Source organism: Rhizobium gallicum bv. gallicum R602sp, from assembly GCF_000816845.1.
Lineage (GTDB): Bacteria > Pseudomonadota > Alphaproteobacteria > Rhizobiales > Rhizobiaceae > Rhizobium > Rhizobium gallicum.
Genome location: NZ_CP006877.1, coordinates 1364373 through 1419777 on the forward strand (window position 1 = coordinate 1364373; position 55405 = coordinate 1419777).

General features: G+C 60.4%; 56 protein-coding genes (1 of these 56 running past the window's edge). 28 read left to right on the top strand and 28 right to left on the bottom strand.

What is annotated here, in order from left to right; genetic code table 11:
• Window positions 1-63: 63 nt before the first annotated feature.
• Window positions 64-843, bottom strand: coding sequence for a phosphatase PAP2 family protein (locus RGR602_RS06675; protein ID WP_052451497.1), 780 nt, complete (start codon window positions 841-843; stop codon window positions 64-66).
• A gap of 165 nt (window positions 844-1008) precedes the next feature.
• Here RGR602_RS06675 and RGR602_RS06680 point away from each other — a divergent pair, with 165 nt between their 5' ends.
• The gene (locus RGR602_RS06680) at window positions 1009-2499 is read left to right on the top strand and encodes a leucyl aminopeptidase (protein ID WP_039846703.1); all 1491 of its coding nucleotides are present in this window, start codon (window positions 1009-1011) and stop codon (window positions 2497-2499) included.
• Between the two features lie 6 nt (window positions 2500-2505).
• The gene (locus tag RGR602_RS06685) at window positions 2506-2955 is read left to right on the top strand and encodes a DNA polymerase III subunit chi (protein ID WP_039844465.1); all 450 of its coding nucleotides are present in this window, start codon (window positions 2506-2508) and stop codon (window positions 2953-2955) included.
• Between the two features lie 9 nt (window positions 2956-2964).
• Here RGR602_RS06685 and RGR602_RS06690 read toward each other — a convergent pair whose 3' ends face one another.
• The 3 genes from RGR602_RS06690 to abc-f all read right to left on the bottom strand — a co-directional run bounded on the left by RGR602_RS06690 (window position 2965) and on the right by abc-f (window position 6529).
• Window positions 2965-3516: a GrpB family protein gene (locus RGR602_RS06690; protein WP_039844466.1), complete on the bottom strand. Its 552-nt coding sequence runs from the start codon at window positions 3514-3516 to the stop codon at window positions 2965-2967.
• A gap of 84 nt (window positions 3517-3600) precedes the next feature.
• Window positions 3601-4527, bottom strand: a complete 927-nt coding sequence (locus RGR602_RS06695) for a Gfo/Idh/MocA family protein (RefSeq protein WP_039844467.1) — start codon at window positions 4525-4527, stop codon at window positions 3601-3603.
• Window positions 4528-4645: 118 nt separating this feature from the next.
• Entirely contained in the window at window positions 4646-6529 is a 1884-nt protein-coding gene (abc-f, locus tag RGR602_RS06700) for a ribosomal protection-like ABC-F family protein (protein WP_039844468.1), read from the bottom strand.
• 459 nt (window positions 6530-6988) lie between these two features.
• Here abc-f and ndk point away from each other — a divergent pair, with 459 nt between their 5' ends.
• The 3 genes from ndk to RGR602_RS38135 all read left to right on the top strand — a co-directional run bounded on the left by ndk (window position 6989) and on the right by RGR602_RS38135 (window position 8052).
• Entirely contained in the window at window positions 6989-7411 is a 423-nt protein-coding gene (gene ndk, locus RGR602_RS06705) for a nucleoside-diphosphate kinase (protein ID WP_022714709.1), read from the top strand.
• Window positions 7412-7576: 165 nt separating this feature from the next.
• Window positions 7577-7729, top strand: a complete 153-nt coding sequence (locus tag RGR602_RS38130) for a hypothetical protein (RefSeq protein WP_223843979.1) — start codon at window positions 7577-7579, stop codon at window positions 7727-7729.
• Window positions 7726-8052 (top strand): group II intron maturase-specific domain-containing protein, encoded by a 327-nt coding sequence (locus RGR602_RS38135; RefSeq protein ID WP_052451498.1) that lies wholly within the window; start codon window positions 7726-7728, stop codon window positions 8050-8052. Before RGR602_RS38130 ends, RGR602_RS38135 begins: the two co-directional genes overlap by 4 nt.
• An 87-nt stretch (window positions 8053-8139) precedes the next feature.
• On the opposite strand, the gene RGR602_RS06715 is transcribed toward RGR602_RS38135, so the two are convergent.
• On the bottom strand, window positions 8140-8646 hold the full coding sequence (locus RGR602_RS06715; protein WP_039844469.1) for a hypothetical protein: 507 nt from the start codon (window positions 8644-8646) through the stop codon (window positions 8140-8142).
• Window positions 8643-9188 (bottom strand): CGNR zinc finger domain-containing protein, encoded by a 546-nt coding sequence (locus tag RGR602_RS06720; RefSeq protein WP_039844470.1) that lies wholly within the window; start codon window positions 9186-9188, stop codon window positions 8643-8645. The genes RGR602_RS06715 and RGR602_RS06720 overlap by 4 nt, the downstream gene beginning before the upstream one ends.
• Window positions 9189-9254: 66 nt before the next feature.
• Here RGR602_RS06720 and RGR602_RS06725 point away from each other — a divergent pair, with 66 nt between their 5' ends.
• Complete coding sequence (locus tag RGR602_RS06725; protein ID WP_039844471.1) at window positions 9255-10151, top strand: branched-chain amino acid ABC transporter permease; 897 nt, start codon at window positions 9255-9257, stop codon at window positions 10149-10151.
• Here the strand turns inward: RGR602_RS06725 and RGR602_RS06730 are convergent, their stop codons facing one another.
• The 5 genes from RGR602_RS06730 to RGR602_RS06750 form a co-directional block, all read right to left on the bottom strand.
• Window positions 10152-10613, bottom strand: a complete 462-nt coding sequence (locus RGR602_RS06730) for a molybdenum cofactor biosynthesis protein MoaE (RefSeq protein ID WP_170250799.1) — start codon at window positions 10611-10613, stop codon at window positions 10152-10154. It abuts the gene before it with no gap.
• Window positions 10614-10838: 225 nt separating this feature from the next.
• On the bottom strand, window positions 10839-11093 hold the full coding sequence (gene moaD / locus RGR602_RS06735) for a molybdopterin converting factor subunit 1 (RefSeq protein WP_039844473.1): 255 nt from the start codon (window positions 11091-11093) through the stop codon (window positions 10839-10841).
• Window positions 11090-11680, bottom strand: coding sequence for a CDP-diacylglycerol--glycerol-3-phosphate 3-phosphatidyltransferase (pgsA, locus tag RGR602_RS06740; protein WP_039844474.1), 591 nt, complete (start codon window positions 11678-11680; stop codon window positions 11090-11092). Before pgsA ends, moaD begins: the two co-directional genes overlap by 4 nt.
• A 110-nt stretch (window positions 11681-11790) precedes the next feature.
• Entirely contained in the window at window positions 11791-13830 is a 2040-nt protein-coding gene (uvrC, locus tag RGR602_RS06745) for an excinuclease ABC subunit UvrC (RefSeq protein WP_039844475.1), read from the bottom strand.
• Window positions 13827-14594: an SDR family oxidoreductase gene (locus RGR602_RS06750; protein ID WP_039844476.1), complete on the bottom strand. Its 768-nt coding sequence runs from the start codon at window positions 14592-14594 to the stop codon at window positions 13827-13829. The genes uvrC and RGR602_RS06750 overlap by 4 nt, the downstream gene beginning before the upstream one ends.
• A 366-nt stretch (window positions 14595-14960) precedes the next feature.
• Between RGR602_RS06750 and RGR602_RS06755 the strand changes: the two genes are divergently transcribed.
• On the top strand, window positions 14961-15596 hold the full coding sequence (locus RGR602_RS06755; RefSeq protein WP_039844477.1) for an outer membrane protein: 636 nt from the start codon (window positions 14961-14963) through the stop codon (window positions 15594-15596).
• Between the two features lie 54 nt (window positions 15597-15650).
• On the opposite strand, the gene RGR602_RS06760 is transcribed toward RGR602_RS06755, so the two are convergent.
• Window positions 15651-16247, bottom strand: coding sequence for a glutathione S-transferase (locus tag RGR602_RS06760; protein WP_039844478.1), 597 nt, complete (start codon window positions 16245-16247; stop codon window positions 15651-15653).
• A gap of 55 nt (window positions 16248-16302) precedes the next feature.
• Entirely contained in the window at window positions 16303-17172 is an 870-nt protein-coding gene (locus tag RGR602_RS06765) for a 23S rRNA (adenine(2030)-N(6))-methyltransferase RlmJ (RefSeq protein ID WP_039844479.1), read from the bottom strand.
• Window positions 17173-17255: 83 nt separating this feature from the next.
• Between RGR602_RS06765 and RGR602_RS06770 the strand changes: the two genes are divergently transcribed.
• From RGR602_RS06770 to RGR602_RS06780, 3 genes are all read left to right on the top strand, one after another.
• The gene (locus RGR602_RS06770) at window positions 17256-19394 is read left to right on the top strand and encodes a molybdopterin-containing oxidoreductase family protein (protein ID WP_039844480.1); all 2139 of its coding nucleotides are present in this window, start codon (window positions 17256-17258) and stop codon (window positions 19392-19394) included.
• Window positions 19391-19984, top strand: coding sequence for an NUDIX domain-containing protein (locus RGR602_RS06775; protein WP_039844481.1), 594 nt, complete (start codon window positions 19391-19393; stop codon window positions 19982-19984). The genes RGR602_RS06770 and RGR602_RS06775 overlap by 4 nt, the downstream gene beginning before the upstream one ends.
• Window positions 19985-20103: 119 nt before the next feature.
• Window positions 20104-21267 carry an alpha-D-ribose 1-methylphosphonate 5-triphosphate diphosphatase gene (locus tag RGR602_RS06780; RefSeq protein ID WP_039844482.1) on the top strand — a complete coding sequence of 388 codons (1164 nt, stop codon included), beginning with the start codon at window positions 20104-20106 and terminating at the stop codon, window positions 21265-21267.
• 4 nt (window positions 21268-21271) lie between these two features.
• Here the strand turns inward: RGR602_RS06780 and purN are convergent, their stop codons facing one another.
• The gene (gene purN / locus RGR602_RS06785) at window positions 21272-21934 is read right to left on the bottom strand and encodes a phosphoribosylglycinamide formyltransferase (RefSeq protein WP_039844483.1); all 663 of its coding nucleotides are present in this window, start codon (window positions 21932-21934) and stop codon (window positions 21272-21274) included.
• Window positions 21931-23004 (bottom strand): phosphoribosylformylglycinamidine cyclo-ligase, encoded by a 1074-nt coding sequence (purM, locus tag RGR602_RS06790; RefSeq protein WP_039844484.1) that lies wholly within the window; start codon window positions 23002-23004, stop codon window positions 21931-21933. The genes purN and purM overlap by 4 nt, the downstream gene beginning before the upstream one ends.
• Before the next feature lie 238 nt (window positions 23005-23242).
• Here purM and RGR602_RS06795 point away from each other — a divergent pair, with 238 nt between their 5' ends.
• From RGR602_RS06795 to ppx, 4 genes are all read left to right on the top strand, one after another.
• Window positions 23243-24364 (top strand): AI-2E family transporter, encoded by a 1122-nt coding sequence (locus RGR602_RS06795; RefSeq protein ID WP_039844485.1) that lies wholly within the window; start codon window positions 23243-23245, stop codon window positions 24362-24364.
• Window positions 24361-25059: a DnaA regulatory inactivator HdaA gene (gene hdaA, locus RGR602_RS06800; RefSeq protein ID WP_039844486.1), complete on the top strand. Its 699-nt coding sequence runs from the start codon at window positions 24361-24363 to the stop codon at window positions 25057-25059. Before RGR602_RS06795 ends, hdaA begins: the two co-directional genes overlap by 4 nt.
• A gap of 65 nt (window positions 25060-25124) precedes the next feature.
• Complete coding sequence (locus RGR602_RS06805) at window positions 25125-27329, top strand: RNA degradosome polyphosphate kinase (protein WP_039844487.1); 2205 nt, start codon at window positions 25125-25127, stop codon at window positions 27327-27329.
• Between the two features lie 12 nt (window positions 27330-27341).
• Complete coding sequence (gene ppx, locus RGR602_RS06810; protein WP_039844488.1) at window positions 27342-28865, top strand: exopolyphosphatase; 1524 nt, start codon at window positions 27342-27344, stop codon at window positions 28863-28865.
• Window positions 28866-29138: 273 nt separating this feature from the next.
• Here the strand turns inward: ppx and RGR602_RS06815 are convergent, their stop codons facing one another.
• The 3 genes from RGR602_RS06815 to rnd form a co-directional block, all read right to left on the bottom strand.
• Window positions 29139-30497 (bottom strand): esterase-like activity of phytase family protein, encoded by a 1359-nt coding sequence (locus tag RGR602_RS06815; RefSeq protein ID WP_039844489.1) that lies wholly within the window; start codon window positions 30495-30497, stop codon window positions 29139-29141.
• A 55-nt stretch (window positions 30498-30552) separates the two neighbouring features.
• Entirely contained in the window at window positions 30553-31617 is a 1065-nt protein-coding gene (locus RGR602_RS06820; protein WP_039844490.1) for an adenylate/guanylate cyclase domain-containing protein, read from the bottom strand.
• A 93-nt stretch (window positions 31618-31710) separates the two neighbouring features.
• A complete protein-coding gene (rnd, locus tag RGR602_RS06825) occupies window positions 31711-32814 on the bottom strand; it encodes a ribonuclease D (protein ID WP_223844003.1) in 1104 nt (367 codons plus the stop codon).
• Between rnd and RGR602_RS36930 the strand changes: the two genes are divergently transcribed.
• Window positions 32705-33169, top strand: coding sequence for a hypothetical protein (locus RGR602_RS36930; RefSeq protein ID WP_223844035.1), 465 nt, complete (start codon window positions 32705-32707; stop codon window positions 33167-33169). The two genes, rnd and RGR602_RS36930, sit on opposite strands and share 110 nt — an antisense overlap.
• A 140-nt stretch (window positions 33170-33309) precedes the next feature.
• On the opposite strand, the gene RGR602_RS06830 is transcribed toward RGR602_RS36930, so the two are convergent.
• Window positions 33310-34701, bottom strand: coding sequence for a multicopper oxidase family protein (locus tag RGR602_RS06830; protein ID WP_039846704.1), 1392 nt, complete (start codon window positions 34699-34701; stop codon window positions 33310-33312).
• 258 nt (window positions 34702-34959) lie between these two features.
• Between RGR602_RS06830 and aspS the strand changes: the two genes are divergently transcribed.
• Window positions 34960-36750, top strand: coding sequence for an aspartate--tRNA ligase (gene aspS / locus RGR602_RS06835; protein ID WP_039844492.1), 1791 nt, complete (start codon window positions 34960-34962; stop codon window positions 36748-36750).
• 79 nt (window positions 36751-36829) lie between these two features.
• On the opposite strand, the gene RGR602_RS06840 is transcribed toward aspS, so the two are convergent.
• Window positions 36830-38017 (bottom strand): YdgA family protein, encoded by a 1188-nt coding sequence (locus RGR602_RS06840; protein ID WP_039844493.1) that lies wholly within the window; start codon window positions 38015-38017, stop codon window positions 36830-36832.
• Between the two features lie 220 nt (window positions 38018-38237).
• Between RGR602_RS06840 and parC the strand changes: the two genes are divergently transcribed.
• On the top strand, window positions 38238-40490 hold the full coding sequence (parC, locus tag RGR602_RS06845) for a DNA topoisomerase IV subunit A (RefSeq protein ID WP_039844494.1): 2253 nt from the start codon (window positions 38238-38240) through the stop codon (window positions 40488-40490).
• A gap of 154 nt (window positions 40491-40644) precedes the next feature.
• Window positions 40645-41100: an SRPBCC family protein gene (locus RGR602_RS06850; protein WP_039844495.1), complete on the top strand. Its 456-nt coding sequence runs from the start codon at window positions 40645-40647 to the stop codon at window positions 41098-41100.
• Window positions 41101-41133: 33 nt separating this feature from the next.
• On the opposite strand, the gene RGR602_RS06855 is transcribed toward RGR602_RS06850, so the two are convergent.
• The 5 genes from RGR602_RS06855 to hemB all read right to left on the bottom strand — a co-directional run bounded on the left by RGR602_RS06855 (window position 41134) and on the right by hemB (window position 44702).
• Complete coding sequence (locus tag RGR602_RS06855; RefSeq protein WP_063855987.1) at window positions 41134-41331, bottom strand: Fic family protein; 198 nt, start codon at window positions 41329-41331, stop codon at window positions 41134-41136.
• Window positions 41331-42212 (bottom strand): DMT family transporter, encoded by an 882-nt coding sequence (locus RGR602_RS06860; protein WP_039844496.1) that lies wholly within the window; start codon window positions 42210-42212, stop codon window positions 41331-41333. Before RGR602_RS06860 ends, RGR602_RS06855 begins: the two co-directional genes overlap by 1 nt.
• Window positions 42213-42989, bottom strand: coding sequence for an arginyltransferase (locus tag RGR602_RS06865; RefSeq protein WP_039844497.1), 777 nt, complete (start codon window positions 42987-42989; stop codon window positions 42213-42215). It abuts the gene before it with no gap.
• Window positions 42990-43158: 169 nt separating this feature from the next.
• Window positions 43159-43617, bottom strand: coding sequence for an RDD family protein (locus tag RGR602_RS06870; RefSeq protein ID WP_039844498.1), 459 nt, complete (start codon window positions 43615-43617; stop codon window positions 43159-43161).
• A 71-nt stretch (window positions 43618-43688) separates the two neighbouring features.
• Window positions 43689-44702, bottom strand: coding sequence for a porphobilinogen synthase (gene hemB / locus RGR602_RS06875; RefSeq protein ID WP_039844499.1), 1014 nt, complete (start codon window positions 44700-44702; stop codon window positions 43689-43691).
• Between the two features lie 132 nt (window positions 44703-44834).
• On the opposite strand from hemB, the gene RGR602_RS06880 reads away from it, so the two are divergent.
• From RGR602_RS06880 to RGR602_RS06910, 7 genes are all read left to right on the top strand, one after another.
• Entirely contained in the window at window positions 44835-45272 is a 438-nt protein-coding gene (locus RGR602_RS06880; RefSeq protein WP_039846705.1) for a DUF6163 family protein, read from the top strand.
• Window positions 45273-45402: 130 nt separating this feature from the next.
• Window positions 45403-45918, top strand: coding sequence for a transcriptional regulator LdtR (gene ldtR, locus RGR602_RS06885; protein ID WP_039844500.1), 516 nt, complete (start codon window positions 45403-45405; stop codon window positions 45916-45918).
• A gap of 463 nt (window positions 45919-46381) precedes the next feature.
• Complete coding sequence (locus RGR602_RS06890) at window positions 46382-47683, top strand: L,D-transpeptidase family protein (protein WP_039844501.1); 1302 nt, start codon at window positions 46382-46384, stop codon at window positions 47681-47683.
• Window positions 47684-48027: 344 nt separating this feature from the next.
• Window positions 48028-49326: a serine hydroxymethyltransferase gene (gene glyA / locus RGR602_RS06895; RefSeq protein ID WP_039844502.1), complete on the top strand. Its 1299-nt coding sequence runs from the start codon at window positions 48028-48030 to the stop codon at window positions 49324-49326.
• A 9-nt stretch (window positions 49327-49335) separates the two neighbouring features.
• Entirely contained in the window at window positions 49336-49812 is a 477-nt protein-coding gene (gene nrdR, locus RGR602_RS06900) for a transcriptional regulator NrdR (RefSeq protein WP_039844503.1), read from the top strand.
• Window positions 49813-49815: 3 nt separating this feature from the next.
• Window positions 49816-51072, top strand: a complete 1257-nt coding sequence (gene ribD, locus RGR602_RS06905; protein ID WP_039844504.1) for a bifunctional diaminohydroxyphosphoribosylaminopyrimidine deaminase/5-amino-6-(5-phosphoribosylamino)uracil reductase RibD — start codon at window positions 49816-49818, stop codon at window positions 51070-51072.
• Window positions 51072-51692: a riboflavin synthase gene (locus RGR602_RS06910; protein WP_039844505.1), complete on the top strand. Its 621-nt coding sequence runs from the start codon at window positions 51072-51074 to the stop codon at window positions 51690-51692. Before ribD ends, RGR602_RS06910 begins: the two co-directional genes overlap by 1 nt.
• Here the strand turns inward: RGR602_RS06910 and RGR602_RS06915 are convergent.
• The 3 genes from RGR602_RS06915 to RGR602_RS06925 all read right to left on the bottom strand — a co-directional run bounded on the left by RGR602_RS06915 (window position 51655) and on the right by RGR602_RS06925 (window position 53181).
• Window positions 51655-52188: a GNAT family N-acetyltransferase gene (locus RGR602_RS06915; RefSeq protein ID WP_039844506.1), complete on the bottom strand. Its 534-nt coding sequence runs from the start codon at window positions 52186-52188 to the stop codon at window positions 51655-51657. The genes RGR602_RS06910 and RGR602_RS06915 overlap by 38 nt on opposite strands.
• 25 nt (window positions 52189-52213) lie before the next feature.
• Complete coding sequence (locus RGR602_RS06920; protein ID WP_039844507.1) at window positions 52214-52708, bottom strand: cupin domain-containing protein; 495 nt, start codon at window positions 52706-52708, stop codon at window positions 52214-52216.
• A gap of 113 nt (window positions 52709-52821) precedes the next feature.
• Complete coding sequence (locus tag RGR602_RS06925) at window positions 52822-53181, bottom strand: hypothetical protein (protein ID WP_039844508.1); 360 nt, start codon at window positions 53179-53181, stop codon at window positions 52822-52824.
• Between the two features lie 321 nt (window positions 53182-53502).
• On the opposite strand from RGR602_RS06925, the gene ribH reads away from it, so the two are divergent.
• The 3 genes from ribH to RGR602_RS06940 all read left to right on the top strand — a co-directional run.
• On the top strand, window positions 53503-53964 hold the full coding sequence (gene ribH / locus RGR602_RS06930) for a 6,7-dimethyl-8-ribityllumazine synthase (protein ID WP_039844509.1): 462 nt from the start codon (window positions 53503-53505) through the stop codon (window positions 53962-53964).
• On the top strand, window positions 53961-54443 hold the full coding sequence (nusB, locus tag RGR602_RS06935; protein WP_039844510.1) for a transcription antitermination factor NusB: 483 nt from the start codon (window positions 53961-53963) through the stop codon (window positions 54441-54443). Before ribH ends, nusB begins: the two co-directional genes overlap by 4 nt.
• A gap of 198 nt (window positions 54444-54641) precedes the next feature.
• On the top strand, window positions 54642-55405 hold the beginning of the coding sequence (locus tag RGR602_RS06940; protein ID WP_039844511.1) for a sodium-translocating pyrophosphatase. It continues 1372 nt past the right edge of the window; only the first 764 of its 2136 coding nucleotides appear in the window; its start codon is at window positions 54642-54644; the stop codon falls past the right edge of the window.

Sequence of the window (55405 nt, forward strand, 5' to 3'; positions counted from 1 at the left end):
GCATCGCAGCAGGAACCATCTAAGCTCTTTGCTGCGCTTTTGCGACAAGCAGGTGTCAAAATTTCATTCAAAATTCAGAATTTTTTGGGCCTGTGTGATGAATTCGGTAAACGCATAGACGCCGGCAAAAACGACAATCGCCAATAGCCAGCCGAGTACGATATCGGAAAGGTAGTGCGCGCCGAAGGAAAGCCGCATCAGCGGCGTGAGGAAAGAGATCGCCAGAATCGGCAGGAATAGTCCGGTTCGTGCCGGCTGTGGTATCAGCATGACGAGACAGAGCAGCCAGCCGGCGCTTGCGGCCTCTCCGGAGACAAACGAGCAGTTCGAAATGCACTTTCCTGCAAGCGATCCCGCCTGCACGAAATCGAGGGTACCGCCGAAATTGAGGGTCTCGATCGGCCGCGGCCGGCCCCAATGCTCCTTGAGGATGACGTTCGCGATAAGGCCGGGTCCGAGCAGCAGCGATGCCAGAGCGATCTTGAGATTTCGGGCCCGAAGCGCGTTGAACGTTGCTCCGTGACGCCAGTAGCACGCGATCAGCATGGCGAGTTGAACGGCCGCCACAACATATGGCAGCCGGAAGAAGATCGTTCTGAGCGTGTCCAAAAAGGCTGTCTGACGGGAGGGGAAATGTCCGCAAACCTGTGTCGCTGCGTCCGAGGCTTTGCAGGTATCGACGAGAAAGAAATGCCACGAGGCCACGATGTCGACCTGCGGGAAGGTATGGAATATTAGAAGCAGCGCCCACCACAGACAGAAGAGGCCGATGAAACTAGCTGCCGCGCTGGGCGGAAAGCGAACTTGGGAGCCGGATAATTTGTCTGCAAGACTAGCGGTCACGTCAGGGCATTCTTCTCGTGGTTTTCGGCACCATTTCAAGCACAGTTGCTTTTTGACTCGGTATCGCCGATTTGTCCATGGCTTCCCGATCAAGCCTTGTTTTCGGCGCTGAAACCCGAAATTATCGCCGCCGGTTGGATTCCGCAGAATCCGAATGGAGAAAACATGGCAGCCAAATTCGATATCTCTTTTTCAAAGTCGGCCAAGATCAGCGGCGGACTGACCATTCTGTTGAAGGCAAGCGACGCCGATTCGGCTGCGGGAGCTGAGATCGCCGACCCGGCCGGTGTCATCGCCAGAGCCGCAAAAATTGCCAAATTCTCGGCAAAACCGGTGAGTACGCTTGATCTTGTCGCCCCTGAAGGCTCGCCGGCTGAACGCGTCATCGTGGTTGGTCTCGGCAAGGCCGAAGAACTGACGGCGCATGACTGGCTGAAGGCTGGCGGTACGGCTGCCTCGAAGATCAAGGGAGCCGAGAAGGCGATGGTCTTCATCGACGCGCCAGGCGTTGGCGTCGATGCCAGGGCCGGGGCCGATTTCGCGCTCGGCATGCTGCTGCGGGGCTACAGCTTCGACACCTACAAGACGAAGAAGACCGATGATGAGGACAAGGCGAGCGGCAAGGCCAAGGTTACTATCGTTACCGCCGATGCGGCTGGCGCAAGGAGGGCCTTTGCCGATGCCGAAACTGTCGCCGATGGCGTCAACCTGGCGCGCGATCTCGTGAACGAACCGCCGAACGTTCTTGGCCCCGTCGAGTTCGCCGCGAAGGCAAAGGAACTCGAAAAGCTCGGTGTCGAGGTCGAAATCCTGACGGAGCGCGAGATGAAGCGCCTCGGCATGGGGGCGCTGCTCGGCGTCGCCCAGGGTTCCGTCCGTCCGCCGCGCCTTGCCATCATGCAGTGGAAGGGCGGAAAGGCCAAGGAGCGTCCCGTCGCCTTCATCGGCAAGGGCGTCGTCTTCGATACAGGCGGCATCTCGATCAAGCCGGCAGCGGGCATGGAAGACATGAAGGGCGATATGGGCGGTGCGGCGGCCGTTACCGGCCTCATGCATGTGCTTGCGGCGCGCAAGGCGGCCGTCAACGCGGTCGGCATCATCGGCCTTGTCGAGAACATGCCGGACGGCAATGCCCAACGCCCAGGTGATATCGTCACCTCGATGTCCGGCCAGACGATCGAAGTTATCAACACCGATGCCGAGGGCCGTCTCGTGCTCTGCGACGCGCTTTGGTACTGCAACGACCGCTTCAAGCCGCAGTTCATGGTCAACCTTGCGACGCTGACAGGCGCTGTCGTCGTGGCGCTCGGCAGCGTCTATGCCGGCCTGTTTTCGAATGACGACACGCTTGCCGGCCAGTTGACGGAAGCCGGCTTCTCCACAAGCGAGAAGGTCTGGCGCATGCCGCTCGGCAAGGAATACGACAAGATGATCGACAGCAAGTTCGCCGACATGAAAAACACCGGCGGTCGCTATGCAGGTTCGATCACGGCGGCGCATTTCCTCAAGCGCTTCGTGCAGGACACCCGCTGGGCGCACCTCGATATCGCGGGCACCGCCATGGGTTCGCCGCTGGATGAGATCAACCAGTCCTGGGGCTCCGGCTTCGGCGTCCGCCTGCTGGATCGCCTGGTGCGCGACCACTACGAAGCCTGATCGCGCATGACGGAAGTCCTGTTCTATCATCTGACCGAATCCAAGCTCGAGGACGCGCTGCCGCCGCTCGTCGACAAGAGCGTCGGGCGCGGCTGGCGTGTCGCGATCCAGGTGAAGGAAACGGCTCGAAGGGATGCGCTCGACGCGCACCTGTGGACTTTCCGCGAAGACAGCTTTTTGCCGCACGGCACCGACGAGGCTGAATTCGCCGAAGACCAGCCCGTCCTGTTGACGGCATCGGCCGGAAACGCCAACGCTGCGACCGTGCGTTTCGTCGTCGACGGCGCCGAACCGCCGTCGGTGGACACCTATGATCGCATCGTCTTCATGTTCGACGGATACGACCAGGAGCAGCTTGAAGCCGCGCGGGCCGAGTGGAAGAGGCTGAAGAGTGAGGGGCACAGCCTCACCTACTGGCAGCAGACGCCGCAGGGACGCTGGGAGAAGAAGGCCTGACCGCCCGGGTCAGACAAGACCGCCGTCCCTCACGACCTTGTCGATGAAGCCCTTCTTCGAGGCGGTATAAGCGGCGCGATTTTGGGCATATTTCCGCGCAAGATCGATCTTCAGCTCTTCATAGGCCTGGACGAGAATGGGATCGCTGCGAAGCCTATCGCGAAAAAGGATGTTCCGCTTCCAATTGTGACCCTGATATTCGACGATATGGGCGAGGTGCGTGCGCGTCTCGCCCTTGATGCCGCGGCCGAAGATGTAGTCGTCGGGCACGATATCGGCTCCAGCATAATCGTAGCCGATCTGTTCCATCGGGCCGATACAGGTCGCTCCGTCCTCGAAACGTCTGACGCCGATCAGAATGTCGATGATTGGTTTTGCTTTGATCGCCGGGATGGCGGTGCTGCCGAAATGCTGGATGTCGAGCGCCAGAGATCCGAGCGCACCTCGGATCCTAGCCTCTTCCAGCGCATAGGCTTCCCGCCATCTCGCGTCGGGAGCGGCGAGCGTGACGGTCAGATGCCGCACGCCCAACCCAAAAGATTCGTCTTGCTCCTGCTGCATGGTATTGGACGTCCTTGGGCGAGGGTCGATCTTGCCACTCTAACAGTCAACGGTAGCACTGGCAGCCGGCCGACGATCCGTCGGTCAGTCGTGGAATGCTTCCACGAACTTCCGCTTGCCGAGCATGAAGGCGTCGGCAACGTGACGTAAAGGTGCGAGGTCGACATCCGACTTGCCTGCCCTGATGATCTCTGCGAAGCGCCGGTAGAGCGCCGGATATTCCTCTTCCGGAGCGGAGAATTTCAGTTCGCCGTTGACCGAAAGCTTCGATCCGCCTTCCGCAAGCTCCATCTTGCCGGCCGCCGTCTCGGCAATGATATCCCAACTCTGTTTGCCGGTTTGGCGCCAGTCGAATTCGCCGTGAACCGGAACATCGTCGGCATTCTTGAAATGCATGTCGGCCGCAATCGGCGCGTCGCGGTTTTCCGGAAACTCCAGCGTGGCGCTCGTCAGGAAGATCGCCTTCGGCAGGATATGGGTGACGATTGACAGCGCATTGATACCCGGATCGAAAACACCGAGCCCGCCCGCCTGCCAGATCCAGTCCTGATTCGGATGCCAGTGGCGCACGTCCTCCTTCCAGATGACGTGGACGCTTTCGATCTTCGTCGAGGCGAGGAAGGCCTTGGCGGCCTCGACCGCAGCCGCATAGCGCGAATGCCAGCTTGCAAAGAGCGAGCCGCCTTTTTCGGCGGCCAGCGCTTCAAGGTCGGCGACCTCGCTCAGGGTCGCGCCCGGCGGCTTTTCGAGGAAGACGTGCTTGCCGGCACAAAGCGCCTTATGGGCTGCCTCGTAGCGAAATTGCGGAGGCATGCAAAGCGAAACGGCGTCGATCTCAGGCACGGCCTCGAGCATGGCCTCGATGCTTGTGAAGCTCTGGATGCCGTCGACGGTGCCGTGGCGGCTTGCCGTCGCGACAAGCTTGAAATCCGGATTCTTGGCGATCGAGGGGAGGTGCTGGTCGCGGACGATTTTGCCGACGCCGACGATGGCGAGGTTGATGGGTGACATGGCTGAAGCTCGCGTTCGGTGTTTCGCTCAAAAGTATGATTTATTGGGCGGTGTTTTATCAGAATGTTACCGCCGGGCAAGCGGCCTTGTCACGTGCAGATCGACAAAGGCGCCACACCTAGCCCGCCATGGCGTCCTCATATTCGGCCGAAAGCTCCAGCCACTGTTCTTCGGCGGCTGCGAGCTTTGCGGCTGCCTCGCCACGCTGCTTGGCTTTCTCGCTGGCCTTTGCCGGCGCCTTTTCGTAGAGCGCCGGATCGGCCAGCTCCGCATCGAGCTCTCGAATCTGTTTCTCCAGCTTCGCCGTCAATGATTCGATTTCGTTGATCTTTTTCCTGAGCGGCGCGAGCGAGGCGCGTCTGCCGGCATTCGCCTTGCGCTGATCCGCCTTGGAGGAGGGCTCTTCGCTCAGATCAGGCCTTTCGTCTTTTTTTTTGCCCGAAGAGACGACGAGGTTGCGGTATTCCTCCATATCGCCCTCGAAATTCGAAACTGTGCCGTTATTGACCAGCCAGAGACGGTCGACCGTCGCCTCGATAAGATGGCGGTCATGCGAGATGAGGATGACGGCGCCATCGTAGTCGTTAAGGGCTTCTATCAAAGCGCGGCGGCTGTCGATGTCCAGGTGGTTGGTCGGCTCGTCGAGAATGAGAAGGTTCGGCGCGTGGAATGCGGCAAGCCCCATCAGCAGGCGGGCCTTCTCGCCACCAGAAAGATCCTTGGCAGCGGTTGACATCTTCTCCGTCGAAAGCCCCATCTGCGCCACGCGGGCGCGGACCTTGGCCTCGGGCGCTGCGGGCATCAGGCGGCGCACATGCTCGACCGGCGACTCGTTGGGGACGAGATCGTCGAGTTGGTGCTGGGCGAAAAAGCCGATCTTCAGGCTCGGTGCGAGTTTGATGTCGCCGCTTTCGGCCGAGAGCCGGCCGGCGATGAATTTTGCGAAGGTCGACTTGCCGTTGCCGTTGGCGCCGAGCAGCGCGATGCGGTCGTCGTTGTCGATGCGAAGGCTGATGTTCTTGAGGATCGGCTTGCCCGGTTGGTAACCGACGGCGCCGCTCTGGATGGCGACGATCGGCGATGCCGGCTGCTTTTCCGGTTCCGGGAAAGTGATCGGCTGCACATGATTTTCGATCACCGCGGCGACCGTGCCCATGCGTTCCAGCGCCTTGACGCGGCTCTGCGCCTGGCGCGCCTTGGAGGCCTTTGCCTTGAAGCGGTCGATGAAACTCTGCAGATGTTTGCGCGCGGCCTCGTTCTTGGCTTTCGCTTTCGTCTGCAATTCGTCGGCTTCCGCCTTCTGCCGCTCGAACTGATCGTAGCCGCCGCGGTAGAAGGTCAGCTTCTTCTGGTCGAGATGGACGATCGAATTGACGGCATTGTTCAGAAGGTCGCGGTCATGGCTGATGATGATGACCGTGTGCGGATATCGCCGCACATAGTCTTCCAGCCAGAGCGTACCTTCGAGGTCGAGATAGTTCGTCGGCTCGTCGAGAAGCAGCAGATCGGGTTCGGCAAAGAGCACTGAGGCAAGGGCCACGCGCATGCGCCAGCCGCCGGAGAAGGCCGAGGCAGGGCGCTGCTGGGCATCCTGATCGAAGCCGAGGCCGGCAAGAATGCTTGCCGCCCGCGCCTCTGCCGAATGCGCATCGATATCGACAAGGCGCATCTGGATTTCCGCAATCCGGTGCGCATCGGTCGCGAGCTCGGATTCGGCAAGCAGCGCGGCGCGCTCTTTGTCGGCGGATAGCACGATCTTGATCAGCGAATCTTCCGTGCCCGGTGCTTCCTGCGCCACCTGGCCGATGCGTGCGTTCTTCGGTATGGAAACTGAGCCTGTTTCTGCGCCGAGATCGCCCGTGATGATCCTGAAAAGCGTCGATTTGCCCGCGCCGTTCCGCCCCACAAGGCCAGCCTTCGTGCCCGCCGGAAGCGTCACGCTGGCATTGTCGAGGAGAAGGCGCCCGGCGATGCGGGCCGAAATGTCGGTAATCGTGATCATGCGCGGCGTTTTGGCCGAAAGCCGCGATCAAGGCAAGACCGTGGCGGCAACCTCGTGAATGTCGATGCGAGATACACGTCCTGTGACCTGTTTCGAATGCGGGTCGAAGGACAAGGCAAACCGCGAAAACCAAGCGAAGTTCCTCTTCCTCTCCTGCCGACACGCAGACAGTGCCGACGTCAACGGGGCTGTCAACGTCCTGGCGGCTTGAACACGGCCATCGAAGGCGCTTAACCCGTCTCCCGAGAACGCGAAAGGGCGGCCTGGGCCGCCGCTGAAAATCCCCGTCCTTTCGGGCGGGGAAGATGTGAAGACTTGATTCGAGCGCTGCCTTGATCTTCATGAAGGCAGCGGCCGCACCATGACAACGGCGTGAAATTGCCGCGTCCCCCTTGTTTTCGGGACTAGGGGCGGATAAAGACCGCCCACTTTTCCCGCTAAACCAGAGGATTTGACCCAATGGCGATTGAACGCACCTTTTCGATGATCAAGCCGGACGCAACGAAGCGCAACCTGACGGGCGCTATCACCAAGATGCTGGAAGATGCGGGCCTGCGCGTCGTTGCTTCCAAGCGCGTTTGGATGAGCAAGCGGGAAGCTGAAGGCTTCTACGCCGTTCACAAGGAGCGTCCGTTCTTCGGCGAACTCGTCGACACCATGACCTCCGGCCCGACCGTCGTGCAGGTTCTCGAAGGCGAAAACGCAATCCTCAAGAACCGCGAAATCATGGGTGCGACGAACCCGGCAAACGCTGACGAAGGCACGATCCGCAAGGTGCACGCCCTTTCGATCGGCGAAAACTCCGTTCACGGCTCCGACGCTCCGGAAACGGCTGCGCAGGAAATCAAATACTGGTTCTCCGACACCGAAATCGTCGGCTGAATCGGGATTTCAGCCGCGAAGCTGAAGCCTTTGAAATGTTTCTTAAAGCCGGAGCTTCGCTCCGGCTTTTGCGTGTGCGCCCAGCATGGGCGCATTCTTGTGGGTGAAAGTCCCACCGTAAGCTGGTCATGGCGAGCGAAGAGAAGCGCAAGACTTCACCTGGCGGTGAACGAGACCAAGAGCGCCGTTGCCAGCGTCTTCGGCCGCAAGTTCCTCGGCTACGCCTTCTGGCGAACTCGGGGAGTGGTCAAGCGACGGGTGGCCGACAAGGCAATCAAGGCGTTCAAGGCTCGCATCCGCGAACTGACGTCCGCGTGACGGGCCGGTCCTTGAAAGCCGTGATCGAACGGCTGAACCTCTTCGTGCGCGGATGGAAAGCTTACTTCAGGCTGGCGCAAACACCATCGGTCTGGCAAGCGCTGGACGAGTGGATGCGTCACCGCCTGAGGGCTATCCAGCTCAAGCAATGGAAGACAGGCAGGACTATCTCTCGGGAAATGACGGCCAGGGGAGCAAGCTTCGATGTGGCGAGCCAAGTGGCGGCAAATGCCCGCCGCTGGTGGCGCAACAGCGCAAAACTCCTAAACACCGCCCTCACGATCAAATGGGCCGACCGGCTCGGAATGCCCAGACTCGCCTGACCTCAATCTCTCGAACCGCCCGGTGCGGACCCGCATGCCGGGTGGTGTGGCAGGGGTGCGATCACATATGATCGCCCCCTATGCCGATTACGCGGCAGGGCACTTGTCTGTATTGCTGAAGTCCGTCGTTCCGTCCGGCTTGAAGACATCCGGGTTCTGTGTATAGAGCGGCCCGACGACCAGCGGCTTGCTCGGCAGGATCGATTGATCGACGTCCGAGACCAGTTGTGTCTTCAGCTCCTGCAGGGTCGCGCCCTCGGCATCGACGAGACGGATCTTTACGGAATAAGGTCTATCCTTGCGGATGCAGTGTACCTTTGGGCTCTGGAGAGTGATCTTGTCCCAGGCCGGGTAGATCTTCTCGGTGAGCACGATTGGGTCGCCGCCGGCCGGGTTCTCGAATTCCGCGATCGCCACCGCACCATCGGGAATGGCTGCAGTCTTCTTCAAGGTGACGAGGTAGGTCGCGCTTGCGACGCGGTAGTTGAACACGAAAATATGGCCGCTCACTTCGACCATCTTCTCCATCTCGCGTTGGCAGCCGGCGAGCAGCGCGGCGCTCAGCGCCAGCGCCGTGATAACCTTGATCTTCATGTCGCGTCCTCTTTCTTCCGGTGGTAGTGCCGGCTTGCCTTGGCGCGGTTGCCGCAGACGCCCATGTCGCACCAGGCACGGCTTTTATTCTTGCTGCGGTCTATGAACAGCCAGCCGCAATTGCGGCATATCTTCAAGCGCTCCGGATCAGGCATCGCGATCAGGCGAAGCACCGAATGCGCGGTCGCGGCGTCGAGCCCGTCGGGCCTGGCATTGCGGAGGGTTACGGCGAGTTTTCCAAGCAGGTCCGCGAGGAGGCGATCGTCATTGCCTGTTAAAACGCGTTGCCGGAAATAGCGGTCCGTCGCTTCGCGCAGCGCGATGAAATTCAGCCTGTCTTCTGGCGCCACCGGCAGAACTTCCCTGAAAAGGGCGCGCTCGGCGCAGAATTCCGCAGCCGCAAGCGAAAAGCTCGCGAGCTGTTCATCCGCCGCAAAGCGGTCGATGCTGCGCGCTATATCATGACGCAGAATGACGCTGTTTGCGACATCCAGCGCCAGCGCGCCGCCAGAGAAACGATGTGCGGTCCAGGCAAAGATCATGAAGAAAATATAACTGGTAAAATCGGTTTTGCCAGTTATTGTTTGCAGAGGATCCGGAGTTTCCTGATGGGTTATCTATTGCAGCAGCTGGCAAACGCCGTGCCGTTGGCAGCGCTCTACGCGGCGCTTGCCTTTGGCTATGCGCTTGCCTTCGGCGTCACCAAGCGCGCCGATATCACCTATGGTGCGGTCTTCGCTTTCGCGGGACAGATCCTGCTGCTGTTCACCGATTTCGCCTATAACCGCCTCTGGCTGGTCCTGCCCGCATCGCTCGCGATCGGCGCCGTCATGTCGTTCGCCTATTCGCTCGGCGCCGGCTTCTGGATCGGCCGCTCCGTCATGCAGCCGCTCGTGCAACGTTCACCGAATACGGTCATCGTCGCAGCCCTCGGCGTGACCATCCTGCTCATGGAGACCGCGCGGTTGGCGTCCGATACGCGGGAGCTCTGGCTCTCGCCCTTTCTCAACCGCACCGTCGTTTTCTGGAGCGACGCATCCTTCAAGGTGACGCTGACTTATATCCAGCTTATCAATACCGGGCTGATGTGCGCGCTGATCGCGGTCGGCGGCCTAGTGCTGCGCCGCAGCGCCTGGGGTCGCGTCTGGCGCGCAGTGACGGACGATCCGCTCGCCGCTGAACTCTGCGGCGTCAGTGCAATCCGCGTGTTCCTCGCTGCCTATGTGGCCGCCGTCTTCATCGCCACCTGCTGTGGCATCCTGACGACCTTCTATTACGGTTCGATGGATTTCGGTGCGGGTCTGCTCTTCGGCCTCAAGGTGCTGATGATCGCCGCTGCCGGCGGCTATTCCGATCCGCTGAAATCCGCAGGCGGTGCAGCAGGCATCGGCTTTGCCGAAACACTTTGGACCGCCTACGGCCCATTCCTCTGGCGGGATTTCGTCATCTTCTCGCTGCTGGTCTTCCTGTTGGTGCTGAGCCGGCGTGAGCGCGCCATTCCGTGACTACTTCCATTTGTCGCGCGCAGCGTCGTCTGCGTCCTTGGCAGAGACCCAATCGCCATCCGAGCCATCCGAGCCATGTTCCCTCTTCCAGAAGGGCGCGGAGGTCTTTAGATAATCCATGACGAAGCTCGCGCCGTCGAATGCCGCCTGCCTGTGCGGCGCCGCGGCAATCACCAGCACGATATTTTCTCTTGCGGCGATTTTTCCGAAGCGGTGGATGGCGGTGAGCCCAAGCAGGCCAAAACGCTCGATCGCCAACTCGGCGATGCGCGCCATCTCCGCCTCGGCCATGCCCGGATAATGTTCCAGTTCCAGCGCTGCCAATGTGCCGCCTTCGTCGCGGCAGAGGCCGGAGAATGTCACGATCGCTCCAACGCCGGGCGCGGCCTTTTTCAGCCGGTCGACCTCAGTCTGCAGGTCGAAATCTTCGCGCTGGACGCGGATGGTGGGGGCTGGGCTCACCATATGCTTGCCCTTTGCTGATGCGCGATCACCTCAAAACGCACTCCCTCATCGATGTGCGTGTCGCAGCCAGGGGGTGCGCCCAACGCAAGACAAAGAGAGTTATTCACGGCCTGGACGCGTCGTGGCTCGGCTCCGGTGACAAGCACAGCAATGACGGACAAGCGTGGAAAAGCCGGCTCCATACGCAGTGTTTCCATTTGTCTTCTCGCGAGCGTGCGTCCGTCATCCGCCCGTCATCGGCGGAAAAATCCCGATCTCCCGGGCATTGCCGACCGGTTCGTCGTGTTCGGCGTGTTCCTGATCGAGCGCCACGCGGATAACGTTTTCGTATTGAAGCGCCGTCTCGTATTCTTCGCCCAGGGTCTTCAAGTGACCGAGAAGATCGGCAACGGTGACGACGGAGGCGGGAAGGGCGATGTCTTCCTCACTCTTGCCGATCCGTTCCCGCACCCAGGCAAAATAGACGAGACGCGTCATTCTTCGTCATCCACGATATGCTTCAAGCCGGCGCGGAAATAGTCATAGCCGGTATATATGGTCAAAATGGCCGCGATCCAAAGGAGGGCGATGCCGATCTGCGTCGTATAGGGAAAAATCTCGTCGCCCGCAGGACCGGCAAGCAGGAACGCGATAGCCACCAGTTGCAGCGTCGTTTTCCATTTGGCGATCCGTGTGACGGGAACGCTGACTTTGAGGGCGGCGAGATATTCCCGCAGTCCCGAAACGAGGATTTCGCGGCACAGGATGGTGATTGCCGCCCAGATCGACCAACCGGCGATTGTTTGGTCCGCGGCAACCAGGAGCAGGATCGAGGCGACCAGGAGCTTGTCGGCGATCGGGTCGAGCATGCGGCCGATATTCGAAGTCTGGTTCCAGATGCGCGCCAGATAGCCGTCCAGGAAATCGGTGAGAGAAGCGATGATGAATATCCAAAGGGCGACCCATCGCGCCGTGTTGCTGATCGCAAGCCGTCCCTCGACAAAGAAGCACAGGACAATCAGCGGTACCGCGAGAATGCGGCCGTAGGTCAGCAAATTGGGAATATTATACGCGCGCGATGCCATGAAACCGTTCTCTGAATTTATGTGCTTGTAGATGACGGGTTTGACCGCAAGCCGTCAACGTTCTTTCTGTTTTTCTGCCGCCTTTGCGTGGAATTTGCGACGTTAGCCGCCTATTTCGCGGCATCGTCGTGAAAATGGTTATAGACCTGCTTTGCGACGGTTTCGGAAATACCCTCGACTGCCATGAGATCGGAAAGCGCTGCCCGCGAAACGGCCTTTGCGGTGCCGAAATGCTGCAGCAGCGCCCGCTTGCGCGACGGGCCGATGCCGCCAATCTCGTCGAGCGGGTTCTTCACCATCTCCTTCTTGCGTCGCGCGCGATGCGAGCCGATGGCGAAGCGGTGCGCTTCGTCCCGCATGCGCTGGATGAAATAGAGCACGGGATCGCGTGGCGGCAGCGTAAAGCTTTCGCGCCCCGGCGGGAAGAAACGCTCGCGCCCCGCATCGCGGTCGACGCCCTTGGCAACGCCGATGGCAATGACGCTGTCGGTGATGGCGAGTTCCTCGAGGATGGCGCGCACCGCCGTCATCTGACCCTGGCCACCGTCGATCAGGATCACGTCCGGCCAAACAGGGAAAGGCAGATCGGCGGCCTCAGCGCTCGATACTGTCTGCGTCCGGTCCGGAATGCCTTCCTCCTTGATGAGCCGCGAGAAGCGCCGGGTCATCACCTCGCGCATCATGCCGAAGTCGTCTCCGGGCGTGATGTCGGTCGATTTGATGTTGAACTTGCGGTACTGGCTCTTCACGAAGCCTTCTGGCCCCGCCACGACCATGCCGCCCACCGCATTCGTGCCCATGATATGCGAGTTGTCGTAGATCTCGATCCGCTGCGGCGCATAGGGTAGACCGAACGTTTCCTTGAAACCCTCGAGCAGGCGCGATTGCGAAGCAGTCTCGGCGAGCTTGCGGCCATGTGCCTCGCGGGCATTGGCAACGACATGGTCGACCAAATCGCGCTTTTCGCCGCGCTGCGGCACCAGAATCGAAACCTTGTGTCCGGTCTTTTCGCCGAGCGCTGCCGCCAGCAGCGCCATTTCCTCGACTGCTTCCGACAGCATGATCTGCTTCGGCACCGGCTTGTCGTCATAGAACTGCGCGAGGAAGGCATTCAGAACCTCGGCGCCCGAAAGCTGCGGGTCGGCCTTTGGGAAATAGGCGCGATTGCCCCAGTTCTGGCCGGTGCGAAAGAAGAAGACCTGGATGCAGGAAATCCCGCCCTCGTGGTGGATCGCGAAGACATCCGCCTCCTCGACGCCTGCCGGATTGATGCCCTGATGGCTCTGGACGTGCGACAGCGCGGCAAGGCGATCGCGATAGATCGCCGCACGCTCGAAATCGAGATCTTCGGCGGCGGCGTTCATTTCCTCCGCCATGTGCGCCTTCACCTTCTGGCTTTTGCCGGAAAGGAAATCCTTCGCCTCCTGCACCAGTTGCGCATAGTCTTCGTCGCTGATCTCCCGGGTGCAGGGGCCAGAACAGCGCTTGATTTGATAAAGCAGGCAGGGGCGCGTGCGCGTCTCGAAAACGCTGTCCGTGCAGGTGCGGATCAAGAAGGCGCGCTGCAGCGAATTGATCGTGCGGCCGACTGCGCCGGCGGAAGCGAAGGGACCGAAATAATCGCCCTTGCGGGCGCGGGCGCCGCGATGCTTGAAGATCGACGGGGCGCGATGATCGCCGGTGATGAGGATATAGGGAAACGACTTGTCGTCGCGTAAAAGCACGTTAAAGCGCGGCCGCAAGCGCTTGATCAGATTCGCTTCCAGGAGCAGCGCCTCGGTCTCCGTGCGCGTCGTCACGAATTCCATATGCGAGGTCAGCCGCACCATCTGCGCGATCCGGTTGGAATGGACCCGGCCCATCGCATAGTTGCCGACGCGCTTCTTGAGGCTGCGCGCTTTGCCGACATAGAGCACGTCGCCATCGGCATTGAACATGCGGTAGACGCCGGGGCTGTTCGGCAGCCGCTTGACGAATTCGCCGATCAGTTCCGCGCCGGCAAGCCCGCTCTCGTTGCCGCCGCCTTCATTCCAGTCGATCACAGCCGGAAGCGGCGAGGCGGAAGGTTCGCTTTCCACCTCGATTTCGTCTTCGTTTTCATCGGTTTCATCATAAAGAACACCGCCATCGGGCAGCTTCTTGGCATTCATTCCTTGATCTCCAGCACATCCGGCGTCTGCCACGCGAGATGCTGGCCGCCGTCGAGTGCAATCATCTGACCCGTGATCGAAGGCGTCTCGAACAGAAAACGAATCGTTCGGCCGAATTCCTCCAACGCAGGTCCTTGCTTCAAGATAAGCGCTGCGACCTGCGCTTGGAAGTCTTCCTGCAACTGCCGTTCGCTTGGGATCGAGGGGCCAGGACCGATGGCGTTGACACGAATCTTCGGAGCAAGCGCCTGCGCCATCGTCTGCGTTGCGGTCCAAAGCGCCGACTTCGACAGGGTGTAGGAATAGAAGCTCGGCCGCAGCGCCCAGACGCGTTGGTCGATGACATTGACAATGAGGCCAGTGGACGTTTCCGGTAGCTGGGCGGCGAATTGGGCGGCGAGGATCGACGGCGCCCGGACATGCACGGCAAAATGCTCGTCCCAGACACCGGCATCCATCTTTCGCACCGAATCTTCGCGGAAGACGGAGGCATTGTTGACAAGCAGATCGATGGGGCCAAGCCGGTCTGCGGCCCTTTTTACCAGGGTTTCCGTTTCGTTTATTTTCATGAGGTCGCCTTGCACTGCGACGGCGTATTTGCCTTTTTGCCGCAATTGCGCCGCAACCGCCTCCGCCTCGTCGATCGAGCTATTGGCATGAATGGCAACGGAAAAGCCGTTCTCCGCCAAATCCTCGACTATTGCCCGGCCTATTCTCTTGGCAGCCCCGGTTATGAGCGCGGCCTTAAGTCTTTTCTCGTTCAAAAGCGTGCCTTCTGGTCCTGCGGGTCTAAGTGCGTTTCTATATAGGGGCAGGCACAAACTATATAAATAGGGTGTCACGATTGCCTTTGTGGCAGATCTATTCTATGTATTATTTGAGAAATAAAGTTCTTAGAATTAGTATTGGCAATTTAACACATCGTTATGGTTAACAAATATTCTGTTGCGCTATAGCAACATCCAATTTCAGCCGCTTCGCTGCCTCAATCATTTCACAATTTGGCTCTCTCAAATCCGCAATTGCGCTCCACTTTCGACCTCGATCCGAGAGGGACATCTTGTAATTTCTCGCGAATGCTTCGGCGTAGGACAGTTACGAAGGGCGCGAGATCGAAAGGAGAAATGAGTATGCGTACATTTATTGCTAGTCTGATGGCGTCCGCCTTCGTGATCGCCGGCTTTTCCGCCGCCAACGCCGCCGATGCAGTGGACCAGGTTCCGGAAGCTCCGGTAGCACAGGCCGAGCCGGCCGCTCCTGCAGGTAACTGGGAAGGCTTTTACCTCGGCGGCGCGGGCACCTATAACAAGGGCAACTTCGGTGCAGACCGCGACGGTTACGCCATGGGCGGCCAGCTCTACACGGGCTACAACTGGCAGAGCGGCCAGATCGTCTACGGTGTCGAAGCCGATCTCGGTTATTCCGGCCTCGACAGCACGTCTGACGGCATCACCAACAAGAACCGATTCAACGGCTCTGTTCGCGGCCGTGTCGGTTACGACCTGAACCCGTTCCTGCTCTACGCGACGGCTGGTGCCGCTGCGGCGAACAACAAGGTCAGCGGCTTCGGTGAATCCGATTCCAATACAGCTTTCGGTTACACCGTCGGCGCCGGTGCCGAAGCTATGGTGACGAACAACATCACGGCACGTGTCGAATATCGGTTCAGCGACTATCAGAACAAGGACTTCGATCTCGGCGCCACGAACGTATCCCGCGGCTATGACGAACACAGCGTCAAGGTCGGTATCGGCGTCAAGTTCTAAGTCTGCCGAACAAACCTGATGAAAGCCGGGCCTCGCGCCCGGCTTTTTTGTTTCTCAGCCGTGCGCCTTGAGTTCCTGATAGGCAGGAAATTTCTTCTCGAATTTGCGTGCCCAGTCGATCAGTTCCGGATGCTCGGCTTCCCACTGGCCCTTGAAGCGCAATTCCAGATAGCCGATCGTCGCAGCAAGCGCGAAGTGACCGCCATTCAGCCTCCGGCCGATCTTCGGTGGATGCGCGCTGATGTGGTTCAGGCCGCTGACGGCCTTCTTCCACTGCCGGTCGATCCAGGGCTGGTGCACCTTCTCCTCGTCGCGGAAGCGGCGCTCGTAAACGATCGCCAGCAGGCAGTCGCAGATGCCGTCGCAGAGTGCTTCCAGAATTTCAGCATCGGTTCGCTTGCCGTTCTTCGAAGGGTAGAGCTTCCTGTTCTTGAGCCGCCCGAAATAATGCATGATCGCCACGCTGTCGAAGACCGAAACCCCGTCGTCGGTCAAAAGCGTGGGGATTTTGCCGAGCGGGTTGTTGTCGACGAGGATTGCCGGGCCGGCATTGGTATCGACGCGGATTTCGGTGACGCCGAGTTCCAGATAATGCGCGGCCATCAGCACCTTGCTGGAATAGGGCGATGTCGGGGAGCAGAGCAGCTTCATGTTTCACCTCGAAAGCGGTTTCGGCGCGGACAAATTTCGCACGTGCAGCAAGCGGTCAATCGGCGTTTACGGTCTTCGCTTCGGCGCGCAGCCAGAAGGCGCGCTGTGAGGCGAATCGATCTTGGGCGAGATGATCCTTGAGCGCCGGCAGCAGCGCGTGCAACTCGTCCTTCAGCGTGAAGGGCGGGTTGACGATGATGAGACCGGAGCCTGTCAACCCGGTAACGCCGCGGTCGCTGCGCACGCTGAGTTCAGCGCACAGCATCTTCGGAATCTGGGTCACCTGCAGCGCCTCGTGAAATTCCTTGATGGGAGCGCCTCTCTTCAGCGGATACCAAAGGCAATAGGTGCCGCCCGGAAACCGCCGGTGGGCCCTCGCCAGGCCGTCAACCAGACGATCGTATTCGCCGTCCTCCTCGAACGGCGGATCGACAAGCACGATGCCGCGTTTTTCCTTCGGCGGCAGATGCGCGCCGAGCGCCAGCCAGCCGTCGAGCTCGGTGATGCGGGCATGGTGATCGCCTTCGAACAGCCGGTGAAGGCGGATATAGTCCTCCGGATGCAGTTCCATCGCCGAAAGCCTGTCCTGTGGGCGAAAGAGCATGCGCGAAAGCTTCGGCGAACCGGGATAAAAGCGCACGCCGCCATCCGGGTTGAGTTCCCGGACCGCGGAGAGATAGGGCTCGAGCAGTCCGGCCACCTGCGGCGCAAGCTCGGCCTCCATGATCCTGCCGATTCCGTCCTGCCACTCGCCGGTCTTTTGCGCCTCTTCCGAGGAGAGGTCGTAAAGCCCGACGCCGGCATGCGTGTCGAGGACTCGGAAAGCGGCGTCCTTTTTTTGCAGATAGCGGATGAGACGCGCCAGAACGGCGTGCTTCAGCACATCGGCAAAATTGCCCGCGTGATAGATGTGGCGGTAGTTCATTTTCGCTGATGCCTGTTATGAATTCATGTCATAGCCGTCATTTCCGGCTTTTGGCGGATGACGGCTTGGAATATAGAAAAGCCATGAACATTGCGACCCCCATTCACGCCAAATCCGCCGATCCCGGCAAGAAGGTCGGGCACACCGCGTGTCCCCACGACTGTCCCTCCACCTGCGCGCTGGAAGTGGAGATTGCGCAGGACGGCCGCATCGGCCGTGTGCGCGGTGCCAACGATCACACCTATACGTCCGGCGTCATCTGCGCCAAGGTCGCGCGCTATGCCGAACGCCTCTACCATCCGGACCGGCTGATGCACCCTGTGCGCCGCATCGGCGCGAAAGGCGAGGGGCGCTGGCAGCAGATTTCTTGGGAGGAGGCTCTGGACGAGATCGCCGAAGCCTTCATGAAGGCCGAAGGGAAGGATGGCTGCGAGGCGGTCTGGCCTTACTACTATGCCGGCACCATGGGCTTGGTGCAGCGCGACAGCATCGAGCGCCTGCGCCACGCCAAACGCTATTCCGGCTTCTTCTCGTCGATCTGTACCAACCCGGCCTGGACCGGCTTCACGATGGCAACGGGCACGCTCCGCGGTCCCGATCCGCGCGAGATGGGCCGCACCGATTGCGTCGTCATCTGGGGTACGAACGCGGTCGCGACGCAGGTCAATGTGATGACGCATGCAATTAAGTCGCGCAAGGAACGCCGCGCGAAGATCGTCGTCGTCGATATCTACGACAATCCGACGATGAAGCAGGCCGACATGGCGCTGATCGTCAGGCCTGGCACCGATGCGGCGCTCGCCTGCGCCGTCATGCACATCGCCTTCCGTGACGGCTACGCCGACCGGGCCTATATGGCAAAATATGCCGACGATCCGGCAGGTCTTGAAGCGCATCTCAAGACGAAGACGCCGGAATGGGCGGCCGCGATCACCGGTCTGTCGGTGGATGAGATCGAAGCCTTCGCAAAGCTCGTCGGTACGACGAAGAAAACCTATTTCCGCCTCGGCTACGGTTTCACCCGCCAGCGCAACGGCGCGGTCGCCATGCATGCCGCAGCCTCGATTGCCACCGTGCTCGGCTCCTGGCAGTATGAGGGCGGCGGCGCCTTTCATTCGAACAGTGACATCTTCCGCATGAACAACGCGGAGCTGACCGGCAAATCGATGAAGGATCCGGATATCCGCATGCTCGACCAGTCGCAGATCGGCCGCGTGCTGACGGGTGATGCCGCATCACTCCGCCATCGCGGACCAGTCACCGCCATGCTTATTCAAAATACCAATCCGGTGAACATCGCGCCTGAGCAACGCCTGGTGAAGGGCGGCTTTGCGCGGAGCGATCTCTTCGTGGCCGTCCATGAGCAGTTCATGACCGAGACGGCGGAATTGGCCGATATCGTCATTCCCGCCACGATGTTCGTCGAGCATGACGACATCTACCGCGCCGGCGGCCAGAACCATATCCTGCTCGGCCCGAAACTCGTCGAACCGCCGCCGACGGTGCGGACCAACCTTTTCGTTATCGAGGAGCTCGCAAAGCGCCTCGGCGTTGCGGATCAGCCAGGCTTCGGCTTTAGCGCCCGGGAAATGGTTGACCGCATTCTCGAAACAAGCGGCCTGCCGGACTACGACCACTTCCTCGAGCATAAATGGTTCGACCGCCAGCCTGACTTCGAAGATGCACATTTCCTCAACGGTTTCGCGCATACGGACGGCAAGTTCCGCTTTCGGCCGGATTGGGCGAACCAGCCGGCGCCTAACCGTCCACCGGAATCCGTCGGCCTGCTCGGCCCGCATCCCGAGCTGCCGGCTTTTCCCGATCAGGTGGATGTCATCGAAATGGCCGATGCCGAACATCCCTTCCGGCTGGCAACCTCGCCCGCGCGCAACTTCCTGAATTCCAGCTTTTCCGAAACAAAGACCTCGCGGCAGAAGGAGGGGCGTCCCGAACTGATGATCAATCCGCAGGATGCCGAGATAAACGGCATTGCCCACGGCGATCTCGTCCAGATCGGAAACCGGCGCGGCGAGGTGCGCCTGCACGCCCACGTTACGACCGAGGTCAAGCCGGGCGTTCTGATCGCCGAAGGCTTGTGGCCAAACAAGGCGCATGTCGACGGCGAGGGCATCAATGTGCTCACCGGCGCAGACCCCGTCGCGCCCTATGGCGGTGCGGCGGTCCACGACAACAAGGTCTGGCTGCGCAAGGATGACGTATGACGAAGTTCGCGAAGGCAAGGGCGGAGGTCGTCGAGGAAACGACGCTCGCGGAAGGCTGGACGCGGCTGAGTGTTTATAAGCTCGATTACACGGATTCGAACGGCCTTACCCATCGCCTCCATCGCGAGGTCTATCACCGCTCGCCGGCCGCGACGATCCTGCTCTACGATCCGAAACGCGGCTCGGTCGTGCTCGTCAAACAGTTCCGCCTGCCGCCCGATCTTCGGGGCGAGCCCGCCTTCATGATCGAAACGCCGGCCGGCCTTCTGGACGGCGAGGAGCCGGAAGCAGCGATCCGTCGCGAAGCGATGGAAGAGACGGGCTTCCGCGTCCGCGACGTCCGGTTCCTCTTCAGGGCCTACAGCTCGCCGGGTTCGAACAGCGAAGTCGTGCATTTCTTCGCCGCGCCGATCGATACGTCCGACCGCGTCTCGAACGGTGGTGGCCTGGACGAAGAGCATGAGGATATCGAAGTGCTGGACGTGCCGCTCGACACGGCAATCGCCATGATCGAAAGCGGTGATATCCGCGACATGAAGACCATCATCCTTCTGCAATGGGCGGCGATGAACAGGGATAGCTTGATCTAATCGACATTTGCGTGCTTCGGGTTGATGGTCGCAGCAGTATCCAAGTTCATACCGTTGTCACGAATCCCGCCTAAGCGCTGCAGTTTATCAAATCATGGAATGCCGACAGGAGAGTGCCTATGTGGCTCAGCAATTTCACGCTCGTCCTTCGCGAAGAGGTGGTGAGCCGGGGCGCAATCCGGATCGAGGATGGGGCGATTGCCGAGATACGGCCGGAGCCGGTCGGCAATGCCGCCATCGACGGTGGCGGCCGGTTGCTGATGCCGGGTTTTGTTGATCTGCATGGCGACATGGTCGAGCGCGAGATCGCCCCGCGCCCGAACGCCATGATGCCGATTGATTTCGGCATCCATGAACTCGACAAGAAACTCGCGGCCGCCGGCGTGACGACGGCTTTTGCGGCGATTTCCTTTGCGACCGAGAGCGTCTACGGCTATGTCCGCTCACTCGAAACAACGGGTGCGATCATCGAGGGGATCAACCGGCTCAAGCACGATCTGCTGATCGACCATCGCGTCCATGCGCGCTATGAGATCACCAATCTGGGTGCCGCGCCCGCGCTCGAAAAGCTGCTAGAAGCCGGTCATATCGATATGGTGTCGCTGACCGACCATACGCCGGGGCAGGGGCAGTACAACAACATCCAGAGCTACATATTGAGCATCGCCGAGCGCCGGGCGATCTCCGAGGAAATGGCAGCGGAAATGGTCGCCAAGCGCATTGCGATGCGCAACAATCCGGAGATCGAGGCAAAGCTGAAAGAGATCGTCGCCCTCTCGCTCAAGTGGAAGCTGTCGCTTGCTTCCCACGATGACGATAGTGCTGAAAAGGTCGCCGAGATGCATGACCTCGGTGTGACGATCAGCGAGTTTCCGGTCACGCTACCAGCTGCCGTGGAGGCCCGCCGCCGCGGGCTCTGGACGCTTATGGGAGCGCCCAATGCGCTTCGCGGCCAGTCAATGTCGGGCAATCTGAGTGCGCTCGATGCCGCCAAGGCCGGGCTCCTGACGGTGATTGCTGCCGATTATCACCCGGCGGCTTTCGTGCCCGGCATCTTCAAGATCGCCGATTACACCGCAATGCCGGCCGCGGTCGCCATGGCGACCAGGAATGCCGCCCGTTCCGCAGGTCTGACGGACCGCGGCGAGATCGCCGTCGGTCAGCGCGCCGATCTGGTCGTCGTCGAGCCGGGCGATGTGCACCGCATCCGCGCCACCTTCTGCGGCGGACGCTTCGTTTACAGCGACGGCACCTTGCATCAGCTTCGGGCGCTCGTTGCCTGAAGGATCAGGCGATCAGGGAAATGATGTGATTGGCATTGGGGCGGGCGGATATCTCTGCGCCCACCGCCCTGCCGCCTTCCATCCGCACCTTGCCTTCGGCAAAGAGCCGCAGCGCTTGCGGATAGAGCTGATGCTCGACCGTGAGGACGCGCGCGGCGAGCGTCTCGGCGGTATCGCCGGACAGAACCGGTACGGCGGCCTGTCCGATCACCGGTCCTTCATCCATGCCTTCGGTCACGAAATGCACCGTGCACCCTGCTATCCGCATGCCGGCGTCGATGGCGCGCTGATGCGTGTGGAGGCCCGGGAAGAGCGGCAGAAGGGAAGGGTGGATGTTGATCATCCGGCCCTCGTACCGTTGGATGAAGTTCGCGCTCAGAAGCCGCATATAGCCCGCAAGGCAGAGAATATCCGGCGAGAGCCGGTCGAGCGCTTCAAAGATCGTCGCCTCGTGGGCTTCCTTACTGGCATAATCCTTGCGAACGAAAGCGAACGAGGAAATGCCTTCCGCGGCGGCTTTCGCAAGGCCGCCCGCATCCGCCTTGTCGGAAATCACGCCGACGATTTCAGCGGGAAAGTCCGGAGCTTTCGCCGCCGCGACGAGCGCCATCATGTTGGAGCCGCCGCCGGAAATGAAGACAACGACGCGTTTGCGCGGCATGGTCATAGAGCGAGCGTGCCCTTATAAACCGTTCCCGGCGCACCTTCTGCGCGGCCGATCATCCGGCCGAGCGTGATGATCTTCTCGCCTTCCGATTCCAGGACGACGGTCACCGCAGCGGCATTTTCAGCCGAGACGACGGCGATCATGCCGACTCCGCAGTTGAAGGTGCGCAGCATTTCCTTCGCCTCGACGCCGCCCGTCTTGGCAAGCCAGGAGAAGACCGGCGGAACCTTGACCGCGGCAAGATCGATCTCGGCGGCAAGATGCTTCGGCAGCACGCGCGGGATATTTTCGGGGAAGCCGCCGCCGGTGATGTGCGCGAGCGCCTTGACGGCGCCGGTTTCGCGGATCGCCTTCAGAAGCGGCTTCACATAAATGCGGGTCGGCGTCAGCAGCGCTTCGCCGAGAGCCGTGCCTTCGGCGAAAGGCGCCGGCGCCTCCCAGCCGAGACCCGAAAGCTCAACGATCTTGCGCACCAGCGAAAAGCCGTTCGAGTGAACGCCGGAGGAGGCGAGGCCGAGGATGATATCGCCCTCGGCAATATCGCCTGCAGGCAGAAGCCGGCCGCGCTCGGCGGCGCCAACGGCAAAGCCTGCCAGATCGTAATCGCCGGAAGAATACATGCCCGGCATTTCCGCCGTCTCGCCACCGATCAATGCACAGCCCGCCTCGCGGCACCCGGCAGCAATACCGCCAACGATCGCCGCACCCTGTTCCGGATCGAGCTTGCCGGTCGCGAAATAGTCGAGGAAGAAGAGCGGCTCAGCACCTTGCACGACGAGGTCGTTGACGCACATGGCAACGAGGTCGATGCCGACCGTTTCGTGGTAATCCGCGTCGATGGCGATCTTCAGCTTGGTGCCGACGCCGTCATTGGCGGCGACGAGAACCGGATCGGTGAAGCCGGCGGCCTTGAGATCGAACAGGCCGCCGAAGCCTCCTATTTCGCCATCGGCGCCAGGCCGCCTCGTGGAGCGCACGGCAGGCTTGATCTTCTCAACCAGAAGATTTCCGGCATCAATATCGACGCCTGCGTCGCTATAGGTCAGGCCGTTTCGTCCAGACTGGCTCATGCTGATCTCCGATGGCTGGTTCGGGCGGTATAATGGACCGCGTCACATGCGGGTCGCAATTGCATGAGAGTGCGCTTTATGCAAGGCGGCGATGGAGAAAAGCCCCAATTTCCCGCTCTTTCCATAGGGGAGGGTTGGATTTTCCGCCGCAGGGTTGACCATCTTCGGGCCCGCATCCTATGTGCTTCGAGTAGCGGCGCGAAAAGACTGCGTCACGGGCGGACGAACGGGGAAAGCGATGCCACATCAGGTCAGTGGAGCAAGTCTCAAACGGCAGGTCTTCTTCTGGCTGGGCGTGCTCGTCTTCTTCATCGTCTTTCTCTATATCTTCAGCTCCATCCTGCTGCCCTTTGTCGCCGGCATGGCGATCGCCTATTTCCTTGATCCCGTGGCCGACCGTTTGCAGCGTCTGGGGCTCAGCCGCCTGATGGCAACAATCGGCATCCTGGTCGCCTTCGTCATCATCTTCGCGCTGGCGCTGATGATCCTCATTCCGGTCCTGATCAATCAGTTCAACGATTTCGCCCAGCGGCTCCCCGGATATATCAGCCAGCTGCAGGCCTTCATCGCCAATGTACAGGATTCCGTGCTTCCGGGTTGGATCAGGAACCAGCTCGGCACGATCAAGGACAATTTCTCCGGCATATTGTCGGAAGGCATGGGCTTCCTGACCGGCCTCTTTGGCCAGATCTGGAATTCCGGCAAGGCCATCGTCGACGTCATCTCGCTGCTGGTGGTGACGCCGGTCGTTGCTTTTTACATCCTGCTCGACTGGGACCGCATGATTTCCAAGGTCGATCAGTGGATTCCGCGCGATTATGTCCGCGACGTTCGCCAGATCGCTCATGAGATCGATCAGGCGATCGCCGGCTTCATTCGCGGGCAGGGCTCTCTCTGCCTGATCCTCGGAATCTACTACGCCGTCGGTCTGTCGCTCGTCGGCTTGAACTTCGGCCTGCTCATCGGACTCTTTGCCGGCATGATAAGCTTCATCCCCTATGTCGGCTCGCTGGTCGGGCTGGTCCTTGCGGTCGGCGTGGCGCTCGTTCAGTTCTGGCCGGATTATCTCTGGGTCGGCGCCGTGCTCGTTGTGTTCTTCAGCGGCCAGTTCCTGGAAGGCAATATCCTGCAGCCAAAACTCGTCGGCCACAGCGTCGGACTTCACCCGGTCTGGCTGATGTTCGCGCTCTTTGCGTTCGGCGCGCTCTTCGGCTTCGTCGGCCTGCTCGTTGCCGTGCCGGCGGCTGCCGCCGTCGGCGTCCTTGTCCGCTTTGCACTCTCGCGCTACCTTCAGAGCGATCTTTATGCGGGCCGTTCGCAACCTGCCGACGCCCGGAAGACAAAAGCCGATTCCAAATGAACGACGTGAAGCGCAAGGCGGGGGAACAGCTCCCGCTGGTCTTTTCCCATGATGCGGCAAGCGGCCGAGACGACCTGCTGGTCTCCGACCGGCTGAGCGCTGCGGTGACCATCATCGACGCGTGGCCGCAATGGCCGTCGCCGGTCGTCATTCTGGCCGGGCCTGTCGGTTCCGGAAAGTCGCATCTTGCAAGCATCTGGAAAGAGCATAGCGGTGCCGTCGGCATCCATCCGAAGCGAGGATCGGATACCGCCGTTACTGCGGCAAACGGGCCTGTCCTTTTCGAGGATGTCGACCGCCTCGGCTTCGATGACACCGAACTTTTTCACGTCATCAACAGCGTGCGCGAAAACGGCAACAGCCTGTTGATGACGAGCCGCCTGTGGCCGATGTCGTGGCCGGTTGAGCTTCCCGACCTGCGCTCGAGGCTCAAGGCTGCGACCGTCGTCGAAATCGGCGAGCCGGACGAGGAACTGCTGTCGCAGGTTATCGTCAAGCTCTTCTCCGACCGGCAGCTTAATATAGATGACAAACTCGTCCTTTATATCGTGAACCGGATGGAGCGGTCGCTAAACGCGGCCCAGACGATCGTCGAAAGGCTCGACCGGCTGGCCCTTGCGCGGGGCACGAAAATCACCCGGTCTCTCGCTGCCGAAGTGTTGAATGAATTGGGTAATTCGGCGTCGTCCGATTGACTGTCACAGTTCCGTCGTGAAACTGATATACTGCGCATGGACGAGTAAAACGGGGTGATCGGAACATGGACAGTGCGGTAGCAGAGCATCAGGAACCCATTCCGCAAACAGCGGCAGCAGTCCTGCCGCTGGAAGACCTGCTCGCTAGTCCCGAACGTTTCATCAACCGTGAATTTTCCTGGCTGCAGTTCAACCGTCGCGTTCTCGAGGAAACGCTGAACACTGAGCACCCGCTGCTCGAGCGCGTCCGTTTCCTGTCGATTTCCGCAGCCAATCTCGACGAATTCTTCATGGTGCGCGTCGCGGGCCTCGAAGGCCAGGTACGCCAGAACATCGTGGTTCGCACGCCGGACGGGAAGACGCCCGCCGAACAGCTCGATGCAATCCTGCAGGAGATCGACAATCTGCAGATGGAGCAGCAGGCTTCGCTTGCCGTCCTGCAGCAGTATCTCGCGAAGGAAGACATCCTGTTCGTCCGTCCCGGCGCTCTCAGCGACGCCGACCGGCAGTGGCTGGCCGCAGAGTTCGAGCAGGCGATCTTTCCGGTTTTGACGCCACTGTCGATCGACCCGGCTCACCCGTTCCCGTTCATCCCGAACCTCGGTTTCTCGATCGGCCTGCAGCTTACCAGCAAGCACGGGCGCGAGCCGATGACGGCGCTGCTTCGCCTGCCGCCTGCGCTCGATCGCTTCGTGCGCTTGCCGGATGACGCCGGCACGATCCGCTATATCACGCTGGAGGATGTCGCGAACATCTTCATTCACCGGCTCTATCCCGGTTACGAGGTGCAGGGCTCCGGTACATTTCGCCTCATCCGCGACAGCGATATCGAAGTAGAGGAAGAAGCCGAAGACCTCGTGCGCTTCTTTGAAACCGCGTTGAAGCGCCGCCGCCGCGGCAAGGTGATCCGCATCGAGACGGATTCCGAGATGCCGGCATCGCTGCGCCAGTTCGTAGTGCAGGCGTTGAACGTTCCAGACAATCGCGTCGCCGTTTTGCCGGGCCTGCTCGCGCTCAATACGGTCTCCGAGATCACCAAGGCGCCGCGCGACGACCTTCGGTTTCCGCCCTACAATGCGCGATTTCCCGAACGCGTTCGCGAGCATGCCGGAGACTGCTTCGCGGCCATTCGCGAAAAGGACATGGTGGTTCATCACCCCTACGAGTCTTTCGACGTGGTGGTCCAGTTTCTTCTCCAGGCTGCGCGCGATCCTGATGTTCTGGCGATAAAGCAGACCCTTTACCGCACTTCGAACGACAGCCCGATCGTCCGGGCTCTCATCGATGCTGCCGAAGCCGGCAAGTCGGTGACGGCCCTCGTCGAGCTCAAGGCCCGTTTCGACGAAGAGGCCAACATCCGTTGGGCACGCGACCTCGAACGCGCCGGCGTGCAGGTCGTCTTCGGCTTCATCGAGCTCAAGACACACGCAAAGATGTCGTTGGTCGTTCGCCGCGAGGAGGGCAGACTCCGCAGCTACTGCCACCTTGGCACCGGCAACTACCATCCGGTCACCGCGAAGATCTATACCGACCTCTCGTTCTTCACCTGCAATCAGGTGATCGCCCACGATATGGCGAACATCTTCAACTTCATCACCGGCTACGGCGAACCGGAGGAGAGCATGAAGCTCGCCGTTTCGCCTTATACGCTGCGCTCGCGCATCCTCCGTCACATCGACGAGGAGATCAAACATGCCAAGAACGGTGCGCCAGCAGCGATCTGGATGAAGATGAACTCGCTCGTCGATCCGGAGATTATCGACGCCCTCTATACGGCAAGCCGGGCAGGCGTTGAGATCGATCTGGTCATTCGCGGTATCTGCTGCCTACGCCCGCAGGTGCCGGGCCTCTCCGACAATATTCGCGTCAAGTCGATCGTCGGCCGTTTCCTGGAGCACAGCCGCATCTTCTGCTTCGGGAATGGACATGGCCTGCCCTCCGACAAGGCGCTCGTCTATATCGGCTCCGCCGACATGATGCCAAGAAACCTCGACCGCCGCGTCGAGACGCTCGTCCCGCTCATCAATCCGACTGTGCACGAGCAGGTTTTGTCCCAGATCATGCTAGGCAATATCATTGACAATCAGCAGAGCTACGAGATATTGCCCGACGGCACGTCTCGGCGCATGGAAGTGCGCAAAGGCGAAGAGCCGTTCAATGCGCAGCAGTATTTCATGACCAATCCCAGCCTTTCCGGCCGTGGTGAAGCCCTGAAATCCAGTGCGCCCAAGCTGATCGCCGGCCTGCTTTCCGGCTGGACCAAGAGATAAAACTGGACCTGCATGGTTGAATCAGAAGCCCAGGGGCGCCTTCCAGGGATTGCTCCGGTCTCCGTCGTCGATATCGGGTCGAATTCGATCCGCGTGGTGATCTACGAAGGCATGTCCCGGTCGCCGGCGATCCTTTTCAACGAAAAGGTGCTTTGCGGCCTCGGTAAGGGCATCGCGCTGAACGGCAGGATGGATGAGGAAAGCGTCGCCCGCGCGCTGGCCGCCCTGCATCGTTTCAAGGCCCTTTCCGACCAGGCCCGCGCGGCGACCATGTATGTGCTGGCGACGGCTGCCGCGCGCGAAGCCTCCAACGGGCCCGATTTCATCCACCAAGCCGAGACGATCCTCCAGCGCAAGGTTCGCGTGCTTTCCGGCGAGGAGGAGGCGAAGTTTTCCGCGCTCGGCGTCATCAGCGGCTTCTTCCATCCGGACGGCATCGCGGGCGACCTCGGCGGCGGCTCGCTGGAACTCATCGACATCAAGGAGCGCGAGATCGGCAGGGGGATCACCCTGCCGCTTGGAGGGCTTCGCCTTTCGGAATATGCCGGCGGCTCCCTCCCAAAAGCCCGCACTTTCGCTCGCAAGCATGTTCGAAGCGCCACGAAAATCCTGGAAAAGGGGGCCGGGCGAACCTTCTACGCGGTTGGTGGCACCTGGCGTAACATCGCCAAGCTGCACATGGAACTTACCCAATATCCGCTTCACATGATGCAGGGCTATGAGGTCTCTCTCGAAGCGATGATGCAGTTCCTCGACCAGGTGGAAGTAGCCAGGGACTCCAAGGATCCGGCCTTCCAGGCGGTCTCGAAGCATCGCCGTGCGTTGCTGCCCTTCGGCGCCGTTGCCATGAAGGAAGTGTTGAGCGCGATGAATCCCGGTGTCATTTCCTTCTCGGCGCAGGGCGTTCGCGAAGGCTATCTCTACTCGCTGCTGTCGGAGGGCGAGCGGCGCGCCGATCCGCTGCTTTCAGCGGCCGGCGAGCTTGCCATCCTGCGCGCGCGTTCTCCTGAGCATGCGCGCGAGCTTGCGCGATGGACCGGCTTCATGATGCCGTATTTCGGCGTTGTGGAAACGGAAGAGGAAGCCCGCTACCGCCAGGCGGCGTGCCTGCTCGCCGACATCAGCTGGCGCGCGCATCCGGACTACCGCGGCCTGCAGGCGCTGAACCTGATTGCCCATTCCTCCTTCGTCGGGATCAGCCATCCCGGCCGGGCCTTTATCGCGCTCGCCAATTACTACCGCTTCCAAGGCCTACATGACGACGGCTCGACGGCACCGCTCGCCACGATCGCCGGCCCGCAATATGTCGAGCGCGCCAAGCTGCTCGGCGGCATGCTGCGCGTCGTCTATCTCTTCTCGGCCTCCATGCCGGGCCTGGTGAAGAATCTGACATTCCGCAAGTCCTCCAATCCAAGCATCGACCTCGAATTCGTCGTGCCATCGGAATATCGCGACTTCGCGGGAGAACGCCTCGACGGCCGCCTGCAGCAGCTCTCGCGGCTGACGAACAGGCGGCTGGCGTTCAGGTTCGAGTAGGGGGCATTCGTGGTTTTTGTTCTGCGGTGGAACGCCCCTTGAACACCGTCATTCCTGTGCTCAGAATCCAGCCACGGCGAATAACTCTCCCGCAAATCAAAATGAGCCTCCCGCGCCTCAAGGACTTTGGCGCACCGGATTCCGTGGCAGACACAGGCATGAGGCGGGAGAACGAAAAAACGGTCTGCCGAGCAACGCCTCATCCGCAGTCAGCCGCAAGGAAGGGGACGATAGCACTCACGCGCCACCCTCTCCATCCCCAAGAGCGTCTGTCTATTTCGCACTCAAAAAATCACCCACTTCCAGCAGGCTGAACTCGTTGTCATCTGCCTTGTCGACGGCGCGGCCGGCGGAGAAGGGAAGGTTGTTGTCGTTGCCGACGATGATATGCGTGGCATCGACGCGGTCGACATTCTCGATCGTCACGAAGGGCATGTCGTAGAAGCCTTCGCGGCCGCCCTGTTTCTTCTTGTTGTCCGGGTCTTCGATGCGCATCAGGTCGATGTAACCGATCTTGCGCACGCCCTTGCCGGCGTTGGCGTCGTCGAGCTCGATTTTGTAGATGCGCTTGAACTCCGCCGGAGCTTGGAAGCAGTCCGGCTTGGGCTCCTTGGGATCGGCACAGACCTTGTCCTTCGTACCGGCGCCATTATCGCGCTCGATGACGAGGGCGGTCGTGTCGTCCAGCATGTTGAAGTCGCCGATCGCCGCACCCTTGTCCTCGAATGGATAGAACCAGCTGCGGCCCGTCCATTTCTTGGAGGTCACGTCGAACTCGATGACGCGGATGGCGGTGTGGCCGTCAACGGATTCCATCTTGCCGTCATCCCGATAGAGCGCGCCTTCCAGAAGGCCGTAAAGCTTGGTTCCGTCCTTCGACATGGCAAGACCTTCGAAGCCACCGGAGCGCTTGAGGTTGAAGGCAGGCATCTTGGCGGCCGGATTTGCCGGAACCGAGAGCAGCGGGTTGTCGGGCGACATCACCAGCTTGCCATCGGCCGTGGTGGCGATCACGTCGGTCAACCGGCCTTCGGTATCGACTTTCAAAAGATAGGGACCGAACTCATCGCCGAGCCAGAAGCCGTCGGCGACCGGCTGGATGGATTCGATGTCGAAATCCCCGCCGGTCAGATAGCGTTTTTCGGCACCTTCGAGAGTAATCGGGAAGGGCGCGATCTTGTTCGGATCGGAGAGGAAGATATTCTTGACGACGTCGGCCTTGCCGGTCGTCCAGTCGAATTTCATCTGGTGCAGGAAGAGCATGGCGTCGCTGGAGTTGCCCTTGGTGCCGAAACCGTTGTCGGAGAGCGTCCAGAACGTGCCGTCGTCCATCGTCTTGATGCCGGAAAAGCCTTGGACAGGCTGGCCGTCGAGCGGCAGCTTGATGTCGGTGATGCGCTGTCCGTCCTTGCCGGGAACGGAGCCGAGCGCTTCAGTGCGCTTGCGGTCCGGGGTGGTGAACTTGCCGGCGTGCTTCAGGAATTCGGGCGCGTCGACGGGTGCCGGAACCAGCGTGTTGGCAGGCAGGATCGCCTGACCGGCGAGCTTGGCGGGAAAAGCCTGCTGGTCGGCGGAAGCGGAGGCGGCGACGAGGAAGAAGAGGGAGACGGAACTGAAAAGCGCAGCTTTCATGGAAACCTCCAGTAAAATGAAATGGCGGTTTCGCTTAGCAGTCCATTGATGGCGACTAATTGAAGGTTGAATGAAGCTTTGGTGACGCTGCCGACTTGGGCAGGGCCTGTGCCAGCGTCATGACACCGAGTCCCTGGCCCCGGCCCTTGAGCGCATGAACACCCAGGTCCTGCGCGCTGATCCTTTCAGGCAGCGTCAGGCGCTGGGCCAGCTCGCTCGAGATCAGCACCGGCCGGTTCAGTGTCTTGCAAAGGGACTCAAGCCTTGAAGTTGTATTCACAGTGTCGCCGAAATAGGTGATCTTGTGGTGATCGACGCCGATTTCTGCTGTGATGACAAAGCCGCCATGGAGGGCTGCGCGCAGGCGGGGCACCTGTCCATATTGCTTCAGCCAGCTTTCCGCATCGGCTTCGATATCGTTCAGGATGTCGAAGATACAGCGCACGCAGCGGCCATCCTTCAGCCCGCGCGCGAGCGGCCAGGTTATGATCGCCGAATCGCCGACGTAATCATCAATCGCCCCCTTGTTCCGCCGCACGGGTTCGGCAAAAGCGGCGAACAGCGAGTTCAGCAATTGCTGCGCTCGAAGATCTCCGTGCTTTTCGGCAAAAGGGGTCGAATCGACGAGGTCGATAAAGAGGAAGATGCGTTCTTCCTGGACGGGGGTCCGGTAGCGGCCGGAAAACATGCTGAGAAAAACATCGCGGCCGAGCAGTTCGCGCACGCGCAACACGAAGATGACGACAGCGCAGACCCCCAGCGCATACATGAAGACGTTGAACGGCATCACAAGGATGTTCAAGAGCGACACAGGCTTGATCAGCCCGATCGCCGACAGCAGCGAGGCGGCCAGCGCGTAGCCGATGTTCATGAGGGCTTCATAAATCAGCAAAGCTGAAATGATGAACGACGCCGTCGGAAGTTTCTGGAGCCGCCGGTAGAGCGGGCGCAGGAAGGCTCTCCGCTCGAAGGCCAAAATCGGCATGCCGATAAAGACCGCAAAGACCGCGCCGATGATGACCGGTTCATCGGGATAGATCACCAGGCTATAGGCTACACCGCTTGCAGCCATCACGGCCGTTAAGAGAAGCCAGTTCTGCGCTGGAGAAATCTCTTTCATGACATCTGACCTGTGTTGGCACCGGCGCGCATTTTTCCACGCGAGACGCTTCGGTCAAGCGATTTCGCAAGCCGGCTCAAGGGGCAAGGACCATCAAAGCGAAACGGTATCGACTTTCTTGCCGACGAAACGAAGCGCGATCTCGCCCTTGATAAGCTGCAGCGCGGGCGCACCGAACAATTCGCGGCGCCAACCGCTGAGTGCCGCCACCTCCGCCTTCTCGCCGTCCGCGGCAATCTTGTCGAGGTCTTCGCTGTTGGCGATGACTTTCGGCGCGACGCCGTGTTTTTCCGAAATCAGCTTCAACAGTACCTTGAGCAATTCCACCGCCGCGGCAGCACCCTCAGGCGCCTGCGTGTGGCGGGGCACATGGGGCATCTCGGCTTTCGGCAGGGCAAGGGCCGCATTGACGGCTTCGAGAACCGCCGTACCGGCGGCAGAACGCTCCCATCCCTTCGGGATCGTGCGCAGGCGGCTCAGGGCCTCGGTGTCTTTCGGCTGCTGCTGGGCGATCTCGTAGATCGCATCGTCCTTCAATACGCGTGAACGCGGCACGTTGCGGGATCGCGCCTCCCGCTCGCGCCAGGCCGCGACATATTTAACGGTCGCAAGTTCCTGCGGTTTGCGCAGCCGCATCTTCAAACGTTGCCATGCGTCATCCGGATGCATGTCGTAGGTCTCGCGCGATTCGAGAATATCCATCTCCTCCGAGAGCCAGGACGAGCGGCCTTCGCGCTCCAGTTCGGCCTTGAGATAAATATAGGCGTCGCGCAGATGTGTGACGTCTGCCAACGCATAATCGAGCTGCTTTTCGGAAAGCGGCCGGCGGCTCCAGTCGGTGAAGCGGGAGGATTTATCGATTTGCACGCCCTTTGTCCGGCTGATGAGCTGGTCATAGGAAACGCTGTCGCCGAAGCCGCAGACCATGGCGGCGACCTGCGTGTCGAAGATTGGATGCGGGATCAGCCCGCCGCGATGGAAGATGATTTCGATGTCCTGGCGCGCCGCATGAAAAACCTTCAGCACATTCGGGTTGGCCATCAACTCGAAAAAGGGTGCAAGGTCTATGCCCTTAGCAAGTGGGTCGATGATGACTTCCGTCGTCAAGCTCGCCATCTGTATCAGGCAAAGCTCCGGCCAGAATGTCGTCTCACGCAGGAATTCAGTGTCGATTGTAATGAAGTCGGACGTGGCCAGCTCTTTGCAGGCGGCCGCCAATTCGGCGGTTGTTTCTATCATGTCAATTCATTCGCAAGGAAAAAGGTCGGTTAACCTTCCTTCTCCTTTACGCTCGATATGTCAATACATTGAAGGTGCCTATGCGGGCGTGGCCGGCGGGTTATTCGCCGGGATCGATACGGCGCGTCGCACGATTGCTGTATTCGTTGGCGAGCACGGCAATCCAGCCTCCGGCAGCGATCATCGCAGGCAGACCAATGAAAGCGAAGATTTCGATGCCGCTTATGGGGAGGGCCTTCTCAGTGCACGTCCTCCTGCTAGAGGCAGTGCAATTGCCGAGGAACCGGATGCAGGAGGCTACGTCATGCCGTAGCCCTTCACCCTAACCGCCTCCCCGCCAGTGTGGGCTTGCCTCGCGAATGGCTGAGAAGGATGGAGGGGTTGCGGCATATCACCTTTTCCCGGTTAAAGCCGGAAGAAGGTGCGGCAGGCGGACGAGGACTTTATCCTACCTCAAACAACCCGCACATAACTCGTCATTCCCGTCTTCTGGTGCTCGATGATATGGCAATGAAGCACCCAGTTGCCCGGGTTGTCGGCGACGAGGGCAAGCTGGACCTTCTCATCGGGCTGGACGAGATAGGTGTCGGAAACGAGCGGCATCACCTCGCGTGTCGAGGACGAAACGACCGTGAAGCTCATGCCGTGCAGATGGATCGGATGCAGGTGCGGCGTCACGTTCTCGAGCTGGAAGATGTAGCTCTTGCCAAGCTTCAGTTCGGCAAGCGGGGCGGTCGGATCGGCAATATCGCCCGGCCACGGCAGCCTGTTGATCGCCCAGAAACTGTAACCGAGTGTGCCGCATATGCTGTCGACGGAGGCGTTTTGCGCCGTGGCGCTGAGCACCAGTGGTATCTTCTCGGCGGCGGTAAGATCGGCCTGCGGGACCGGATTGGCGGCAAGCGGGGCAAGGTCGCCCGCGTTGCGTTTCAGCGACTGACCGACGGCGCGCAGGCTCGCGATCGTTTTGGGCCCGGTCCCCCGGATATCCTCCAGTATCGCTATACCGCCTTCGCTGTCCGGCATCCGCACGGCAAGGTCCAGCCGCTGCCCGGGACCGATCTGGAGCAAGTCAAGCGCAAAGCGCTGCGGCACCGGATTGCCGTCGATGGCGATGACCGTCGCCTTGGCGCCTTCCATCCGCAGCGAGAAGACGCGGGTAACATCCGTCACTGCGATGCGCAGGCGGACAAGGCCGCCGGCCGGCGCATCATATTGCGGCTCCTGCTGCCAGTTCGCCGTGCGCACCGTTCCATGGGTGCCGGTCTTTGCCGCGTCGCGCGGACGAAACGGAGCGATGAATTGCCCATCTCCGCCAAGCCGCCAGTCGCGCATGTTGAGCACGATCTCGGCATCGAAAGTCGGATCGGCAGGATCCTCGACGACGATCACGCCGGTCATGCCACGGCTCATCTGGGTCAGCGTGTTGCAATGCGGGTGATACCAGAAGGTGCCGGCATCCGGCGGCGTGAAGGCGTAGTCAAAGCTGTCACCCGTATAGACGTAGGGCTGCGTCATGAAGGGCACGCCGTCCATCCTGTTGTCGATGCGAAGGCCGTGCCAGTGGATCGTCGTCGGCTCGTCGAGAGCATTGGTCAGGCGTGCGGCATAGGGCCTGCCGCGGGTCATGCGAAGCACCGGCGGCGGGCCGCCGTCGCCCCAGGTCATGACATCCCTCGTCGGTCCGGCAGCGGTAAGCGAAGCCTCGGTCTTCACCGCCTTCAGCACCTGCGGTCCGGGCGCCGAGCCGGCAAAGCCGAACTTGCCGGCAATGCCCATGCCGGCACTGTAGGCGCCGGCGACGGCGGACGCCTTCAACAGATTGCGGCGGGTGAGTAGGGGCATCTGGCGCTCCGGCAACAACAATGGCGCCATCTTTAAAGTTGACTGCGCCTTTCATCAATAAGGAAGTGAGGGCCAAACTGCCGCAGTTGCCTTGCATGACGCGCCCGAATAAACCGCGTCAAAGTGGTGCTCAATGCGGCCCAAGCCTTGACAAATCAGACCGTCCATGCGCTTTTCCGCCCGATTTTCTTGTCGGCACCGGAGAGCCATTCGAGCCCCTTGCTGCCGTCTCAAGCCAAAATACCAGGATTAGACATTATGCATCGCTACCGCAGCCACACATGTGCAGCCCTCCGGAAGTCGGATGTTGGCTCGAATGTCCGGATTTCCGGCTGGGTCCACCGCGTTCGCGACCATGGAGGCGTTCTTTTCATCGACCTTCGCGACCATTACGGCATCACCCAGGTTGTTGCCGATCCGGATTCGCCGGCTTTCAAGATCGCTGAAACCGTTCGCGGCGAATGGGTCATCCGCATCGACGGCCTCGTGAAGGCGCGTACTGAAGACACCGTCAACAAGGCGATGGCGACCGGCGAGATCGAGCTCTACGCCCAGGAGATCGAAATCCTCTCCGCCGCCAAGGAACTGCCGCTGCCGGTCTTCGGCGAGCCGGATTATCCGGAAGACGTCCGCCTCAAATACCGCTTCCTCGACCTTCGCCGCGAGACGCTGCACAAGAACATCGTCAAGCGCACGCAGATCATCTCTGCCATGCGCCGTGAAATGGGCAATATCGGCTTCACCGAATATTCGACGCCGATCCTGACGGCCTCCTCGCCAGAAGGGGCGCGTGACTTCCTCGTGCCGAGCCGCATCCATCCCGGCACCTTCTACGCTCTGCCGCAGGCGCCGCAGCTGTACAAGCAGCTTTTGATGGTTGCCGGTTTCGACCGCTATTTCCAGATCGCGCCCTGCTTCCGTGATGAAGACCCGCGAGCCGACCGCCTGCCTGGCGAGTTTTATCAGCTCGACCTCGAAATGAGCTTCGTGACCCAGGAAGACGTCTGGAACGCCACGGGTCCGCTGATGACCAAAGTGTTCGAGGAGTTTGCCGAAGGTAAGCCGGTGACGAAGGAATGGCCACGCATTCCTTATGACGAGGCAATTCGCAAATACGGCTCCGATAAGCCGGACCTGCGCAACCCGATCGTCATGGAGGCCGTGACCGAACACTTCGCCGGCTCCGGCTTCAAGGTCTTCGCGAACATGATCGCGTCCAACCCGAAGGTCCAAGTCTGGGCGATCCCGGCAAAGACCGGCGGCTCCCGCGCCTTCTGCGACCGCATGAACGCTTGGGCGCAGAGCCAGGGCCAGCCCGGCCTCGGCTACATCTTCTGGCGCAAGGAAGGCGAAAAGCTCGAAGGAGCCGGTCCGCTCGCCAAGAACATCGGCGAAGAGCGCACGGATGCGATCCGCACCCAGCTCGGCCTCGATGACGGCGATGCCTGTTTCTTCGTCGCCGGCGAGCCCGACAAGTTCTACAAGTTCGCAGGCGAAGCGCGCAACCGCGCTGGCGACGAGCTGAACCTCATCGACCGCGACCGTTTCGAACTCTGCTGGATCGTCGACTTCCCGTTCTTCGAATGGAACGAGGACGAGAAGAAGGTCGACTTCGCGCACAACCCCTTCTCCATGCCGCAGGGCGGCTTGGAGGCGCTGCAGAACCAGGATCCGCTGACGATCAAGGCCTTCCAGTACGACGCCGTCTGCAATGGCTTCGAGATCGCTTCGGGCTCGATCCGTAACCAGTCGCCGGAACTGATGGTCCAGGCCTTCGAAAAGGTGGGGCTCAGCCAGGCGGACGTCGAGGATCGCTTCGGCGGTCTCTATCGCGCCTTCCAGTACGGCGCACCGCCGCATGGTGGCGCCGCCTTCGGCATCGACCGGATCGTAATGCTGCTCGCGGGCGCGAAGAACCTGCGCGAAATCTCGCTCTTCCCGATGAACCAGCAGGCCCAGGACCTTCTGATGGGCGCACCGTCGTCGGCAACGCCTGCGCAGCTGCGCGAACTGGCGATCCGCCCGATCCCGCCGGTCAACAAAGACTGAGTTCTTCCAATGCGACAAGCCCGGTGCGTTACCGGGTCCCGGTGCGTTACCGGGCTTATTTGTTGGTGAAGTTCAAATCTTACTGGTTCGCCGTCACCTTCACGCCGAGCACGCCGGGCAGCGTGTTCGGAGCGCCCATGGCAGCACCCATGATGGTCGGGAAGGGGACAGGCTTGGCCGGTGCGGCGCTGACAGCGAAGTTTTTCGGGTCGTCGAGATAGGTGTTGACCGCTGCCGAAATCGCGTTCTGCAGTTCCGGGATGTTGAGCTGAGCCAGCGCAATCGGCGCCATAGCCTTCAGCGCATCCGCCATCTGCTGTGCCGAGATGTTCTGCTTGGAGCCAGCATATTCCAGCGCACGCTTCGTGATCGATGCGTCATCGAAGCGGATTTCGGCGCCGTTGAACGAAAGTTGCTGCATCAGGCCGAGCATGGCAAGGCCAAGCGCCTGCTGGGCTTCTTCCTTGTTCGGGTTCGCTTCAGAGGCCTTGGCCGCTTCTTGCAGCGACTTCATGAAAGGCAGAGTGTATCCCGAAATCTTGAAGGCAAGGTTTAGGCGGCCGACATTTGTCACGTCGAGGGCAAATTCGGAGATGTCGATCGTGCCGGGGCCGAGATCCCAAGCGCCCTTCATCGTGATGTCGCCGTTGACGTGCTGCAGGGCTAGCTTCTCGATTGCTTCCTTCGCCTGCGGGTCCGGAGCATCGCTAAGGTCCGCCTTCATGCTCTTGAATGCGCCGTCGAAGTCGAAGCCGGATTCGTCTTCACGAAGCGACAGGTTCATCTGGGTTTCGCCGAGCGAGAAGACTTCCTTGCCATTCTTGGTGACCTTGAACGGGCCGACATGCGCCGTTTCGTAAAGCAATATGGAGTCGAGGCCGTCACCGCTGGCATCAGCAGGAATGGATATGCCGCCGAGCGTCATTTCGGAGGCGCTGACGGTCGCCCCGTCCTCGGTGATGTTGATGTCGGGAAAGGCTGCTTCCTCGATGTAGTAACCGCCGTCTTCGTCTTCCTCGACGCCGGTCATCGTGATGTCACCGATGTTGAGGGGCCCGCTGCCGGTCGGCTTGAAGCTCGCGTTCTTCAGCGTCACCGTCGTGTCGTCGACATCGACGCCATCGGCAGTGATCGTTCCGCCTTGGGCGCTATAGGCGGCATTGAGCTTCTTCAGGAGATCCTGCCCGTCGAGGGCAAACGCGGAGCCGGCGAGTGACAGGAACGCGGCGCCAGACAGCATCAGCCGGGTTGTCCGGTAAAAGGTCATGGGTAAGTCCTTTGGTGGTGGTTGCAAATTGCAGTGAAATTACTGCGAATCGAACGCAGTTTATATTTGCAGCTGTATAAATTTCTGTTGAAGGGGAAAGCAAACAAAGTCCAAATTGGTGGCGATGCTTGATGACCTTTTCATGGCGTTCCAGCGCGTCATCCACAGGGCCACCCCCTCATTCCTTGCCGTGAATCGCCTTCTGGGCTAGGCAAGGCTCATGGGACAAGAGATTTTGCCGCCTTCCGGCGGAGACGACAGCATTCACCCGGTTGATCTGAAGGCCGCGCTCGAGGAGCGTTACTTGGCCTATGCACTTTCGACCATCATGCACCGCGCGCTTCCAGACGTCCGCGACGGTCTGAAGCCGGTTCATCGGCGCATCATTCATGCCATGAGCGAGATGGGCATACGCCCGAACGCGGCCTTTAAGAAATGCGCCCGCATTGTCGGCGACGTCATTGGTAAGTTCCACCCGCATGGAGACCAGTCCGTCTACGATGCGCTGGTGCGTCTGGCGCAGGATTTCTCCCAGCGTTATCCGCTCGTCGACGGGCAGGGAAACTTCGGCAATATCGACGGTGATAACGCCGCCGCCTACCGTTATACCGAAGCTCGCATGACGGAGGTCACGGCGCTGCTTCTCGAAGGCATCGAGCAGGATGCCGTCGATTTCCGCCTGACCTATAACGAGGAAGACGAGGAACCGACCGTTCTTCCGGGGTCTTTCCCGAACCTGCTCGCGAACGGCTCCTCCGGCATCGCCGTCGGCATGGCGACTTCCATTCCTTCGCATAACGCCCATGAGCTTTGCGATGCGGCACTGCACTTGATCAAGCATCCGGATGCGACCGTCGAAAAGCTCGTCGAGTTCATTCCGGGCCCGGATTTTCCGACCGGTGGCATCATCATCGACGGTCGCGAAAGCATCATCGAAAGCTACCGCACCGGCCGCGGCGGCTTCCGCGTACGCGCCAAGTGGCAGATCGAAGATCTCGGTCGCGGCGGCTATCAGATCATCGTCACCGAAATCCCCTTCCAGGTACAGAAGTCGCGATTGATCGAAAAGATCGCCGAGCTGCTGATCGCCCGCAAACTGCCGCTGCTGGAAGACATACGCGACGAGTCGGCCGAAGACGTCCGAGTCGTGCTGGTGCCGAAGAGCCGTACCGTCGATCCGACGATCCTGATGGAATCGATGTTCAAGTTGACGGAGCTGGAGAGCCGCTTCCCGCTGAACATGAACGTTCTGTCCATGGGCCGCATTCCGCGCGTCATGGCGCTGAACGAGGTGCTGAAGGAGTGGCTGAATCACCGCCGCGAGGTCCTGCAGCGCCGTTCACGCTTCCGCCTTGCCGCAATCGACAGACGCCTCGAAATCCTCGGCGGCTTGCTCATTGCCTACCTGAACATCGACGAGGTGATCCGCATCATCCGCGAGGAGGACGAACCGAAGCCGGTGATGGTGGCCCGCTGGGGACTGACCGACAACCAGGTCGAGGCGATCCTCAACATGCGGCTGCGCTCTTTGCGCAAGCTCGAAGAGTTCGAAATCCGAACCGAGTTTGACGAACTCACAAAGGAGAAGACCGGCATCGAGGCGCTGCTCGCCTCCGAGGAAAAGCAGTGGCAGACGGTCGCCTGGGAAATTGGCGAGGTGAAGAAGAAGTTCGCCAAGGCAACCGAAATCGGCCGCCGCCGCACCCAGTTCGCCGAGGCGCCCGAAGCCGACGAACAAGCCATCCAGCACGCGATGATCGAGAAGGAACCGATCACCGTCGTCGTTTCCGAAAAAGGCTGGATCCGTGCGCTGAAGGGCCACATCGCTGACACCGCGAGCCTGACCTTCAAGGAGGGCGATGCGCTGAAGATAGCCTTCCCGGCACAGACGACGGACAAGATCCTTGTCGTCACCACCGGCGGCAAGGTCTTCACGCTCGGCGGCGACAAGCTGCCCGGCGGGCGCGGCCATGGCGAGCCGCTGCGCATCATGGTCGACATGGATAACGATCAGGCTGTGCTGACGGCCTTCGTCCACGATCCGGCGCGCAAGCAGCTGATCGTCTCGACGGCCGGCAACGGCTTCATTGTGGCGGAATCCGAAATGGCTGCCAACACCCGCAAGGGCAAGCAGATCATGAATGTTGCGATGCCGGACGAGACCAAGCTCATCGTGCCCGTCAGCGGTGATCACGTCGCTGTCGTCGGCGAGAACCGCAAGATGCTGGTCTTCCCGCTGGCCCAGGTTCCGGAGATGGGCCGCGGCAAGGGCGTGCGTCTGCAGCGATACAAGGATGGCGGCATTTCCGACGTCCGTTGTTTCGCGATCGCCGACGGTCTCGTCTGGGAAGACAGCGCAGGTCGTACTTTCACAAAAAACAAGGAAGAACTGGCCGAATGGTTGGGCGACCGCGCTTCTGCGGGCCGCACGGTTCCAAAGGGCTTCCCGCGCAGCGGCAAATTTGCCGGCTGAGGCGATAACAAATTGGCGATCCGCTCTTGGCGAGCGGGTCGTATCCTCTATTTCATTCCTGTTATCAAAATTGGGAACAGGTTCATTCCGAGGACGGACGGAATGGCCGTTGGGCATTGCGCTCGCAGCGCAGCCCCCAAACGGAGGAGCATCAATGTCTGCCAATACCATCAAGCTGCATGTCGATCACACTTATAATGCGCCGCCTTCCGTCGTCTACGACGCATGGCTCAACCCGCAAATCGCCAGGCGCTTCCTTTTCGCGGCGAAGGATGGCCATGTTATCCGCGCCGAAATCGCTCCCCATGTCGGCGGCCGCTTTCTGATCATCGACAGGCGCCCAACCGGCGACGCATGCCACTGCGGCATATTTCTCGAACTTCGCAGGCCGAGACACATGGCCTTCAGCTTCTCGGCGGAGGAGCACGACCACAATCCCGACCGCGTCGAGATCGACATCGAGCCGCTGGGTGCCGGCAGCCGCCTGACGCTCTCCCACGAAATGTGCGCCGAATGGGGGGCGTTCGAAGAAAAGACCCGTCAGGGTTGGAAGCATGTGATGGACGGCCTGGAACGGGTGCTGGAACAGACGGACCGGCTAGCGAGCTGAGGATACGCTGAAAGCGCGTCACGCCCGCGTCGTCTATTTCGCCGGCGGCGACGGAGGCGAGGAAGACAACGATCTGGCGTTGTCGGCATCAATGAGACAGCCGTTTACATATGGGAAGGCGAACGCAGCGAGGTAACCGGTCTGCTTGTTGCCGTCGATCAAAGGATGGTTTCGGATGATCCCATGAAGATATGCAGCGGGAAGGATAAAGATATCGTCCTCGCTAAACACTATCGTCGCTGTCGAACACCGCCTCCGCGTGCCATCCAGAGCGAATGCGTCATGATCACTATAATGAGGATGGCGCCGCCCATGAGTGTCATCGCCGTCGGAACTTCAGCGAAGATGAACCAGACCCAGATCGGGGCAAGTACCGTCTCCAGCAGGTAGAACATGCCGACTTCGGGGGCCGAGAGATAGCGCGGGCCGGTTGCCAGACACCAGAAGGCAACGGGCATCACGATGGCGCCGTTGAAGATGATCCAGCCGGGATGATCGATCGAAACGCCCGCAGGCAGCGCCATGGCAAAGCCGAGGATTGCCGGGAACATCGCGGCAAGGAGCGGCACGAAGCCCATGTCGCGCCGAGAGGCCCGGCCGACCGTGATTGCCGCGCCGAGGATGAGCGCGCTCAGAAGCGCCATCGCGTCGCCGAAGATGTGGCCGCTCGAAATTCCGTCATGCACGATCAGCCCGACGCCGACGATCATGGCGGCCATCGCCACCAAGGTCGAAACCGGCGGCCGCTCTTTCAGAAATATCCACGAAAGCAGCGCGCCGAACATCGGATTGAAGGCAACGATGAAGACGACGTTGGCCGTGGCCGTGTTGAAGACTGAAAGCAGGAAGGTCAGTGTGGACAGGCCGTAAAGCAGTCCCGCAGCGATGCCGTGCCGTCCCGGGATCAAGATCGGCCATTTTCCTTTCAGCACGCGGATCGCTGCGACGATAAGCAGCGTCACCAGAACCGTCGTGATGCTGCGAAGGCCGAGGATCGGCCACATCTTTCCCTCGGCGAGTCGCACGAGCGGAATGTCCATGGAAAGGGCCAGGCCACCGATTGCCGTCAGGGCAAGGCCTTTCCGGTGACCGGAAAGGGAAGGAAGGGACATTTAGTCGTGCGTGCCTTCGGCCATCATGGAGGGATCGAAGCGTTCCCAGCCGCGCGGCGTCAGGTGCTCTTGCGGCTGGAAGCGCGTCTTGTAATCCATTTTGCGCGATCCCTGAACCCAGTAGCCGAGATAGACATGGGGAAGGCCGAGCGCCTTCGTGCGCTTCACATGATCGAGGATCATGAAGGTGCCGAGCGAGCGCTTGTCATATTCCGGATTGAAATAGGAATAGACCATGGAAAGGCCGTCGCTCATCGTGTCGGTCAGCGCCGCGGCCAGGAGCTCGCCGCGCGGACGGGTCTCCAGGCCCGAACCTTCCTCGCGTTTGCGATATTCGATGATCTTGGTGTTCACATGCGTATCTTCCACCATGATCGCATAGTCGAGCACGGTCATGTCGGACATGCCGCCTTGCTGATGGCGGTCGTCGAGATAGCGGCGGAAGAGTGAATACTGCTCGCTGGAAGGCTGCGCCGGAAATTCGGTCGCAACGACGTCGACGTTGTGGGCGAGCACCCGTTTCATTGAATTCGTCGGCTGGAACTCCTGCGCGAGGATACGCACCGAGACGCAGGCACGGCAGGCTTCGCAGGCGGGGCGGTAGGCGATGTTCTGCGAACGGCGGAAGCCGCCTTGTGTCAGGATGTCGTTCATTTCTGCAGCCCGCGGACCGACGAGATGCGTGAAGACCTTACGCTCCATCTCATGCGGCAAATACGGACATGCAGCCGGAGCCGTCAGATAAAACTGCGGTGATGGCGAGGCCTGCGTATTCATCTGCCGGGGAAATGTCCTTTCGCACTGACTATTTCAAGACAGCATGAACTAAGAATAGAAAACGTCAACAGCGCGGCTGGTCTATCCGCGCTATCAATTTTTCTGTTCTTTTTTGATATGGCGCCGCGGGCCGGCCGGCAAAGACCGGCGGCGGATTTAATTTGCCGCCTCAGTCGGTGCGAACGGTAACCGTGCCGACGAGCAGGTCGTGAATCAGCCGGCTGCGCTCGGTAAAAAGACCAGCAAGCAGAATCAGCGGCGTCAACAGCGAATTAAGGATCCAGAAAAGCGCCAGATGAGCGATCGCCAAAAGGAAATCCATCGGGCGGCCATCGACGCGCACGATTGCGATCCCCATCGCCCGCATGCCGGGCGAAGCCTGGCTCGGCCCGCCGACCGTAAAGCCGAAATAAAGGCCGGCAACCAGCACGAAGAGCGCCGGATAGAGTAAGAAGCCGAGGCCGAGCGTCAGAATCGACAGAAAAAACAGCACGACTGCCGCGGGAATGCACAGAAGCAGCACAATGATGTAGTCGAGAATGAACGCGAAGACTCGCCGGCTCAGCGTGCCGCTATAGGCGCGCCAGTCTTCCGGTGCGGCATAAAGCGGGTTCGGATTAAGGCTCATCTGCGGTCTCCCTTGGAAATCGATGCCACTGATATGGTGTCGGCCGCCGAAGATACAATAATGCGTGAAGATCAGCGCTTTGCCAGCAGTCTGGCGACCTCGATCGCGAAATAGGTCAGGATCCCGTCGCAGCCGGCCCGCTTGAAGGCCAGCAGCGTTTCCAGCATCGCCCGTTCGCCGTCGATCCAGCCATTCATCGCTGCAGCCTTGATCTGTGTATATTCCCCGGAAACCTGATAGGCGAAGGTCGGAAGTCCGAAGGCCTCTTTCATGCGCCAGCAGATGTCGAGATAGGGCAGGCCAGGCTTGACCATCAGCATGTCCGCACCTTCTTCGACATCGAGTGCCGCATCGCGGATAGCCTCGGTGCCATTGGAAGGATCGATATAGTAGGTCTTCTTGTCACCCTTCAGCAGGCCGCCGGTTGAGATCGCCTCGCGATAAGGCCCGTAGAATGCCGACGCGAACTTGGTGGCATAGCTCATGATCCCGACATTCTGGTGCCCTGCAGCATCGAGCGCCCGCCGGATCGCGCCGATGCGGCCGTCCATCATTTCCGACGGGGCAATGATATCGGAACCGGCATCAGCCTGCATGACGGCGGCGCGCGCGACCTGATCGACGGTCTCGTCGTTGACGATTTCGCCACCGTTGAGGATGCCGTCATGGCCGTGACTGGTGAAAGGGTCGAGAGCCACGTCGGTGATCACGCCGATGTTCGCAACGGCTTTCTTGATGGCGATCGTCGCCTGATTGATAAGATTGTTGGCCTCCAGGCTGTTCGAGCCTGTTTCGTCACGGAGTGCCATCTCGATGTTCGGGAAGGTGGCGATTGCCGGGACGCCGAGGTCAGCCGCTTCCCTGGCTGCATCCGCCAGCTTGTCGATGCTCATGCGGTTGACGCCGGGCATGGCGGGGATCGGTTCCACGATTCCGGAACCGGGGATCACGAAGACCGGCCATATCAGGTCGTCCACCGTCAGCCGGTTTTCCTGCACCAGCCGGCGCGTCCAGTCCGCCTTGCGATTGCGGCGCATGCGGCGGTGCCCGGTGATCTCGTCGACGAGGTGCGTCTTGTCCTGCATTGTCTTTCGTTCCTGGCCATTCCATTTCTTGGTCCGCTCATTATCATGACGGACCGGAAAACCAAACCGGGCGATTGGCCGCGGCGGATCAGCCGCTGGTGGAGCCGCAACGGGAACCCTAAAGTCTGCGCCATGGAAAATGATTCTCCGACGATGCCGAAGCGGACGCTGATAGACATCCTGTTCATCCTCTTTCTGAGGCTGATCGCGATCTCCTGCTTCTGGTTCGGCCTGCAATATTGGGCGATGCTTGTTGGCTATTCACTGGTGGGGGCAGGGCGCTTCGATCTTCTGAGCTTGCCGTGGAAGGTTGCGGCCACAAGCCTTGCCGTCCTCTTCCCCGTCGCTTCGCTCGGCCTCTGGCTGACGGTATCCTGGGGCCCGGTCGTTTGGGTGCTCGCCGCAGGCGGACAAATCCTGATGTATGGCCTGCTGCCGCAGACCTTCGGGTCCAACCGGCTCATCCTTTTGATGCATGGCGCAGTGGCCTCGGTCTATCTGGTTTTCCGCCTGGCGCTCTGGCTGGAAAAACGCCGCCAGCGCCGCAAAGTAAGCGTTGATTTACCCTGATACAACGCGGAGTTTCCGGTAAGGTGCTGTTAAGCCTGCAGTTTAAGTAGAATTTTATTTGTATTCGATAGGGTCTGTCTCAAGGCGGGAAGAAAACCAACACCGCCAAACAAACAGTGAGGCAGTCATCATGAATACGAAAATCAAGCCGCAGGCGGTATCGAACTTCCGTGATCAGCAGGACCAGGACATCCGTGATCTTTACATGGAATCCCTTCACCTTGTTGAACGTCTTCACCGCCGCCTTCTGGATGTCATCAAGGACGAGTTCGACCGTCAGGGCCGCAGCGACGTCAACGCCATCCAGGCTCTGCTCCTTTTCAACATCGGCAATTCCGAGCTGACCGCCGGCGAGCTGCGCTCGCGTGGCTACTATCTCGGCTCGAACGTGTCCTACAACGTTAAGAAGCTGGTCGATCTCGGCTTCATCAACCACCAGCGCTCGCGCATCGACCGCCGCTCCGTCCGCATCAGCCTGACGGAAACCGGCACTGAGGTCGCCGAAACAGTCGCCAAGCTCTACGAGCGCCACATCGCCTCGATCGACAAGGTCGGCGGCATCGGCACGGACGAGTTCACCCAGATGAACAGGCTCCTGCAGCGCCTCGACCGTTTCTGGAACGACCAGATCCTTTACCGGCTCTAAGGTAAGAGACCTCCTCCAAGGTCGAAGAAAACCGGATGCGTCCCTGCGCGTCCGGTTTTGCCGTTCCGGGGCCAAGCGTGTCATCTTTGCAACGCGTCGCACCCAAGCACAGCGGCCTGTATTCAGCACCTGTATTCAGGCCGTTTTTTAGCCGCTATTAACCAGCACCGTTTACGATGGATCGATAGGTTTCGTCCGTGCCGCTCCCGACGATCGGTAGGCCTCTTGGCCGTCGGCGACACGAATTGGCCATATTGGTATGACAGCGGACATGCACGGCAAGCGGCGCTTCTCATATGATAGTTCAAGGTCGTCCGCGCTTCCGGCTCGCAATCTTGTGATGGCCCGGCGCGGAAACCTGTGATGCGCCGGAAAACGGAATGGTAGTGATCTGCGCCGTGGCGCAGTGAATCGCAAAGCCCGCGGTTTTCCTTTCAAGCTGCGGCATTGAGTGGTTGGGATTATGTCGAAGAAAAACCGAATTGAAGCTCTTTCGCGCCGCGCTTTTCTTGCGTCTGCGGCAACCGTCGGCGCCAGTGCAATCGCCGCCCCGGCATTTGCGCAGTCCGCGCTCGATGCGCTGATCAACGCACCGCGCCGCGGCGCGTGGGATGATCAGTTCGATGCCAAGGCTGCCTCGCGCACGGCGAGTGCCGCCGTCTCCAATACCCCGATCCTCAGCCCGCAATCGGTTCCGAGCATCCAGCAGGCGATCATGGAGTATCAGCAGATCGCCTCCGCAGGCGGTTGGCCTGAGGTCAATCCGGCTGGCCTGCGTCTCCAGCTCGGCGTGACTGATCCTTCCGTTCAGGCCCTGCGCCAGCGCCTTGCCATTACCGGCGACCTGCCGCGCGAAGCAGGCATGTCGTCCGCCTTCGATTCCTATGTCGATGGTGCGGTCAAGCGCTTCCAGGCTCGTCATGGCCTTCCGGCAGACGGCGTCATTGGCGAATTCACGCTGAAGGCGATGAACATTCCGGTTGATGTGCGCCTGCAGCAGCTGAACACCAACCTTATCCGCCTGCAGACCTTCCCGGAAGATCTCGGCCGGCGCCATGTCATGGTCAATATTCCGGCCGCCTATGTCGAGGCGGTCGAGGACGGCAGTGTGGCGACACGTCATGCGGCGGTCGTCGGACGTATCAGCCGCCCGACGCATATCGTCAACTCGAAGATTTACGAGGTCATCCTCAATCCCTATTGGACTGCGCCGCGCTCGATCGTCGAGAAGGACATCATGCCGCTGATGCGCAAGGATCCGACTTATCTCGAGAAGAACGCCATTCGCCTGATCGATGGCAAAGGCAACGAAGTCGCCCCGGAAACCATCGACTGGAATGGCGAGGCGCCGAACCTGATGTTCCGTCAGGATCCAGGCAAGATCAACGCCATGGCCTCGGCGAAGATCAATTTCCATAACAAGAACGGCGAGTACATGCACGACACGCCGCAGCAGGGCCTGTTCAACAAGCTGATGCGCTTTGAGTCGTCCGGCTGCGTTCGCGTCCAGAACGTCCGCGACCTGACGACTTGGTTGCTGCGCGACACCCCGCCGTGGTCGCGCCAGCAGATGGAGCAGGTGATTGCCAGCCGGGTCAACACGCCGATTACGCTCGCCGAGGAAATCCCGGTCTATTTCGTCTACATCTCCGCCTGGGGCATGCCGGACGGCCTCGTGCAGTTCCGCGACGACATCTACCAGATGGACGGCAACGCCGAGCTTGCTCTCGATACGACCGCTGGAATGGAGCAGCCGGTTCAGTAAGCGTCATGCGTCTGAATTGAGAAAACCGCGCTGGAAGGCGAACCGCGCTGGAAGGCGCGGTTTTTATTTTTTGCAAGCGGTTGCCCTTCATGCGTTTGCCGGGATCTTCTTTCGGTAAACGAGGCGAAGGGGATATGTCGCAGCGCTTCGGTTAATCTCTAAGTTTTGCGAGGCATGTCCCCTCCAAGCTGGCGCAGAGAGGATCAGGGTGAGGGGCATCCCACGACAATGCCAAGTCCACGACACTCCTGCGCGTAGATTGCCCAGCAAATGTCGTTCTTCGTATTGCTCTCGGCAGGGCGGAACGCTAATACCTTCGCGCATTCCAGTTGAGGAGCCCGCCCATGACAAATGCTTCCACGCAGACCTTCTTCAATCGCTCGCTTGCCGACACCGATCCGGATATCTTCGGCGCGATTGAAAAGGAACTCGGCCGCCAGCGGCATGAGATCGAATTGATCGCATCGGAGAACATCGTTTCGCGCGCGGTGCTGGAAGCCCAGGGCTCCATCATGACGAACAAATATGCGGAAGGTTATCCGGGCAAGCGCTACTACGGCGGCTGCCAGTTCGTCGATATTGCTGAAGAACTGGCGATCGAACGCGCCAAGAAGCTCTTCGGCGTGAACTTCGCCAACGTCCAGCCGAATTCCGGCTCGCAGATGAACCAGGCGGTCTTCCTGGCTCTGCTGCAGCCGGGCGATACCTTTATGGGCCTCGACCTGAACTCGGGCGGTCACCTAACGCACGGTTCGCCAGTCAACATGTCCGGCAAGTGGTTCAACGTCGTGTCCTACGGCGTTCGCGAAGGCGACAACCTGCTCGACATGGACGAAGTCGCCCGCAAGGCCGAAGAGCACAAGCCGAAGCTGATCATCGCCGGCGGCACCGCTTATTCCCGTGTCTGGGACTGGAAGCGTTTCCGCGAGATTGCCGATTCGGTCGGCGCCTATCTCATGGTCGACATGGCTCATATCGCCGGCCTCGTTGCCGGCGGCCAGCATCCGTCGCCGTTCCCGCACTGCCACGTCGCAACGACCACGACCCACAAGTCGCTTCGCGGCCCGCGCGGCGGCGTCATCCTGACGAACGACGAGGATCTGGCGAAGAAGTTCAACTCGGCTGTTTTCCCGGGCCTCCAAGGTGGTCCGCTGATGCACATCATCGCCGCCAAGGCCGTCGCCTTCGGCGAAGCGCTGCAGCCGGATTTCAAGGACTACGCCGCGCAGATCGTCAAGAACGCTAAAGCGCTTGCCGAGACGCTGATGGCAGGCGGACTCGATGTCGTCTCCGGCGGTACCGACAACCACCTGATGCTCGTCGATCTTCGGAAGAAGAACGCGACCGGAAAGCGCGCCGAAGCAGCGCTCGGGCGCGCCTACATCACCTGCAACAAGAACGGTATTCCGTTCGATCCGGAAAAGCCCTTTGTCACCTCCGGCGTCCGTCTCGGCGTTCCGGCAGGCACGACGCGCGGCTTCAAGGAAGCGGAATTCAAGGAAATCGGCAACCTCATAGTTGAGGTTCTCGACGGCCTCAAGGTCGCCAATTCCGATGAAGGCAACGCTGCAGTCGAAGCAGCCGTTCGTGGCAAGGTGGTCGACCTTACCGGCCGCTTCCCAATGTACGATTACATCGGCTAAGGATAGCGCATGCGCTGCCCATTCTGCGGATCGGAAGACACCCAGGTCAAGGATTCACGTCCGGCGGAGGACAATACGTCCATCCGCCGCAGACGGATCTGTCCCGATTGCGGCGGCCGCTTCACGACCTTCGAGCGCGTGCAACTGCGCGAGCTGATGGTCGTCAAGAAGACCGGCCGCAAGGTGCCTTTCGACCGCGACAAGCTGGTGCGGTCCTTCGAGATCGCGCTGCGCAAGCGTCCGGTCGACCGTGACCGCATCGAAAGGGCTGTTTCCGGCATCGTCCGCCGCCTCGAAAGCTCCGGCGAAGTCGAAATCAGCTCCGAGGCCATCGGCCTTCAAGTGCTGGAAGCTCTCAAGAGTCTCGATGACGTTGGCTTTGTTCGGTATGCCTCGGTCTATCGGGATTTCTCGCATGCCGAGGATTTCGAAAAGGTCATCTCCGAAATCAACGCCAAGATCAGCCGCGACAGTTTGGAGACCTGAGCCTTGAGCGCCGGACCGCATGACAGGCGTTTCATGGCCGAGGCAATCCGTCTTGGCCTTCTGCATCTCGGCCAGACCTCCACAAATCCTTCCGTCGGCTGCGTCATCGTCAAGGACGGCGAAATCGTCGGCCGCGGCACGACGGCGATCGGCGGGCGCCCGCATGCCGAGCCGCAGGCGCTCACCGAGGCAGGCGAACTGGCTCGCGGCGCCACCGCCTATGTGACGCTCGAACCCTGCTCTCATCACGGCAAGACGCCGCCCTGCGCCGACGCGCTGATTGCCTCCAGTGTCGCGCGCGTCGTCATCAGCGTGACCGATCCTGATCCTCGTGTCTCCGGCCGCGGCATCGCGCTTCTGCGCGAAGCCGGCATCGAGGTTGATATCGGCGTGCTCGAAGAGGAGGGCAGGCGCTCGCTCGCCGGCTATCTCACGCGGCAAACGAAGAACCGGCCCTATGTGACTCTGAAGCTTGCGGTTTCCGCCGACGGCATGATCGGCCGCAAAGGCGAGGGACAGATCGCCATCACCAGTCCACTCGCCCGCGCACAGGTCCAGGCGCTCCGCGCTGAAACCGACGCCATCCTCGTCGGCATCGGCACGGCGATCGCCGACGACCCGGAACTCACGGTGCGGGTGCCGGGCCTGCAATCGCTGTCGCCGGTGCGTGTCGTGCTTGATCCGCGGCTTGATTTGCCGCTCGGCAGTAAACTTGTGCGTTCAGCACGAGAGGTGCCGACCATTGCCGTTGCAGGCGAGGCCGCCCCCTTTATCCTGCCGGACATCTCTCCCACGTGGGGCGAGATAGATGGGGTGAACGCTCGCCCGCATTCTTCCGCCGGGATCGACGCCACCACTGATGAGGTGCCGGTAGACGCGAGCTGCGGCAACCTGCCGATCCCTCCCCTGGTGGGGGAGATGCCCGGCAGGATAAAGGGGGGTGAGGCCCGCGCCGAAGCCCTGCGGGCTGCAGGCGTTGAAATCCTATACTGCCATCCTTACCATCCCGAAGTGCTGCTTCCGGCGCTCGCCTCGCGCGGCATATCCTCGCTCCTGGTCGAAGGCGGTGCGAAGACGGCACAGCTTTTCCTCGACGCCGGTCTCGTCGATCGAATCCAGCTTTACCAGGGCCAGATCATCATCGGCGAGGGCGGTATTGAATCGCCTTTGACGAAGTCCGATATGCCATCCGGTTTTGCCCATAGAGGCACATTCATGTTCGGCGACGACCGGCTGGACGAATACGAAAGAGAATTTTGATGTTCACCGGAATTGTCACGGATATCGGCATGATTGAATCCGTTTCTGCCATGAACGAGGGTGTGAAGCTCCGCGTCGTGAGCAATTACGACCCTAAGACCATCGATATGGGCGCGTCGATTTCCCATTCGGGCATCTGCCTGACGGTGACCGGCCTGCCGGACGAAGGCAACAACGGGCGTTGGTTCGAGGTGGAGGCTTGGGAAGAGGCTTTAAGGCTCACGACGCTTGCAAGCTGGAAGGAAGGCACCCGCGTCAATCTCGAGCGTCCTCTGAAGATCGGCGACGAACTCGGCGGCCACATCGTCTCAGGGCATGTCGACGGCAAGGCAGAAATCCTGTCGGTGACTACGGAAGGCGATGCGACCCGCTTCCGTCTGCGCGCCCCGGAGCATCTTGCGAAATTCGTGGCGCCCAAAGGCTCGATCGCGCTCGATGGTACGTCGCTGACGGTCAACGCCATCGAAGGCACGGATTTCGATGTGCTTCTCATTCGCCATACTTTGGAAGTCACGACATGGGGCGAGCGAGAGGCCGGTGATTTCGTCAATTTCGAGGTTGATACGATGGCGCGCTATGCAGCTAGGCTGGCTGAATTCCCTGCCGCGAAAGCAGAATGATTTCGCCGTGATAATCGGTACGCGCCACCTCGCGGAAGCCGAGCTTTTCCGCCACCCGTAGCGAAGCTGCGTTTTCCGGGCTGACGATACAGGTCATCTCCTTGCCGGGGAAATGACAGTCAGCCCATGCGATCAGCGCCGTGAGTGCTTCTGTCGCATAGCCCCGTCCTTGTGCGGAAGGCAGCAACACCCATCCGGTTTCCAGTGTTTCCTCGATTGGTGGAGACATCTCACGTCGGGCTTCATGGAAGCCTGCTTCGCCGATCAGCCGCCCGCTTTGCTTTTCCTCGATGATCAGAAAGCCAAAACCCATATGATGCCACATGCCACTCGCCCTTAGGAGGCGGGACCATGTCTGCTCGCGTGTCGATGGCACGCCGCTGATATAGCGAACGACGTCCGCATCTGCCCATAAGTGTATGTAGGCATCGAAATCGTCGAGCCGGTGCGGCCGCAGAATCAACCGTTTCGTTTCGATGGTCGGAACATTGATCATCTTGGATATTTTCTGACCACCTGTCTCACGCGCCTGCTTCGCCGTCCCAGTAGTCGAGATCGTTCTCCGCGCGCCCGATGAAGCGGAAGCGCCCGACGTGATGATCTGTCTTGGCGAGGAATTTTTGGGAATCCGGGTATTCGACGATCTCCGTCTTCGCCATCGTGGAGATGCCGAGATAGATCAGCGTCGTGCTGCCGGTATTGAGGATCTGATGGGCCGTTTCCTTGCCGCCGGCAGGCGCGCCGAGCGTGTCGCCTTTCCTGATGGGGTAACGTTCGCTTCCAAAACGGTATTCGCCCGTCCCTTCGATGACGAAGAACAGCTCATCCTCGACATGGTGATTGTGAAACGGACAGCTCGATTTGCCGGGCGGCACCTCGTTGTAGCTGATCCCGAGGTTGGAGAGTCCAAGCAGACGGCCGAAAGATGTGTCGGCGCCCTCGTAGAGCGAGCCCTGTTGCCACCGCTCCAGCGCCAGGTCGGCAATATTGAGAACCGGTTTGATATCCCGTGGCATGTCTTGTCCCCTTTTGCAGGGACAAACAGACCATCAATTCGGGATGGTTTTCAATAGGCGTCAGTAGAATTGTCGGGCAGGGCGGCGCAGCGATCTGCGCCGCCCTGCGCCGATCAGTCGGTATAGAAGGTAATGCTGCCATCGGCCGCCTGTTCGGCATTGATGACGTTGCGGACATTGACTCCGTCATTGCCGAGCTTGCGCGTCAGCATCTTGTTGGCGTCGATCGATGCCTGAATCTGGCGCACTTCCTGGGCCGAGCGTGGCGGAGCGGAGCGCGGACCGTATGCTTCGGGGCTTGCGTCGTGCCAGTTGTAGAAATGCTTTACGTTGAAGTCATTACCCCGGAAATTACGGAGCGTTTGTTCGATGCCCGATGGGCTGTTCATGCCAAAGCTTTCCGCACGGCTGACGCCGGCAAGCGCGAGGGAGGGCAAGACGGAAACGATGGCGATTGTAGCAACGCGGTTCATGATGGTATCCTTTCATCTGCTATGACGGTCGGCTGTCGTGCAGGGGATCGTCGGCGTTACGCTTGTTGAGTTGGGTCGGCCGCAGCGTGGAATCAATAGCTAAACACCTGAAATAACATTACAAATTGTTCATAACGATTGCCTTCGATTTGCCGTTTTCAAGGTGCTTGCGAGCGTGCATGGCAAACGGCCGGCGTATATTTCTGCTATCCTCTTGCAGAGATTTCCGGCCATGATCCGAATTTGCTTGCCATTCATCGAAAGGCATGTTTTGACCGCGGCCTGCCAAAAGGCAAAGTCCTCAGAAACCGAAGGTGATGCATGGCGCGAGATAACGCTCCCCATATTTTGATCGTCGAAGCCCGCTTCTACGACGACATGGCCGACGCTCTTCTGGAAGGGGCAACCTTTGCGCTCAAGGAAGCCGGCGCGAGCTACGATGTCGTCACCGTTGCAGGAGCCCTGGAGATTCCGCCGGCGATTGCCATGGCGCTTGACGGCGCCGACAATGGCGGCACGCAATATGACGGCTATGTCGCTCTCGGCATGGTCATCCGCGGCGAGACCTACCACTTCGAGGTCGTGTCGAACGAATCCTCCCGCGCATTGATGGATCTCGCCGTCAGCGAATCCCTTGCCATCGGCAACGGCATCCTGACGGTCGAAAACGATGAGCAGGCATGGGCACGCGCCCGCCGCTCGGACAAAGACAAGGGCGGCTTTGCCGCTCGCGCAGCTCTCACGATGATCGAGCTGAAGAAGAAACTGGGTGCATACGAATGACTAGTGAAAATCCGGAGCGTCAGATAAAGACGGCAAACCAGCGCGGCGCTGCGCGTCTGGCTGCTGTTCAGGCGCTCTACCAGATGGATATCGGCGGCACCGGTGTTCTGGAAATCGTCGCCGAATATGAGGCTCACCGCCTCGGTCAAGAAATCGACGGCGAGACCTATCTCAAGGCCGATGCCGCGTGGTTCCGTTCCATCGTTTCCGGCGTGGTGCGCGAGCAGCTTCGTCTGGATCCGTTGATCGCCTCTGCCCTGCAGGACGACTGGGCCTTGTCGCGCCTCGACAGCACCGTGCGCGCGATCTTGCGCGCCGGCGTTTTCGAACTTCTCGACCGCAAAGACGTGCCGGTGGCCGTGATCGTTACGGAATATGTCGAGATCGCCCAGGCTTTCTTCGAGGATGACGAGCCGAAGCTCGTCAATGCCGTGCTCGACCGCATCGCCAAACAGGTGCGCGGCGAAATGAAGAAGTAAGCCTTCCGTCCGCTATCGGACCATTTTGCGCTTTACGCTGCGCTGCAAGGGTTTTCGTCCGTTGCGGTCTTGACGTCGTGTTTCCCACCCCGCAATCTCCGCACGCAAAGCTAGAGCGTTTCTGTGGAGAGAAGACGATTCGGCTGCGTTCGTGGCCGGAGGGGGGAGTGCTCTGGCACTTTTGGAGGAAAGAGCGAAATGATAATTCTTTTGTGCGTAATTGCATGCGGTCTGCTCTCGGTGGTTTATGCCGTCTGGGCAACCCGCTCGGTACTGGCGGCCGATCAGGGAAACAGCCGCATGCAGGAAATCGCGGGTTACATCCGTGAAGGCGCGCAGGCCTATCTCATGCGCCAGTACAAGACGATTGCGATTGTCGGCATCGTTGTTTTCATCGCAGCCTGGCTGCTTCTCTCCGGCATGGCCGCCATCGGCTTTCTGATCGGCGCCGTGCTTTCCGGTGCCGCCGGCTTTATCGGCATGCACGTCTCCGTTCGCGCCAACGTCCGCACGGCGCAGGCCGCATCTCACAGCCTCTCGGCCGGCCTCGATATCGCCTTCAAATCCGGTGCCATCACCGGCATGCTCGTCGCCGGTTTGGCACTGCTCGGCGTATCCATCTATTATTTCATCCTGACCAGCCTGCTCGGCCATGAAAGTGGTTCGCGCGAAGTCATCGATGCGCTCGTCGCGCTCGGCTTCGGTGCCTCGCTGATTTCGATCTTCGCTCGTCTGGGCGGCGGCATCTTCACCAAGGGCGCCGATGTCGGCGGGGATCTCGTCGGCAAGGTCGAGGCAGGCATTCCGGAAGACGATCCGCGCAACCCGGCGACGATCGCAGATAATGTCGGCGACAATGTCGGCGACTGCGCCGGCATGGCCGCCGACCTTTTCGAAACCTATGCCGTTTCCGTCGTCGCAACCATGGTTCTCGCCTCAATCTTCTTTGCCGGGGCACCGAT

Bases quoted from the DNA above. Each gene is read 5' to 3' on its own strand.
- aspS (WP_039844492.1), top strand. From the start codon at position 34,960: ATGCATCGCTACCGCAGCCACACATGTGCAGCCCTCCGGAAGTCGGAT.
- pgsA (WP_039844474.1), bottom strand. From the start codon at position 11,680: ATGGCATCGCGCGCGTATAATATTCCCAATTTGCTGACCTACGGCCGC.
- RGR602_RS06820 (WP_039844490.1), bottom strand. From the start codon at position 31,617: ATGAAAGAGATTTCTCCAGCGCAGAACTGGCTTCTCTTAACGGCCGTG.
- nusB (WP_039844510.1), top strand. From the start codon at position 53,961: ATGACTAGTGAAAATCCGGAGCGTCAGATAAAGACGGCAAACCAGCGC.
- RGR602_RS06805 (WP_039844487.1), top strand. From the start codon at position 25,125: ATGGACAGTGCGGTAGCAGAGCATCAGGAACCCATTCCGCAAACAGCG.
- RGR602_RS06765 (WP_039844479.1), bottom strand. From the start codon at position 17,172: ATGAACTACCGCCACATCTATCACGCGGGCAATTTTGCCGATGTGCTG.
- abc-f (WP_039844468.1), bottom strand. From the start codon at position 6,529: ATGATCACGATTACCGACATTTCGGCCCGCATCGCCGGGCGCCTTCTC.
- RGR602_RS06715 (WP_039844469.1), bottom strand. From the start codon at position 8,646: ATGAAGATCAAGGTTATCACGGCGCTGGCGCTGAGCGCCGCGCTGCTC.
- RGR602_RS06780 (WP_039844482.1), top strand. From the start codon at position 20,104: ATGTGGCTCAGCAATTTCACGCTCGTCCTTCGCGAAGAGGTGGTGAGC.
- ldtR (WP_039844500.1), top strand. From the start codon at position 45,403: ATGAATACGAAAATCAAGCCGCAGGCGGTATCGAACTTCCGTGATCAG.
- RGR602_RS06865 (WP_039844497.1), bottom strand. From the start codon at position 42,989: ATGAATACGCAGGCCTCGCCATCACCGCAGTTTTATCTGACGGCTCCG.
- uvrC (WP_039844475.1), bottom strand. From the start codon at position 13,830: ATGAATGCCAAGAAGCTGCCCGATGGCGGTGTTCTTTATGATGAAACC.
- RGR602_RS06775 (WP_039844481.1), top strand. From the start codon at position 19,391: ATGACGAAGTTCGCGAAGGCAAGGGCGGAGGTCGTCGAGGAAACGACG.
- hdaA (WP_039844486.1), top strand. From the start codon at position 24,361: ATGAACGACGTGAAGCGCAAGGCGGGGGAACAGCTCCCGCTGGTCTTT.
- ndk (WP_022714709.1), top strand. From the start codon at position 6,989: ATGGCGATTGAACGCACCTTTTCGATGATCAAGCCGGACGCAACGAAG.
- moaD (WP_039844473.1), bottom strand. From the start codon at position 11,093: ATGACGCGTCTCGTCTATTTTGCCTGGGTGCGGGAACGGATCGGCAAG.
- RGR602_RS06690 (WP_039844466.1), bottom strand. From the start codon at position 3,516: ATGCAGCAGGAGCAAGACGAATCTTTTGGGTTGGGCGTGCGGCATCTG.
- RGR602_RS06880 (WP_039846705.1), top strand. From the start codon at position 44,835: ATGGAAAATGATTCTCCGACGATGCCGAAGCGGACGCTGATAGACATC.
- ppx (WP_039844488.1), top strand. From the start codon at position 27,342: ATGGTTGAATCAGAAGCCCAGGGGCGCCTTCCAGGGATTGCTCCGGTC.
- RGR602_RS06840 (WP_039844493.1), bottom strand. From the start codon at position 38,017: ATGACCTTTTACCGGACAACCCGGCTGATGCTGTCTGGCGCCGCGTTC.
- RGR602_RS06925 (WP_039844508.1), bottom strand. From the start codon at position 53,181: ATGAACCGCGTTGCTACAATCGCCATCGTTTCCGTCTTGCCCTCCCTC.
- RGR602_RS06910 (WP_039844505.1), top strand. From the start codon at position 51,072: ATGTTCACCGGAATTGTCACGGATATCGGCATGATTGAATCCGTTTCT.
- RGR602_RS06760 (WP_039844478.1), bottom strand. From the start codon at position 16,247: ATGAAGCTGCTCTGCTCCCCGACATCGCCCTATTCCAGCAAGGTGCTG.
- RGR602_RS36930 (WP_223844035.1), top strand. From the start codon at position 32,705: ATGATGACTTCCGTCGTCAAGCTCGCCATCTGTATCAGGCAAAGCTCC.
- RGR602_RS06770 (WP_039844480.1), top strand. From the start codon at position 17,256: ATGAACATTGCGACCCCCATTCACGCCAAATCCGCCGATCCCGGCAAG.
- RGR602_RS06815 (WP_039844489.1), bottom strand. From the start codon at position 30,497: ATGAAAGCTGCGCTTTTCAGTTCCGTCTCCCTCTTCTTCCTCGTCGCC.
- RGR602_RS06725 (WP_039844471.1), top strand. From the start codon at position 9,255: ATGGGTTATCTATTGCAGCAGCTGGCAAACGCCGTGCCGTTGGCAGCG.
- purN (WP_039844483.1), bottom strand. From the start codon at position 21,934: ATGACCATGCCGCGCAAACGCGTCGTTGTCTTCATTTCCGGCGGCGGC.
- glyA (WP_039844502.1), top strand. From the start codon at position 48,028: ATGACAAATGCTTCCACGCAGACCTTCTTCAATCGCTCGCTTGCCGAC.
- RGR602_RS06695 (WP_039844467.1), bottom strand. From the start codon at position 4,527: ATGTCACCCATCAACCTCGCCATCGTCGGCGTCGGCAAAATCGTCCGC.
- nrdR (WP_039844503.1), top strand. From the start codon at position 49,336: ATGCGCTGCCCATTCTGCGGATCGGAAGACACCCAGGTCAAGGATTCA.
- RGR602_RS06920 (WP_039844507.1), bottom strand. From the start codon at position 52,708: ATGCCACGGGATATCAAACCGGTTCTCAATATTGCCGACCTGGCGCTG.
- RGR602_RS06915 (WP_039844506.1), bottom strand. From the start codon at position 52,188: ATGATCAATGTTCCGACCATCGAAACGAAACGGTTGATTCTGCGGCCG.
- RGR602_RS06795 (WP_039844485.1), top strand. From the start codon at position 23,243: ATGCCACATCAGGTCAGTGGAGCAAGTCTCAAACGGCAGGTCTTCTTC.
- RGR602_RS06890 (WP_039844501.1), top strand. From the start codon at position 46,382: ATGTCGAAGAAAAACCGAATTGAAGCTCTTTCGCGCCGCGCTTTTCTT.
- RGR602_RS06870 (WP_039844498.1), bottom strand. From the start codon at position 43,617: ATGAGCCTTAATCCGAACCCGCTTTATGCCGCACCGGAAGACTGGCGC.
- ribH (WP_039844509.1), top strand. From the start codon at position 53,503: ATGGCGCGAGATAACGCTCCCCATATTTTGATCGTCGAAGCCCGCTTC.
- RGR602_RS06720 (WP_039844470.1), bottom strand. From the start codon at position 9,188: ATGATCTTTGCCTGGACCGCACATCGTTTCTCTGGCGGCGCGCTGGCG.
- purM (WP_039844484.1), bottom strand. From the start codon at position 23,004: ATGAGCCAGTCTGGACGAAACGGCCTGACCTATAGCGACGCAGGCGTC.
- RGR602_RS06860 (WP_039844496.1), bottom strand. From the start codon at position 42,212: ATGTCCCTTCCTTCCCTTTCCGGTCACCGGAAAGGCCTTGCCCTGACG.
- RGR602_RS06685 (WP_039844465.1), top strand. From the start codon at position 2,506: ATGACGGAAGTCCTGTTCTATCATCTGACCGAATCCAAGCTCGAGGAC.
- RGR602_RS06850 (WP_039844495.1), top strand. From the start codon at position 40,645: ATGTCTGCCAATACCATCAAGCTGCATGTCGATCACACTTATAATGCG.
- RGR602_RS06680 (WP_039846703.1), top strand. From the start codon at position 1,009: ATGGCAGCCAAATTCGATATCTCTTTTTCAAAGTCGGCCAAGATCAGC.
- RGR602_RS06755 (WP_039844477.1), top strand. From the start codon at position 14,961: ATGCGTACATTTATTGCTAGTCTGATGGCGTCCGCCTTCGTGATCGCC.
- parC (WP_039844494.1), top strand. From the start codon at position 38,238: ATGGGACAAGAGATTTTGCCGCCTTCCGGCGGAGACGACAGCATTCAC.
- RGR602_RS06830 (WP_039846704.1), bottom strand. From the start codon at position 34,701: ATGCCCCTACTCACCCGCCGCAATCTGTTGAAGGCGTCCGCCGTCGCC.
- hemB (WP_039844499.1), bottom strand. From the start codon at position 44,702: ATGCAGGACAAGACGCACCTCGTCGACGAGATCACCGGGCACCGCCGC.